The 56,119-nt window shown below is 74.4% G+C and carries 53 protein-coding genes (2 of these 53 only partly in view); 29 read left to right on the top strand and 24 right to left on the bottom strand.

Annotation, left to right across the window (positions count from 1 at the left end; all coding sequences use genetic code 11):
• Both qcrA and qcrB read left to right on the top strand, forming a co-directional pair.
• Positions 1 to 932 carry the 3' portion of a cytochrome bc1 complex Rieske iron-sulfur subunit gene (gene qcrA / locus ACQPX6_RS18450; RefSeq protein ID WP_433781801.1) on the top strand. The gene continues 238 nt to the left of window position 1, outside the view, so 932 of the gene's 1,170 nt are visible here — the last part of the coding sequence; its start codon lies beyond the left edge, outside the window; it ends in the stop codon at positions 930 to 932.
• Positions 929 to 2,608, top strand: coding sequence for a cytochrome bc1 complex cytochrome b subunit (qcrB, locus tag ACQPX6_RS18455; protein WP_433781803.1), 1,680 nt, complete (start codon positions 929 to 931; stop codon positions 2,606 to 2,608). The genes qcrA and qcrB overlap by 4 nt, the downstream gene beginning before the upstream one ends.
• A gap of 851 nt (positions 2,609 to 3,459) precedes the next feature.
• Here qcrB and ACQPX6_RS18460 read toward each other — a convergent pair.
• Together ACQPX6_RS18460 and ctaC are read right to left on the bottom strand one after the other, a co-directional pair.
• A complete protein-coding gene (locus ACQPX6_RS18460; RefSeq protein ID WP_433781805.1) occupies positions 3,460 to 3,858 on the bottom strand; it encodes a cytochrome c oxidase subunit 4 in 399 nt (132 codons plus the stop codon).
• Positions 3,859 to 3,898: 40 nt separating this feature from the next.
• Positions 3,899 to 4,843, bottom strand: a complete 945-nt coding sequence (gene ctaC, locus ACQPX6_RS18465) for an aa3-type cytochrome oxidase subunit II (RefSeq protein WP_433781807.1) — start codon at positions 4,841 to 4,843, stop codon at positions 3,899 to 3,901.
• 227 nt (positions 4,844 to 5,070) lie between these two features.
• Here ctaC and asnB point away from each other — a divergent pair, with 227 nt between their 5' ends.
• Entirely contained in the window at positions 5,071 to 6,978 is a 1,908-nt protein-coding gene (asnB, locus tag ACQPX6_RS18470) for an asparagine synthase (glutamine-hydrolyzing) (protein ID WP_433781808.1), read from the top strand.
• A gap of 93 nt (positions 6,979 to 7,071) precedes the next feature.
• Positions 7,072 to 8,058, top strand: coding sequence for an adenosine kinase (locus ACQPX6_RS18475; RefSeq protein WP_433781810.1), 987 nt, complete (start codon positions 7,072 to 7,074; stop codon positions 8,056 to 8,058).
• A 63-nt stretch (positions 8,059 to 8,121) separates the two neighbouring features.
• On the opposite strand, the gene ACQPX6_RS18480 is transcribed toward ACQPX6_RS18475, so the two are convergent.
• Both ACQPX6_RS18480 and ACQPX6_RS18485 read right to left on the bottom strand, forming a co-directional pair.
• Positions 8,122 to 8,493 (bottom strand): HesB/IscA family protein, encoded by a 372-nt coding sequence (locus tag ACQPX6_RS18480; protein ID WP_433781812.1) that lies wholly within the window; start codon positions 8,491 to 8,493, stop codon positions 8,122 to 8,124.
• A 168-nt stretch (positions 8,494 to 8,661) separates the two neighbouring features.
• Complete coding sequence (locus tag ACQPX6_RS18485; RefSeq protein WP_433781814.1) at positions 8,662 to 9,798, bottom strand: glycerate kinase family protein; 1,137 nt, start codon at positions 9,796 to 9,798, stop codon at positions 8,662 to 8,664.
• Between the two features lie 80 nt (positions 9,799 to 9,878).
• Between ACQPX6_RS18485 and ACQPX6_RS18490 the strand changes: the two genes are divergently transcribed.
• The 4 genes from ACQPX6_RS18490 (at position 9,879) to ACQPX6_RS18505 (ending at position 12,938) form a co-directional block, all read left to right on the top strand.
• A complete protein-coding gene (locus tag ACQPX6_RS18490) occupies positions 9,879 to 10,538 on the top strand; it encodes a DUF3043 domain-containing protein (RefSeq protein WP_433781817.1) in 660 nt (219 codons plus the stop codon).
• A gap of 8 nt (positions 10,539 to 10,546) precedes the next feature.
• The gene (cobU, locus tag ACQPX6_RS18495) at positions 10,547 to 11,074 is read left to right on the top strand and encodes a bifunctional adenosylcobinamide kinase/adenosylcobinamide-phosphate guanylyltransferase (protein ID WP_433788301.1); all 528 of its coding nucleotides are present in this window, start codon (positions 10,547 to 10,549) and stop codon (positions 11,072 to 11,074) included.
• A gap of 110 nt (positions 11,075 to 11,184) precedes the next feature.
• The gene (locus tag ACQPX6_RS18500) at positions 11,185 to 12,183 is read left to right on the top strand and encodes a nicotinate-nucleotide--dimethylbenzimidazole phosphoribosyltransferase (RefSeq protein ID WP_433781819.1); all 999 of its coding nucleotides are present in this window, start codon (positions 11,185 to 11,187) and stop codon (positions 12,181 to 12,183) included.
• Positions 12,180 to 12,938 (top strand): adenosylcobinamide-GDP ribazoletransferase, encoded by a 759-nt coding sequence (locus ACQPX6_RS18505; RefSeq protein WP_433781821.1) that lies wholly within the window; start codon positions 12,180 to 12,182, stop codon positions 12,936 to 12,938. The genes ACQPX6_RS18500 and ACQPX6_RS18505 overlap by 4 nt, the downstream gene beginning before the upstream one ends.
• 41 nt (positions 12,939 to 12,979) lie before the next feature.
• Here the strand turns inward: ACQPX6_RS18505 and ACQPX6_RS18510 are convergent, their stop codons facing one another.
• Both ACQPX6_RS18510 and ACQPX6_RS18515 read right to left on the bottom strand, forming a co-directional pair.
• Entirely contained in the window at positions 12,980 to 14,080 is a 1,101-nt protein-coding gene (locus tag ACQPX6_RS18510; RefSeq protein ID WP_433781824.1) for a branched-chain amino acid aminotransferase, read from the bottom strand.
• Between the two features lie 9 nt (positions 14,081 to 14,089).
• Positions 14,090 to 15,460 (bottom strand): pyridoxal-phosphate dependent enzyme, encoded by a 1,371-nt coding sequence (locus ACQPX6_RS18515; RefSeq protein ID WP_433781826.1) that lies wholly within the window; start codon positions 15,458 to 15,460, stop codon positions 14,090 to 14,092.
• A 100-nt stretch (positions 15,461 to 15,560) separates the two neighbouring features.
• On the opposite strand from ACQPX6_RS18515, the gene ACQPX6_RS18520 reads away from it, so the two are divergent.
• Entirely contained in the window at positions 15,561 to 16,217 is a 657-nt protein-coding gene (locus tag ACQPX6_RS18520; protein WP_433781828.1) for a DUF2461 domain-containing protein, read from the top strand.
• Positions 16,218 to 16,260: 43 nt separating this feature from the next.
• On the opposite strand, the gene ACQPX6_RS18525 is transcribed toward ACQPX6_RS18520, so the two are convergent.
• Together ACQPX6_RS18525 and gcvT are read right to left on the bottom strand one after the other, a co-directional pair.
• Complete coding sequence (locus tag ACQPX6_RS18525) at positions 16,261 to 16,749, bottom strand: cupin domain-containing protein (protein ID WP_433781830.1); 489 nt, start codon at positions 16,747 to 16,749, stop codon at positions 16,261 to 16,263.
• 4 nt (positions 16,750 to 16,753) lie between these two features.
• Entirely contained in the window at positions 16,754 to 17,863 is a 1,110-nt protein-coding gene (gene gcvT / locus ACQPX6_RS18530; RefSeq protein ID WP_433781832.1) for a glycine cleavage system aminomethyltransferase GcvT, read from the bottom strand.
• A 113-nt stretch (positions 17,864 to 17,976) separates the two neighbouring features.
• On the opposite strand from gcvT, the gene ACQPX6_RS18535 reads away from it, so the two are divergent.
• The 6 genes from ACQPX6_RS18535 to lipB all read left to right on the top strand — a co-directional run bounded on the left by ACQPX6_RS18535 (position 17,977) and on the right by lipB (position 26,021).
• Positions 17,977 to 19,497, top strand: coding sequence for a leucyl aminopeptidase (locus tag ACQPX6_RS18535; RefSeq protein ID WP_433781834.1), 1,521 nt, complete (start codon positions 17,977 to 17,979; stop codon positions 19,495 to 19,497).
• Positions 19,498 to 19,572: 75 nt separating this feature from the next.
• Positions 19,573 to 20,949, top strand: a complete 1,377-nt coding sequence (gene lpdA / locus ACQPX6_RS18540; protein ID WP_433781836.1) for a dihydrolipoyl dehydrogenase — start codon at positions 19,573 to 19,575, stop codon at positions 20,947 to 20,949.
• Positions 20,950 to 20,985: 36 nt separating this feature from the next.
• Positions 20,986 to 22,986 carry a 2-oxoglutarate dehydrogenase, E2 component, dihydrolipoamide succinyltransferase gene (sucB, locus tag ACQPX6_RS18545; protein WP_433781839.1) on the top strand — a complete coding sequence of 667 codons (2,001 nt, stop codon included), beginning with the start codon at positions 20,986 to 20,988 and terminating at the stop codon, positions 22,984 to 22,986.
• A 122-nt stretch (positions 22,987 to 23,108) separates the two neighbouring features.
• Positions 23,109 to 23,999 (top strand): TIGR01777 family oxidoreductase, encoded by an 891-nt coding sequence (locus ACQPX6_RS18550; protein ID WP_433781841.1) that lies wholly within the window; start codon positions 23,109 to 23,111, stop codon positions 23,997 to 23,999.
• Entirely contained in the window at positions 23,996 to 25,255 is a 1,260-nt protein-coding gene (locus tag ACQPX6_RS18555) for an NAD(P)/FAD-dependent oxidoreductase (RefSeq protein WP_433781843.1), read from the top strand. The genes ACQPX6_RS18550 and ACQPX6_RS18555 overlap by 4 nt, the downstream gene beginning before the upstream one ends.
• A 10-nt stretch (positions 25,256 to 25,265) precedes the next feature.
• Positions 25,266 to 26,021 (top strand): lipoyl(octanoyl) transferase LipB, encoded by a 756-nt coding sequence (gene lipB / locus ACQPX6_RS18560; protein ID WP_433781845.1) that lies wholly within the window; start codon positions 25,266 to 25,268, stop codon positions 26,019 to 26,021.
• 3 nt (positions 26,022 to 26,024) lie between these two features.
• Here lipB and ACQPX6_RS18565 read toward each other — a convergent pair whose 3' ends face one another.
• The gene (locus tag ACQPX6_RS18565) at positions 26,025 to 26,660 is read right to left on the bottom strand and encodes a TetR/AcrR family transcriptional regulator (protein WP_433781846.1); all 636 of its coding nucleotides are present in this window, start codon (positions 26,658 to 26,660) and stop codon (positions 26,025 to 26,027) included.
• A gap of 55 nt (positions 26,661 to 26,715) precedes the next feature.
• On the opposite strand from ACQPX6_RS18565, the gene ACQPX6_RS18570 reads away from it, so the two are divergent.
• Complete coding sequence (locus tag ACQPX6_RS18570; RefSeq protein WP_433781848.1) at positions 26,716 to 27,612, top strand: SMP-30/gluconolactonase/LRE family protein; 897 nt, start codon at positions 26,716 to 26,718, stop codon at positions 27,610 to 27,612.
• Between the two features lie 35 nt (positions 27,613 to 27,647).
• The gene (locus ACQPX6_RS18575; RefSeq protein ID WP_433781849.1) at positions 27,648 to 28,637 is read left to right on the top strand and encodes an LLM class flavin-dependent oxidoreductase; all 990 of its coding nucleotides are present in this window, start codon (positions 27,648 to 27,650) and stop codon (positions 28,635 to 28,637) included.
• A gap of 6 nt (positions 28,638 to 28,643) precedes the next feature.
• On the opposite strand, the gene ACQPX6_RS18580 is transcribed toward ACQPX6_RS18575, so the two are convergent.
• Positions 28,644 to 29,585: an LLM class F420-dependent oxidoreductase gene (locus ACQPX6_RS18580; protein ID WP_433781850.1), complete on the bottom strand. Its 942-nt coding sequence runs from the start codon at positions 29,583 to 29,585 to the stop codon at positions 28,644 to 28,646.
• Between the two features lie 103 nt (positions 29,586 to 29,688).
• Between ACQPX6_RS18580 and lipA the strand changes: the two genes are divergently transcribed.
• Positions 29,689 to 30,699 carry a lipoyl synthase gene (gene lipA / locus ACQPX6_RS18585; RefSeq protein ID WP_433781852.1) on the top strand — a complete coding sequence of 337 codons (1,011 nt, stop codon included), beginning with the start codon at positions 29,689 to 29,691 and terminating at the stop codon, positions 30,697 to 30,699.
• Positions 30,700 to 30,734: 35 nt separating this feature from the next.
• Positions 30,735 to 31,481, top strand: coding sequence for a DUF4191 domain-containing protein (locus ACQPX6_RS18590; RefSeq protein WP_433781853.1), 747 nt, complete (start codon positions 30,735 to 30,737; stop codon positions 31,479 to 31,481).
• Between the two features lie 9 nt (positions 31,482 to 31,490).
• On the opposite strand, the gene ACQPX6_RS18595 is transcribed toward ACQPX6_RS18590, so the two are convergent.
• The gene (locus tag ACQPX6_RS18595; protein ID WP_433781855.1) at positions 31,491 to 32,009 is read right to left on the bottom strand and encodes an RDD family protein; all 519 of its coding nucleotides are present in this window, start codon (positions 32,007 to 32,009) and stop codon (positions 31,491 to 31,493) included.
• Between the two features lie 226 nt (positions 32,010 to 32,235).
• Between ACQPX6_RS18595 and glnA (ACQPX6_RS18600) the strand changes: the two genes are divergently transcribed.
• Positions 32,236 to 33,657 (top strand): type I glutamate--ammonia ligase, encoded by a 1,422-nt coding sequence (glnA, locus tag ACQPX6_RS18600; RefSeq protein WP_433781856.1) that lies wholly within the window; start codon positions 32,236 to 32,238, stop codon positions 33,655 to 33,657.
• 70 nt (positions 33,658 to 33,727) lie between these two features.
• Here glnA (ACQPX6_RS18600) and ACQPX6_RS18605 read toward each other — a convergent pair whose 3' ends face one another.
• Positions 33,728 to 33,937 (bottom strand): hypothetical protein, encoded by a 210-nt coding sequence (locus ACQPX6_RS18605; protein ID WP_433781857.1) that lies wholly within the window; start codon positions 33,935 to 33,937, stop codon positions 33,728 to 33,730.
• 19 nt (positions 33,938 to 33,956) lie between these two features.
• Complete coding sequence (locus ACQPX6_RS18610; protein WP_433781858.1) at positions 33,957 to 34,286, bottom strand: hypothetical protein; 330 nt, start codon at positions 34,284 to 34,286, stop codon at positions 33,957 to 33,959.
• A gap of 139 nt (positions 34,287 to 34,425) precedes the next feature.
• Here ACQPX6_RS18610 and ACQPX6_RS18615 point away from each other — a divergent pair, with 139 nt between their 5' ends.
• Positions 34,426 to 34,983, top strand: a complete 558-nt coding sequence (locus ACQPX6_RS18615) for a Uma2 family endonuclease (protein ID WP_433781859.1) — start codon at positions 34,426 to 34,428, stop codon at positions 34,981 to 34,983.
• Here ACQPX6_RS18615 and ACQPX6_RS18620 read toward each other — a convergent pair whose 3' ends face one another.
• The 6 genes from ACQPX6_RS18620 to ACQPX6_RS18645 all read right to left on the bottom strand — a co-directional run bounded on the left by ACQPX6_RS18620 (position 34,984) and on the right by ACQPX6_RS18645 (position 43,938).
• Positions 34,984 to 36,138, bottom strand: a complete 1,155-nt coding sequence (locus ACQPX6_RS18620; protein WP_433781861.1) for an RNA polymerase sigma factor — start codon at positions 36,136 to 36,138, stop codon at positions 34,984 to 34,986.
• Between the two features lie 26 nt (positions 36,139 to 36,164).
• On the bottom strand, positions 36,165 to 36,569 hold the full coding sequence (locus ACQPX6_RS18625) for a YciI family protein (protein WP_433781863.1): 405 nt from the start codon (positions 36,567 to 36,569) through the stop codon (positions 36,165 to 36,167).
• 97 nt (positions 36,570 to 36,666) lie between these two features.
• Complete coding sequence (locus ACQPX6_RS18630; RefSeq protein WP_433781865.1) at positions 36,667 to 39,759, bottom strand: bifunctional [glutamine synthetase] adenylyltransferase/[glutamine synthetase]-adenylyl-L-tyrosine phosphorylase; 3,093 nt, start codon at positions 39,757 to 39,759, stop codon at positions 36,667 to 36,669.
• Positions 39,756 to 40,943: a YbfB/YjiJ family MFS transporter gene (locus tag ACQPX6_RS18635; RefSeq protein ID WP_433781867.1), complete on the bottom strand. Its 1,188-nt coding sequence runs from the start codon at positions 40,941 to 40,943 to the stop codon at positions 39,756 to 39,758. Before ACQPX6_RS18635 ends, ACQPX6_RS18630 begins: the two co-directional genes overlap by 4 nt.
• Complete coding sequence (gene glnA / locus ACQPX6_RS18640) at positions 40,943 to 42,286, bottom strand: type I glutamate--ammonia ligase (RefSeq protein WP_433781869.1); 1,344 nt, start codon at positions 42,284 to 42,286, stop codon at positions 40,943 to 40,945. The genes ACQPX6_RS18635 and glnA (ACQPX6_RS18640) overlap by 1 nt, the downstream gene beginning before the upstream one ends.
• A gap of 47 nt (positions 42,287 to 42,333) precedes the next feature.
• Complete coding sequence (locus ACQPX6_RS18645) at positions 42,334 to 43,938, bottom strand: alpha/beta hydrolase (protein ID WP_433781871.1); 1,605 nt, start codon at positions 43,936 to 43,938, stop codon at positions 42,334 to 42,336.
• Positions 43,939 to 44,113: 175 nt separating this feature from the next.
• On the opposite strand from ACQPX6_RS18645, the gene panB reads away from it, so the two are divergent.
• Positions 44,114 to 44,950, top strand: coding sequence for a 3-methyl-2-oxobutanoate hydroxymethyltransferase (gene panB, locus ACQPX6_RS18650; protein WP_433781873.1), 837 nt, complete (start codon positions 44,114 to 44,116; stop codon positions 44,948 to 44,950).
• 42 nt (positions 44,951 to 44,992) lie between these two features.
• Here the strand turns inward: panB and ACQPX6_RS18655 are convergent, their stop codons facing one another.
• Both ACQPX6_RS18655 and ACQPX6_RS18660 read right to left on the bottom strand, forming a co-directional pair.
• Positions 44,993 to 45,817 (bottom strand): alpha/beta fold hydrolase, encoded by an 825-nt coding sequence (locus ACQPX6_RS18655; RefSeq protein ID WP_433781875.1) that lies wholly within the window; start codon positions 45,815 to 45,817, stop codon positions 44,993 to 44,995.
• Between the two features lie 61 nt (positions 45,818 to 45,878).
• Positions 45,879 to 48,620, bottom strand: coding sequence for an ATP-binding protein (locus ACQPX6_RS18660; RefSeq protein WP_433781877.1), 2,742 nt, complete (start codon positions 48,618 to 48,620; stop codon positions 45,879 to 45,881).
• 50 nt (positions 48,621 to 48,670) lie between these two features.
• On the opposite strand from ACQPX6_RS18660, the gene ACQPX6_RS18665 reads away from it, so the two are divergent.
• A complete protein-coding gene (locus ACQPX6_RS18665; RefSeq protein WP_433781879.1) occupies positions 48,671 to 49,009 on the top strand; it encodes a DUF3140 domain-containing protein in 339 nt (112 codons plus the stop codon).
• Here the strand turns inward: ACQPX6_RS18665 and ACQPX6_RS18670 are convergent.
• Positions 49,002 to 49,928, bottom strand: coding sequence for an alpha/beta hydrolase (locus ACQPX6_RS18670; RefSeq protein WP_433781881.1), 927 nt, complete (start codon positions 49,926 to 49,928; stop codon positions 49,002 to 49,004). The genes ACQPX6_RS18665 and ACQPX6_RS18670 overlap by 8 nt on opposite strands.
• Positions 49,929 to 50,200: 272 nt before the next feature.
• Between ACQPX6_RS18670 and ACQPX6_RS18675 the strand changes: the two genes are divergently transcribed.
• On the top strand, positions 50,201 to 50,533 hold the full coding sequence (locus tag ACQPX6_RS18675; RefSeq protein ID WP_433781884.1) for a hypothetical protein: 333 nt from the start codon (positions 50,201 to 50,203) through the stop codon (positions 50,531 to 50,533).
• A 97-nt stretch (positions 50,534 to 50,630) separates the two neighbouring features.
• On the opposite strand, the gene ACQPX6_RS18680 is transcribed toward ACQPX6_RS18675, so the two are convergent.
• The gene (locus ACQPX6_RS18680) at positions 50,631 to 51,236 is read right to left on the bottom strand and encodes a hypothetical protein (RefSeq protein WP_433781886.1); all 606 of its coding nucleotides are present in this window, start codon (positions 51,234 to 51,236) and stop codon (positions 50,631 to 50,633) included.
• Between the two features lie 332 nt (positions 51,237 to 51,568).
• Here ACQPX6_RS18680 and ACQPX6_RS18685 point away from each other — a divergent pair, with 332 nt between their 5' ends.
• Together ACQPX6_RS18685 and ACQPX6_RS18690 are read left to right on the top strand one after the other, a co-directional pair.
• Complete coding sequence (locus ACQPX6_RS18685; protein ID WP_433781888.1) at positions 51,569 to 52,717, top strand: alpha/beta fold hydrolase; 1,149 nt, start codon at positions 51,569 to 51,571, stop codon at positions 52,715 to 52,717.
• 71 nt (positions 52,718 to 52,788) lie between these two features.
• Entirely contained in the window at positions 52,789 to 54,447 is a 1,659-nt protein-coding gene (locus ACQPX6_RS18690) for a catalase (RefSeq protein ID WP_433781890.1), read from the top strand.
• A gap of 84 nt (positions 54,448 to 54,531) precedes the next feature.
• On the opposite strand, the gene ACQPX6_RS18695 is transcribed toward ACQPX6_RS18690, so the two are convergent.
• Complete coding sequence (locus tag ACQPX6_RS18695) at positions 54,532 to 54,762, bottom strand: DUF2795 domain-containing protein (RefSeq protein WP_433781892.1); 231 nt, start codon at positions 54,760 to 54,762, stop codon at positions 54,532 to 54,534.
• 164 nt (positions 54,763 to 54,926) lie between these two features.
• On the opposite strand from ACQPX6_RS18695, the gene ACQPX6_RS18700 reads away from it, so the two are divergent.
• The 3 genes from ACQPX6_RS18700 to ACQPX6_RS18710 form a co-directional block, all read left to right on the top strand.
• A complete protein-coding gene (locus ACQPX6_RS18700; RefSeq protein WP_433781895.1) occupies positions 54,927 to 55,376 on the top strand; it encodes a DUF6918 family protein in 450 nt (149 codons plus the stop codon).
• Between the two features lie 92 nt (positions 55,377 to 55,468).
• Positions 55,469 to 55,765, top strand: coding sequence for an EthD family reductase (locus ACQPX6_RS18705; RefSeq protein WP_433781897.1), 297 nt, complete (start codon positions 55,469 to 55,471; stop codon positions 55,763 to 55,765).
• A gap of 82 nt (positions 55,766 to 55,847) precedes the next feature.
• Positions 55,848 to 56,119: the beginning of a class I SAM-dependent methyltransferase gene (locus ACQPX6_RS18710; RefSeq protein WP_433781899.1), read on the top strand. 358 nt of this gene lie beyond the right edge of the window; the window shows 272 of its 630 coding nt (coding positions 1-272); its start codon is at positions 55,848 to 55,850; its stop codon lies off the right edge, out of view.

Here is a 56,119-nt window from a genome sequence, read left to right on the forward strand (position 1 = left end):
CCGCCATCGCCGGCGTGCTGTTCCTCGTGGCGTTCATCGCCTGGCCCTGGGAGTACCGCGGCCCCGGCGAGGAGGGCGGGTTCCTCTTCACGCTGTACACCCCGGTCATCGGCTTCACGTTCGGGTTCGCCGTCTTCGCGGTCGGCATGGGTGTCATCGCCTACTCGAAGAAGCTGCTGCCCGAGGACCTCACGATCCAGCAGCGCCACGACGGGCGCTCGCAGGAGGTCGACCGGGCCACCGCCGCGGCGCGCCTGGTGCAGACCGGGCGGCAGAGCGGCATCACCCGGCGCAAGATGATCTACCGGTCGGTCGGTGCCGCCGGCGGCGTGCTGAGCCTCGGTGTCCTCGTCGCCGCCTTCGGCGGGCTCGTCAAGAACCCGTGGAAGGACGGCAAGAACTCGGAGCTGCTGGTCACGGGCTGGCACTCCGAGGACGGTGAGCGGGTCTACATGCGCCGCGACACCGGCGAGCCCGAGGAGGTCGCGCTGGTGCGTCCCGGCGACCTCGAGCCCGGCTCGATCGAGACGGTCTTCCCCTTCAAGGAGTCCATGCGCGGCAACCCGGAGGAGCTGGCCAAGACGCTCCACTCCTCCGACTCCCCCGTGATGCTGATCCGCCTGCGACCCAACGTCGCGGTGATCAAGCGGGCGGGCCAGGAGGACTTCAACTACGGCACGCTGTTCGCCTACACCAAGATCTGCAGTCACATGGGGTGCCCCACGTCGCTGTACGAGGACCAGACGAACCGCATCCTCTGCCCCTGCCACCAGTCGCAGTTCCAGGCCAACGAGTACGCCAAGCCCGTCTTCGGCCCGGCCGCACGTCCACTGGCGCAATTGCCCATCGCGGTGGACGATCAGGGATACCTGTACGCGCGTAGCGACTTCATCGAACCGGTGGGTCCAGCGTTCTGGGAGCGAAGCTCATGAGTGCGATCACCACACCCACCCGCAAGGGCGGTGGCCTGGCCATGAAGCTCGTCGGCACCGCCGCCGACGAGGCGGACAGCCGGTTCCACCCGGCCGGGCCCCTACGCCGGCAGATCAACAAGGTCTTCCCCACGCACTGGTCGTTCATGCTGGGCGAGATCAACATGTACGCGTTCATCGTGCTGCTGCTCTCGGGCACGTGGCTCGCGGTCTTCTACGACCCGTCGATGACCGAGGTCACCTACAACGGCGTCTTCGCGCCGCTCCAGGGCGTCGAGATGACGCGCGCGTACGAATCGACGCTCGACATCTCGTTCGAGGTCCGCGGCGGCCTGTTCGTCCGCCAGGTCCACCACTGGGCGGCGCTGCTCTTCGTCGCCGCGATGATCGCCCACATGATGCGGACGTTCTTCACCGGAGCGTTCCGCCGCCCGCGCGAGACCAACTGGGTGCTGGGCGTCGTCCTGCTGCTCACCGGCATGATCGAGGGCTTCATCGGCTACTCGCTGCCGGACGACCTGCTCTCGGGCACGGGCATCCGCACCGGCGTCTCGGCGATCGTGCTGTCGATCCCCGTGGTCGGCACGTGGCTGCACTGGGCCATCTTCGCCGGCGAGTACCCGGGCGAGATCATCATCCCGCGCCTGTACATCGTCCACGTCTTCCTGCTGCCCGGGATCATCACCGCGGTGATCGCCCTGCACGTGGCGCTGGTGTGGTTCCAGAAGCACACCCAGTTCCCCGGGCCGGGCCGCACCGAGCGCAACGTGGTCGGCGTCCGCATCCTGCCGACGTTCGCCACCAAGGCCGGCGGCTTCACCGTCGTCTCGGTGGGCCTCATGGCGATCATGGGCGGCGTCTTCCAGATCAACCCGATCTGGAACCTCGGTCCGTACAACCCGGCGAAGGTCTCGGCGGGCTCCCAGCCGGACTGGTACATGGGCATCTTCGACGGCGCGGTCCGGCTGTGGCCCGCCTGGGAGATGTACCTCGGGCCGTACACGATCTCGGCCATCTTCTTCCCGGCCGTGATCGGCATGGGTCTGCTCACCACGTTGCTGGCGCTCTACCCGCTGATCGAGCGCAAGCTCACCGGCGACGACGCCCACCACAACCTGCTGCAGCGCCCACGTGACGTCCCGGTGCGCACCGCCACCGGCATGATGGCGATGTTCTTCTACTTCTGGCTGCTCGTGGCCTGCGGCAACGACATCATCGGCTACACGTTCGACATCTCCCTGAACGTGATGACGTGGATCGGTCGCATCGGCCTGCTGGTCGGCCCGCCGATCGTGTACTTCGCGACCTACCGCATCTGCCTGGGTCTCCAGCGCAGCGACCGCGAGGTGCTCGAGCACGGCATCGAGACCGGGCACATCAAGCGCCTGCCGCACGGTGAGTTCGTCGAGGTGCACCAACCACTGGGCGGCGTCGACGACCACGGCCACGCCGTGCCGCTCGCCTACCAGGGCGCCAAGGTGCCGAAGCGGATGAACGACCTGGGTGCCGCCGGCTCGCCGCTCAAGGGCGGCTGGTTCCGGCCCGACCCGGCCGAGGAGCAGGACGCCCTCACCGGTGGCGGCCACGGCGGCGACCCGATGGAGGTCGAGCCCGGCGAGCAGCGCGAGCTCGCGGGCCGGCCCGACGCCGGTCGCCCGCGCGACATCCAGGAGTAGCACTCGCACGACCCACGACGGGCCGGGAGCGTCACCACGACGCTCCCGGCCCGTCGTCGTTCGCCCACCCCCTGTCTGGCTGGGGCGGCGCACCTCCGGTGTGCCAGCGAGGCGTCCACGGTGGTGTTCAACGCCAGGATCGCCACATCCTCGCGAGCGCGACACGCCGTGGGTGGCGTAGGGCGGCGAGGCCGGGCGAGGGTGGTACCGAGTGCGCCCAGGCTCTGGCGGAGCGCTCAGGGGGCGCCTGAGGGGCCACGAGACGTCGCCGTACGCGCTGAGGCGCCGGCGCCTCAGCACCTGCCTGGGCACGCTGCCCAAGTCCGCCAGGGCTGCCCCCTGCTCGAGGTGCCTCGGCGGGACGACTCCGCGCGGGGTGCTGCTTGACGGAGATCAGGGGCACCTCATGCACCTCGACAAGCCGCACCTCGACAAGCCGGCGCGGGTGGACCAGGTGCTCCTGATCAAGCCAGGCTGCCGGCGTTCCGCGACGGCGGGCGCCGCGAGGGGCACGTTCCGCACGCTCGATGGACCTGCCGCCTGCCCGGTGGCCCCTTGCAAGCCCCGGACGCAGGCTCAGACCTCAGGAGCCCCGGCGAGCGGAGCCCCGCTCCCCCGATGACACGAAAGCGCCGTTCGCTCCCCCAGAAGCAGCGAGAGCGCCGTTCGCTCCACCCCCGCGGCCACAAGACCAACGCCAACCCCCCGCCACGAAAGCGCCGTTCGTACGCCTAGAAGCAGCGAGCGGCGCGTTCGCTGCCACCAGAGCCACCACAGCCACGCCCGCACACACCACGGCCCCGCTCCGACGGACGGAGCGGGGCCGAGGGAAGCTCAGCGAACCCGGAGACTCAGTGCGCCTCGGGGCCCACGTGGTACTCGAACACGAGCCCACAGATCGCGATCACGAGCGCCACGGCGCCGGTGATGATGAGCCAGCCCTGCCAGTACGCCACGCCGAGGCCCGTGACGGCGGTGCCGCCGGCGACGGCGATGGGCCAGTAGCTGCCGGGGCTGAAGAAGCCCAGGTCACCGGCACCGTCGGAGACCTCGGCCTCCGGGTTGTCCTCGGGACGCTCCTCGAGCCGGCGCGCGACGAAGCGGAAGTACGTCCCGACGATGAGGGTGAGGCCACCGGTCAGCGTCAGGGCGACGATCCCGACCTCCTCGCCGGAGAGGATGCCGTACACGATCGCGCACACGAAGCAGAAGACCGTGAGGATCTCGAAGATGCGGGATTCGACTCTCACCGGGTCCTCGCTCTCGGGTGGGTGGGACGGACGCTCACGGTCAGCGGAAGGCCTGCTGAGCGGTCGGGTCCGGGTTGTAGACGTAGGTGCTGATCGAGCGCGGGCTGCACAGCTCACCACAGTTCAGCGCACCCAGCGCCTCGTTGGTGGTGTACGGCTGCCCGGTCTGGGGGTTCACCTGCTGGCGCAGGCCCAGGAACTGGTCGAACAGGTTCGGCGGCAGTGCGCGGACCTCGAAGTTCATCATCGAGTGGTACGCGCCGCAGAACTCCGCGCAGCGGCCGACGAAGGCGCCGGTCCGCTCGATGCGGTCGATCACCCAGGTGTTCTTCTGGTCGTTCTCCTCTGGGTACGGGAAGACGTCGCGCTTGAACAGGAACTCCGGCACCCAGAAGGAGTGGATGACGTCCTTCGACTCCTGGGTGAAGCGGATGGGCCGGTCGGTGGGCAGCACGAGGATCGGCACCGAGCTCGTGGTGCCGACGACGGAGGCCGGCAAGCCGTTCGGCGCCGGGGTCTGCGGGTAGGTGAACTCCCAGTTCCACTGGAACCCGGTGATGTTGATCTCGAGCTCGTTGCCCGTGGGCTCGCGGTCGACGACGTTCTGGACGACCACCGTGAAGTAGAAGAGCACCGCGACGATGACCAGCGGGATGACCGTCAGGACCAGCTCGAGCGGCAGGTTGTACTGGAACTGCCGCGGCAGGTCCGACGCGCCGGCCTTCTTGCGGTGGAACGCGACGGCCCAGGCGGTGGCGCCCCAGACCAGGACGCCGACGACGAGCGCGGCGACCGCGGCCCCGGTCCACAGGGTGCGCATCTGGGCGGCCTCGGGCGTGACGCCGACCGGCCACCCGAACCGCAGCACCTCGTCGACCGAGCACCCGGACGTGGTCACGGCGACGGCGACGGCGGCCGCGGTCAGGCCCAGGACCCGGCGCACGCGACCGGTGCGGGCCCGGGGCGGCGTCCCTTCTCGGCGCACTGCTGCTGCCTTCCTCCTCGCGAGGTGCCCGCGCTCCGCCACAGCCGCGAGGGCCGACGACAGTGCGGCGGGCGGCCCGGCGATCCGGGCCCCGACGTCGCTGCGGAGACTATCCGAGCGAGCCACTACGCGCTGTCGGAGGGGCGCGCGGGGCGCCACGGATCGCGAGGTCGGCGTCGTCATACTGGGCACGGCCCGTCCCCGGAACCGGAGGTGTCAGCGGACGCGTGTGCGGCCTGATGGGATTGATCACGCCGGGTGGTGAGGGCGCCGCGCGCGCCGAGGCGGTGCGGCAGAGCCTGCACTGCATGCGCCACCGCGGCCCGGACGAGTCCGGCGAGTGGCACGACGACGACGTGGTGCTGGGCTTCAACCGGCTCTCGATCATCGACGTCGAGGGCTCGCACCAGCCGTTGACCTACGCGAGCGACCGCTACCGCATCGTCTTCAACGGCGAGATCTACAACTACCTCGAGCTGCGCGACGAGCTGTCCCGTGACCACGGCGTCCGCTTCGTCACCGACGGCGACACCGAGGCGATCGTCGCCGCCTACGACGTCTGGGGGCGCGACGCGGTGCGCCGGCTGCGCGGCATGTTCGCGTTCCTCATCTGGGACACCCACGAGCGCGTGCTCTTCGGCGCCCGCGACCCGTTCGGCATCAAGCCGCTCTTCCTCGCCGCCGGCCCGCACGGTGTCGCCCTCGCCAGCGAGAAGAAGAGTCTCCTCGAGCTCGCCAAGGCCCTCGGCGAGCCGACGACCGCGCCCGACCCGACCGCGCTGCAGCACTACCTGCAGCTGCAGTACGTCCCCGAGCCGTTGACCCTGCACCGCTCGATCCGGCGCGTGGAGTCCGGCACCAGCTTCACGGTCTCCCCCGGCGAGCCGGTGCAGAGCGAGCGCTACTTCCACCCGACGTTCGACGCCAAGCCCGTCGACGACGAGCAGCGCGTGCACGCCGAGATCACCGAGGTGCTGCGCGACTCGGTGGCCAAGCACATGCGCGCCGACGTCACGGTGGGCTCGTTCCTCTCCGGCGGCATCGACTCGACGGTGATCGCGGCCCTGGCCCGCGAGCACAACCCGGACCTCATCACCTTCACCACGGGGTTCGAGCGCGAGGGCTACTCCGAGGTCGACGTCGCCCGCGAGTCGGCCGAGGCGATCGGGGTGCGCCACGTGGTCCGCACCGTCGACGCCCAGGAGATGATGGACGCGCTGCCGCTCATCGTCTGGTACCTCGACGACCCGGTGGCCGACCCGGCGCTGATCCCGCTGTGGTTCGTGGCCCGCGAGGCCCGCAAGCACGTCAAGGTCGTGCTCTCCGGTGAGGGCGCCGACGAGCTGTTCGGCGGCTACACCATCTACAAGGAGCCGCTGTCGCTCGCGCCGTTCGAGAAGCTGCCCGGCGCGGTGCGCAAGCTCGCCGGCGCGCTCTCGACCAAGCTCCCCGAGGGGATGCGGGGCCGCGACCTGCTCCGGCGCGGCGCGCTGCCGCTCGAGCAGCGGTACTACGGCAACGCGCGGATCTTCCGTGACGACCAGCTCGGCGCGGTCCTGCGCGGCCACGACCCCGAGCTCTCGCACGTCGACGTCACCGCGCCGATCTACGCCGACTCGGGCTCCTGGGACCCGGTGGCGCGCATGCAGCACGTCGACCTGTTCACCTGGCTGCGCGGGGACATCCTCGTCAAGGCCGACAAGATGACGATGGCCAACTCGCTCGAGCTGCGCGTGCCGTTCCTCGACAAGGAGGTCTTCGAGGTCGCGTCGCACCTGCCGACCGAGCAGAAGGTCGCGCACGGCACGACGAAGTACGCCCTGCGCCGGGCGATCGACGGCATCGTGCCCCCGCACGTGCTGAACCGGCGCAAGCTCGGGTTCCCGGTGCCGATCCGCTACTGGCTCGCCCACGACATGCTCGAGTGGGCCCGCGCGATCGTCCGCGACTCGCAGACCGACGCGATCCTCGACAAGGCCGCGGTGCTGCGCCTCATCGACGAGCACCGCACCGGCCCCGTCGACCACTCGCGCCGCATCTGGACCCTGCTGGTGTTCATGGTCTGGCACGGCATCTTCGTCGAGGGCCGCATCCGCCCGGAGATCCCGGAGCCGAACTACCCGGTCTATGCGTGAACGTGCGCGACGCCACCGCGCGGTCCCGGTGACCGCGCGTTTCACCTAGTGTCGATCGCTGGTCCGAAGGACGTAATCCAGCGAGAGGTATCCATGGACGTACTCGGGATCGGCAACGCCATCGTCGACGTGCTGTTCCGCACGGACGACGACACCATCCGCGCGCAGGAGCTGCCCAAGGGCGGCATGACGCTCATCGACGAGGCGCAGGCGGAGAAGCTCTACGCCGGGGCCGGTGACACCACCGAGCGCTCGGGCGGCAGCGTCGCCAACACCATCGCGATCGCGTCCGCCCTCGGCGCCGACGCGGGGTACGTCGGCAAGGTCTCCGACGACCGCCTCGGCACCTCGTTCACCGAGTCGATCCGCTCGCACGGCGTCGACTTCACGACGCCGGCGCTGTCGGGGAGCCCCGCCACCGCGCGCTGCCTGATCATGGTGACGCCCGACGGCGAGCGGACGATGTCGACGTTCCTCGGCGCGTGCACCGCGCTCGGGCCCGACGACATCGAGCAGGACCAGGTCGCCGGCAGCAAGGTCAGCCTCATCGAGGGCTACCTCGCCGACACCGAGCACGCGCGCCGCACCATTGGCAAGGTCGTCGACGCGGCCGCCAAGAGCGAGGCGCGCGTCGGCCTGACGCTCTCGGACGCCGGGTGCGTCGACCGCCACCGCGAGTACTTCCGCGAGCTGACCCGCGAGAACGTCGAGGTCCTCATCGCCGACGAGGACGAGGTCGCGGCGCTGCTCGGCGACGACGCGGTCACCTCGCTGCTGCGCGGCAACGGCGGCAACTGCGAGGTCGTCGTCGTCACCCACGGCGCGAAGGGCTCGACGGTGTACGACGCCGACGGGACGGTCGAGGAGGTCGGCATCCGCGAGGCCGACGAGCTCGTCGACACCACCGGCGCCGGCGACGCCTACGCGGGCGGCTTCCTCTACGGCTGGACCCGCGGGCTCGACCACGCGACCTCGGGGCGCATCGGCGCCGTGGCCGCGTCGCACGTCGTCGCCCAGCTGGGCGCCCAGCCGCCCGAGGGCCTGCGGGACAAGGTCGCCGCCGAGGTCCCGGGCGTCTGACACCCGCCGGACACACGACGGCCCCCGGACCTCGACGAGGTCCGGGGGCCGTGTGGTGTCAGCTCAGTTGAAGCTGTCGCCGCAGGCGCAGGACCCGCCGGCGTTGGGGTTGTCGATGGTGAAGCCCTGCTTCTCGATGGTGTCGACGAAGTCGATCACCGCACCCTGCAGGTACGGCGCGCTCATGCGATCGACCGACACGGTGAGCCCGTTGAAGTCGACGGTGAGGTCGCCGTCCAGCGAGCGGTCGTCGAAGAACAGCTGGTACTTGAGACCCGCACACCCACCCGGCTGGACGGCGATGCGCAGCGACATGTCGTTGCGGCCCTCCTGGTCGAGCAGGGCCTTCGCCTTGCCGGCGGCGGTGTCGGTCAGCTCGACGCCGTGCGGCTTGGCCTCGACCTCGGCCGGCGCGGTGGGGTTCTCGACGGTCATGGTTCTCCCTTGAGCTCCCGGGACGGACGCTGTGCACACTCCGGTTCGGCACAACCCGGTCGCGGTGCCGTGTGTTCCCTCGGGACCGGACGTGCTGGCCCCGCGGCCGACCTCCATCGTCGCACACGCACGGCGATGGTTCCTGCGAGCGCGCTCACCCCGGGGTGATCACGGCGGCCGCGCACCCCACCGCCCGGCGACACCCGCCGCGAGGTCGGCCAGCCGCGCGGCGGGCTCGGCCAGCGCGGCCTCGACGGAGCCGGCGTCGGCGGACACCGAGTAGGCGCCCTCGAGCCCGGCCTCCAGCGCCTCGCCCACGCTGAGGTCCACCTGGCCGGCCAGCGCGATGCACGGCACGCCCCGCTCGCGGGCGCGCGTGGCCACGACGGAGACGAGCTTCCCGCGCAGCGACTGGTCGTCGAGGCGCCCCTCCCCCGTGACGACGAGGTCGGCGGCGGCCAGCGCATCGTCGAGCCCCGCGACCTCCCGCACCAGCTCACCGCCCCCGACCCGGCGCGCCCCGAGCGCCGCCAGCGCCGCGCCCAGCCCGCCGGCCGCGCCCGCCCCGGGTCGGTCGACGAGGTCGGGCCGGCCGCTGGCCGCGGCGAGCACGGCCCCCCAGACGGCCAGCGCGGCGTCGAGGTCGGCCACCGTGTCGGCGTCGGCCCCCTTCTGCGGCCCGAACACGGCGGCGGCGCCCCGGGGTCCGCACAGCACGTGGTCGACGTCGGCGGCGACGACCAGCTCGACGTCGCCGAGGCGTGCGTGCACCGCGGCGAGGTCGTCGACCGAAGCGACGCCCGCGAGGGGCCCGCCGCCGTCGGGGAGGACGGCACCGTCGGCGTCGCGGGCGGGCGCGCCCAGGGCCGCGAGCAACCCCGCCCCGCCGTCGGTGCAGGCCGAGCCGCCGAGCCCGACGACGATCGAGGACGGTCCGTGCTCCGCGGCGGCGGCGACCAGCTCGCCCACCCCCCGGCTCGTGGCGGCGGTCGCGGTGGCCGGGGTGCGCTCGCCGACGAGGTGCAGCCCGCACGCCGACGCCGACTCGACGTACGCGGTGCCGTCGAGCTCCAGCCACGTCGCCACCGTCGGGGCGCCCAGCGGCCCGGTGACCTCGACGTCGTGGCGGGTGCCGCCGCGCGCGGTGTGCAGGACCTCGACGAAGCCGGTGCCGCCGTCGGCGAGGGGCAGCAGGACCGTCGTGTCGCCCGGCACCGCCCGCGCCCAGCCCTGCGCCATCGCGGCGGCGGCCTCGGCGGCGGTCAGGCTGCCGCCGAAGGAGTCGGGGGCGAGCAGGACGCGCATGCGATCACGGTAGGGGGCCACGCGCGGGAGACGAAGCGCAGCGGAGCTCGACCCTGGACGTTCTGTCTATCCTGGACGGCGTGAACTTCCTGCGCCGGGGCTCCGCGTCCACCAGCGACCAGCCCGCCGACGACGCCACCGACGACGCCGCGGCCGACGGCCGCGAGACGGTGGTCGTCGGCGACCGGACGCGGACCGCGAGCAAGGGCCGTCCGACGCCGTCGCGGCGCGACGCGCAGGGCAAGCGCCGCGGCCCGGTGGCGCCGGCGCCCAAGACCCAGCGCGAGGCCATGAAGCGGGCCAAGGCGCTGCGCGGGACGAAGGACGACCGCCGCACCGCCGCCGCCGAGCGCCGCAAGCGGATGATGGCCGGCGACGACACGGTGCTGCTCCCCCGCGACCGGGGTCCGGCCCGCGCCCACGCGCGCGACCTCATCGACGCGCGGCGCAACCTCATGGGCCTGTTCATGCCGCTCGCGGTGGTCATCTTCGTGACCGTGATCGTCCCGGTGCCCCAGATCCAGGCCGCGGGCAGCCTGATCTGCCTGGTCATGCTCGTGATGATGGCGCTCGAGGGCGTCCTGCTCGGGCGCTACGTGGTCACCGGCGTGCGGGCGAAGTTCCCGGACCAGGAGATCGGCGCGCTGTCCTACGGCTGGTACGCGTTCACCCGCGCCACCCAGCTGCGCCGCCTGCGGATGCCCGCCCCGCGGGTGGCCCGCGGCGCCAAGGTCGCCTGAGTGGGGCACTGATCGCTCGCGTCCTCGTCCTCGGCGGGACGCGCTCGGGCAAGTCGGCGTACGCCGAGGGGATGCTCGACGCCGACGGCCCCGCGCTCTACGTCGCCACCGCCCGGGGCGTCGACCCCGCCGTCGACGCCGAGTGGGCCGACCGCGTCGCCGTGCACCGCGACCGCCGGCCCGCGCACTGGCACACGGTCGAGGACGCCGACCTGCCCGGCGTGCTGGCCGCGGCGCCGGGAGAGCCGGTGCTCGTCGACGACCTCGCGACCTGGGTGACCGGCCTGCTCGACGACGCCGGCTGGGCCCGCGACGCGCCGTCGGTCGCCGAGAGCCGGGACCGGTTCGTCGCCGCGGTGTCGGCGTTCGAGGGCCACCTGGTGCTCGTCTCGGCCGAGGTCGGGCTGGGCGTGGTGCCCTCGACCAGCGCGGGACGGCGCTTCCGCGACGAGCTCGGCGCGCTGAACCAGGCGCTGGCCGCGGTGTGCGACGAGGTGTGGCTGCTGGTGGCGGGGCTGCCCCTGCGCCTGGGGTGAGCCGCACCGGCTACCTTGGCGCTCCGCGCTCGTGCGCGCTCGCCCGTGCCCCGGCACGGGAAAGCACGCACACGTCCTGAGGTGATCGCCCCCGTTCGAGGAGGACACGCGTGCACCCGGCCACCGCCGCGCCGCCCGGCGTGGCGCCCCCGGACGAGACCGCCCGCCGCGAGGCCGCCGGCGCCCTGCCCGGCGGCACCTACGGGCGCCTCGAGGACCTCGCCGCCTGGCTGGCCGGGTGCCAGGGACGCGCGCCGGCCCGGGCGCCGCGCCGGGTGCGGGCCGTGCTGTTCGCCGCCGACCACGGCATCGCCGCCGCCGGGGTGTCCGCGCACGACCCCGCCGAGACCGCCGCGCGCGTGGCCGCCGCCCGGGACGGGTCGGCCCCGGTGTGCCGGTTCGCCGAGGCCGCGGGGGCGGGCCTGCGGGTCGTCGACGTGGGTCTGGACGCGCCGGTCCCCGGGGACGACCGCGACGACCGCGCTGGCATCCGGGGCAGCGGGCGCCTCGACACCGACGACGTGCTCACCGACGACCAGGCGTTGGCCGCGCTGCGCGCCGGGCGCGAGGTGGCCGACGAGGAGGTCGACGAGGGCGCCGACCTCCTGGTCGTCGGCGAGCTCGCCGTCGGCGTCAGCACCCCGACCGCCGTCCTCGCCGCCGCGCTGACCGGCCGCGAGCCGGTGGCCGTGGTGGGTCGCGGCAGCGGGATCGACGACCGCGTGTGGATGGTCAAGGCCGCCGCGGTCCGTGACGGGCTGCGCCGGACCCGTTCGGTGGGCCGCGACCCCCAGGGCCTGCTGCGCGTCGCCGGGGGCGCGGACCTCGCGGCGCTGACCGGCTTCCTCGCCCAGGCCGCCCGGCGCCGCACCCCGGTGGTGCTCGACGGCGCGGCGACGGCCGTGGCTGCGCTCCTCGCCGACACCGAGGCGCCCGGCGCCCGCGCCTGGTGGGTGGCGGGTACGCGGTGCACCGAGCCCGCGCAGGCGCTCGCCCTCGACCTGCTGGGCCTCGAGCCGCTGCTCGACCTGCGGATGCGCGCCGGGCAGGGCACCGGGGCGCTCGCGGCGGTGGGGCTGCTGCGGGCCGCGGTGTCCGTGGTGGCGTGACCGTCGGTCCCCTGCGCGGCGGCCTCGCGCTCGCCGTCGCCATGTTCACCGTGGTGCCGCTGCGTGCGCCGCGCATCGACCGCGCCGCGGGCGGGGTGGCCCTCGTCGTCGTACCGGTCGTGGGCGTCGTGCTGGGCGCCGGGCTGGGCGCGGTCGCGGCGGGCCTGGCCGCAGCCGGCGCGCCGGGGCTGCTCGCGGGCCTCGTGGCGATCGGGCTCGGGGCGGCGGCGACGCGGGGGCTGCACCTCGACGGGCTCGCCGACCTCGCCGACGGGCTCGGCGCCCACGGCGACGCCGCGCGCACCCTCGCCGTGATGCGCGACCCCGGCGTCGGCGCGTTCGCGGTGGTCTGGTTGATCGTGGTGCTGGGGGTGCAGGCGGCGGCGCTCGGCGCGCTCGCGGACCGGGGCCTGCTGGTGGCCGCGGTGGGCGGGGGCCTCGCGCTGGGGCTGGGGCGCGCGACGTTCGCCTGGGTCGCCCGGCGCGGGGTGCCCGCGGCGTCACCGGACGGGCTGGGCGCGCTCGTCGCGGGGACCCAGCCGGTGTGGGTGGCGCCGGCGTGGTTCGTGGTGCTGGCCGGCGCGGCGTTCCCGGTGCTGGGGTGGCGGGCGCCGGTGGCCGGGGTGCTGGCGGCGGTGGTGGTCGTGCTCGTGGCGGCCCACGCCCGCCGGCGCCTGGGCGGGGTGTCGGGCGACGTGTTCGGCGCCTGCGCCGAGCTCGCCGTCACCGTCGTCCTTGGCACCGCGTGCTTGTGAGCGCTTGTCCGCGCCTGGGCACGGACAAGCACTCACGAGCGCTAGCGCAAACGCGTCATCCAGCCGTGCGGGTCCGGGGCCGCGCCGCGCTGGATGGCGGTGAGGCGATCCCGCAGGCGCTGGGTCATCGGGCCCGGCGTGGCGTCGCCGATGTCGTAGGTGCCGCCCTCGTGCTTCACGGTGCCCACCGGGGTGATCACCGCCGCCGTGCCGCACGCGAACACCTCGGTGAGGTGGCCCGCGGCGACCTCCTTCTCCATCTCGTCGGTGGAGATGCGGCGCTCGGTGACCGTCGCCCCCTCCTCCTGCGCGAGCTGGAGCAGGGACCGGCGCGTGACGCCCGGCAGCAGCGAGCCCGAGAGCTCGGGCGTGACGACCTCGACGTGCCCGCTCGAGTCGGTGAACACGAAGAAGAGGTTCATGCCCCCCATCTCCTCGATCCACCGGTGCTCGAGCGCGTCGAGCCAGACGACCTGGTCGCAGCCCTGCGCCGACGCCTGGGCCTGCGCGGCCAGCGAGGCGGCGTAGTTGCCGCCGCACTTCGCCTCGCCGGTGCCGCCCGGCACGGCGCGCACGTAGTCGGTGGACAGCCACACCGTCACCGGGGCCAGGCCGCGCGGAAAGTACGCGCCCGCCGGCGAGGCGATGAGCAGGTAGAGGTACTCCTCGCTGGGCCGCACGCCGAGGCCCGAGGAGGACCCGATCATGAACGGCCGCAGGTAGAGCGAGTCCTCGCCGCCCGCGGCCGGCACCCAGCGCTCGTCGACGGCGAGCAGCTCCCGCAGCGAGCCGACGAACAGCTCCTCGGGCAGCGGCGGCATCGCGAGGCGCTCCGCCGAGCGGACCATGCGGTCGGCGTTGGCCTCCGGGCGGAACGCGTGGATCGAGTCGTCGGCCCAGCGGTACGCCTTGAGGCCCTCGAAGATCGTCTGGCTGTAGTGCAGGACGACCGACGCCGGGTCCATCGACAGCGGCTGGTAGGGCCCGACCTGGGCGTCGTGCCAGCCGCGGGCGGCGTCCCAGGAGATCGTCACCATGTGGTCGGTGAAGTACTTGCCGAACCCGGGCGCGGCCAGTACCTCCGCGACACGCTCCGCGGTCGCCGGGGCGGGGTGCGTGGCGTGGGCGAAGGCCGTACTCATGGGCCCAGACTAGTCGGCCGGGGCAAGGCTCTCCGGCAAACCCAGCGCCGCCCGCGTCACGAGCCCGGCGACCCGCCCGTCGCGCACCACCCAGGCCGCCCCGGCGTCGCCCAGCCGCTCCCGGGCGGTCTCGATCCCCTCCCCCGCGCCGACGCTCGGCGGCTGCGCCGTGGCGTGGTCCCGGACGGGGTCGTCGTCGGCCACGCCCTCCAGCGCACCGGCGGTCACGGCGCCGAGGATCTCCGACGGCGCCGCCGGGCCCTCGCGGTCGCGGGCCACCGGAGCGGGTCCGGGGAGCTCGCCCAGCGCCGCGCGGGCGCGGCCCACCGTCCACGACGCCCGGACCACCGGCACCTCGAGCAGCGGCAGCTCCCCGACCAGGGGGCCCTGCCCGTCGGCCTCGGTGAGGAACCCGAGCCGGCGCAGCCAGCCGTCGTCGAAGTACTTCGACAGGTACGCCCGCCCCGAGTCCGGCGCGATCACGACGACGACGTCGTCGGGGCCCAGGTCGCGTGCCACCCGCAGCGCGCCGGCCACGGCCGTCGCCGACGAGCCGCCCAGCAGCAGGCCCTCCTCGCGGGCCAGGTGGCGGGCGGTGAGCATGGTCGTGCGGTCGTCGACGCGGACGACCTCGTCGGCGACGGCGCGGTCCCAGTTCGCGGGCCAGGGGTCGTCGACGGTGTCGGGGTGGCGGTAGTGGCCGATCGCCTCGACGTAGTACGGGCTGCCGTCGCCCCCGCCGTACGCCGAGGTCTCGGGGTCGACGCCGACCACGCGCACCGGGCCGAGCTCCTTGAGCGCCGCGCCGGTGCCCGAGAGCGTGCCGCCGGTGCCGATGCCCGCGACCAGGCACGTCACCCGCCCGCCGGTCTGCTCCCAGATCTCCGGCGCGGTGGTGTCGCGGTGCGCCTGCGGGTTGGCGGGGTTGCCGTACTGGTCGGCGAGCCACCCGCCCGGCGTCTCGGCGGCGAGGCGGGCCGCGAGGTTGTTGACGTGCCGCGGGTCCTCGCGCGTCAGCCCGCCCGGGGTGGGCACGACCTCGGCGCCGTAGGCCCGCAGCGCGGCGATCTTCTCCGCCGCCGTGGTGTCGGGGACGACGATCACCGTGCGGTAGCCGAGGAAGCCGCCGACCAGCGCGAGCCCGATCCCCGTGTTGCCCGACGTGCCCTCGACGACCACGCCGCCCGGCCGCAGGTCCCCCGACGCCTCGGCGGCCCGGATCATGGCCAGCGCCGCCCGGTCCTTGACGCTGCCCCCGGCGTTCTGCCACTCGGCCTTGAGGTAGATCCGCGGCGCCAGGCCCTCGGTCAGCCGCCGCAGGCGGATCAGGGGCGTGGCCCCGATGGCGTCGAGCACCGACTCGTGCACCGCTCCTGGCACGTCGCCGTGTCTACACGCCGTTGGCGCTGCGCGCGTGTGCGCGCTTGCCCGTGCCCTGGCACGGACACGCACTCACAAGCGCGTAGCGCAAAATGGCCCGATGGCGTTCACGGGCTTCGGCGAGGCGGTCGTCGACTTCTACGAGGGTCTGGAGGCCGACAACTCGAAGGCCTACTGGACCGACAACAAGCCGGTGTACGACGACCACGTGCGGGCGCCGATGGTCGCGCTCCTCGCCGACCTGGAGCCCGAGTTCGGTGCCGGCAAGGTCTTCCGCCCGTACCGCGACGTGCGCTTCTCCGCCGACAAGACGCCGTACAAGGTCCAGTGCGGCGCGACGGCGGGCGGGCGCTACGTGCAGGTCTCGGCCGACGGGGTCATGGCCGCCGTCGGCTACTACCGGATGTCCTCGGCGCAGGTGGCGCGCTACCGGGCGGCGGTCGACGACGCCCGCCACGGCCCGGCGCTCGCCGCGCTGGTCGACGACCTGCGCGCCGAGGGCTACGCGATCTCCGGCGAGCAGCTCAAGACCCGGCCGCGCGGCGTCGACCCCGAGCACCCGCGCCTGGAGCTGATGCGCCACAAGAGTCTCTACGGCCGGTGCGCCTGGCCCCCGTCGGACGAGCTCCACGGCCCGGAGCTGCGCGAGCGCGTCGCGGCCACCTGGCGCCGCCTGGACCCGCTGAGCCGCTGGCTCGACGAGCACGTCGGCGTCGACCTCGACGACGCCGCCGACCGCCCGGGGCGCCGCCGCTGACCCCTCCGTGAGCGATCTCGGGGCCTATAGGCCCAAGGATCGCTCACGAGGGGATCGGGTCGTGCTCCCAGTCGCGGAGGTTGACCTGGTCGCACTCGAGGGCGAAGGCGTCGATCTCCTCGGTGCTCGCGCCCCGGGCGAACAGCTCGGCGAGCCCGCGGAAGTAGTGCTCCCGAGGCGCCCCGGGCACGAAGAGGATGAGGAAGCGGGCGGGCTCGTCGCCCAGCGCGTGGAACCCGTGCACCCCGTTCACCGGCACGTGCGCGAAGTCGCCCTCACCGAGCACGCCCCACTCCCGGCCGCTCATCACCGCGAGGCGCCCGGAGATCACCCAGAACGCCTCGGTGAAGCCCGTGTGGAAGTGCGGGATCGCTCCCCAGCGGCCGGGCTGGGCAGAGGTCTCGAACAGGCCGTAGCCGCCGCCGACGACGTGACCGGGCGCGGTGAAGATCGCCGGACCGGCCTGCTCGGCGTCGGCGCGGACGCGGTACACGCCGGGGTCGGCCTCGGGGATGTCGGTCGGGAAGCTCATGTGGTCAGCGCACCTTCGAGGCCACGAACGGCGGGGTCACGACCTCGCACTCCAGGGCACGGCCGCGCACGTCGACGGCGAGCACGTCGCCCTCGTCGACGCCCGCGGCCGTGTCGAGCAGCGCGAGGGCGATGCCGGTCTTCAGCGTCGGCGAGAACGTCCCGGACGTGGTCTCGCCGATGACGTCGTCACCGCGCCGGACGCCCATGTGCCCGCGCGGCACACCGCGGCCCGTGGCCCGCAGGCCCCAGGAACGCCGCCGCGGGCCCTCGGCGCGCTCGGCGAGCAGCGCCTCGCGGCCCCAGAACTCCTCCTTGCGCCAGCCCACCGCGAAGCCGCACCGGGCCTGCAGCGGCGTGATGTCCGGGCCGAGGTCCTGGCCGTGCAGCGGCAGCCCCGCCTCGGTGCGCAGCGTGTCGCGGGCCCCGAGCCCGGCGGGCAGGCCGCCGCGCTCGGTGACGACCGCGGCGAGCGCGTCCCACAGCTCGCCGGCGCCGTCGGACGGGGCGATCAGCTCGTAGCCCCGCTCGCCGGTGTAGCCCGTGCGGCAGACGCGCACCTCGCGCCCGGCCCACTCGGCGTCGACGAAGGCCATGTAGTCCAGCGGGTCGGGGTCGGTCAGGAGGCCCACCTCGGCCAGCACGGTCGGCGACTCCGGGCCCTGGACAGCGAGCACCACGTGCGCGTCGTGCTCGTCGTCGACGCGGATGCCGGCCGGCGCGACCTCGGCCAGCCGCCGCCCCACGCCCGCCGAGTTCGCGGCGTTGGGGACGGCGAACACCTCGTCGGGGCCGACCAGGTAGAGGATCAGGTCGTCGACGACCCCGCCGTCCTCGGCGCAGCACAGCGTGTACTGGGCCTTGCCCGGCACGATGCGGGTCAGGTCGTTGGTCAGGCAGCGGTCGACGAACGCCGCCGCGCCCTCCCCGCTGATGCGGACCTTGCCCAGGTGGCTCACGTCGAACAGCCCGACCGCCTCGCGGGTGGCGGTGTGCTCGGCCACGGTGCCCGAGTACTGGACGGGCATCTCCCACCCGCCGAACGGCGCGAACGTGGCGCCGAGGGCGACGTGGTGGTCGTGCAGGGGGCTGCGGCGGGCATCGGTGACGGTCATGGCGACACGCAGCGGAGCGGAGCTGGGCTAGTGACGGACACCCGCGGCACCGTAGTGGAGCGGGAGCGGTCATAGCATGTGATCGACACCGCCGGCAGAGGGAGACACGCGACGTGAGCAGCACCCCCGACCTCGAGCTCCTCGGCGCGGACCCGGGGCCCGACACCCTCGGCGGCGCCGACGTCCTCGTCGTCGGCGTCCGGCCCGGCAGCGACGGCGCGGACCCCGTCGTGGCCGGCCCCACGTCCGTCCTCGGCGACCTCGCCGGCGAGCTGCCCGGGCTCGTCACCCTGCTCGGCGGCTCCGGCAAGGCCGAGGAGACGACGCGGGTGCCGACGCGCGGGGCGATCGGGGCGCCGCTGGTGCTCGCGGTCGGGCTGGGCCAGGAGCCCGGCGACGACGCCGCCGCCGGTGAGACGCCCGACCTCGCCGAGCAGGTCCGCCGCGCGGCCGGTGCCGCGGCGCGGGCGCTGCACGGCAAGGCCGCGCACGTCGTCACCACGCTCGCCGCGCTCGACCTGGCGGCCGCGATCGAGGGCACGCTGCTGGGCGACTACGCCTTCACCGAGTACAAGAAGACGCCCGACACCGCGCCCACCGAGCTCACGCGCGTCGGCCTCGTCGGGGACGGCGACGACGCGGCCGTCACCCGCGCGGCGACGGTCGCCCGCTGGGTCGCCGCCGCCCGCGACCTCGTCAACACCCCGCCCAACGACCTCTACCCCGACGCCTTCGCCCGGCGCGCGCAGGGCCTGGCCGAGTCGGTCGGGGTGACGGTCGAGATCCTCGACGAGACCCAGCTGGCCGAGGGCGGGTTCGGCGGCATCCTCGGGGTCGGCGGCGGGTCGTCGCGGCCGCCGCGGCTCGTACGGCTGTCGTACAGCCCGGCGAACCCGCGGACGAAGGTCGCGCTCGTCGGCAAGGGAATCACCTTCGACACCGGCGGCATCTCGATCAAGCCGGCGGCGAACATGGACCACATGACCTCGGACATGTCGGGAGCCGCAGGCGTCGTCGCCGCCACCTGCCTGGCCGCGGACCTCGGGCTCGACGTCGAGGTCGTGGCCACCGTCCCGATGGCCGAGAACATGCCCTCGGGCACGGCCTACCGCCCCGGCGACGTGCTCGCGATGTACGGCGGCAAGACCGTCGAGGTGCTCAACACCGACGCCGAGGGCCGGCTGGTGCTCGGCGACGCCATCGCCCGGGCCTGCGAGGACTCGCCGGACTACCTGCTCGAGACCTCCACGCTCACCGGCGCCCAGCTCGTCGCCCTGGGCTCCCGCACGCCGGGCGTCATGGGCACCGACGCCTTCCGCGACCGGGTGGCCGCCCACGCGGTGGCCGCGGGCGACGGCGGCTGGGCGATGCCGCTGCCCGACGAGCTGCGCGCCGACCTCGACTCCCGCGTCGCCGACCTCGCCAACGTCACCAACCACCGCTTCGGCGGCATGCTGGTCGGTGGGATCTTCCTGCGCGAGTTCGTCGCCGACGGGGTGCCGTGGGTGCACCTGGACATCGCCGGCCCGGCGTTCAACACCGGCGGGCCGCACGGCTACACGCCGAAGGGCGGCACGGGTGTCCCCGTCCGGACGATCGCCGCGGTGCTCGACGACGTCGCTCGTCACGGCTAGTCCCGAGGTGGTGACACGGGTGGAAGGATGGGTTCGGACATCCGCACGCCACACGCCGACGCGGGAGAATCTGCAGTGAGCGACACGTACGACGTCATCATCCTCGGGGCGGGCTCGGGCGGGTACGCCTGCGCGTTCCGCGCCGCCGAGCTCGGCCTGTCGGTCGCGCTGGTGGAGAAGGACAAGGTCGGCGGCACCTGCCTGCACCGCGGCTGCATCCCCACCAAGGCGCTCCTGCACGCCGCCGAGGTCGCGGACTCGGCGCGCGAGGGCGAGCAGTTCGGCGTGAAGAGCTCGCTGTCGGGCATCGACATGAGCGGCGTCAACTCCTACAAGGACACCGTCGTCTCCCGCCTCTACAAGGGCCTGCAGGGCCTGGTGAAGGCGCGCAAGGTCACGCTGATCGAGGGCGCGGGCAAGCTCGTGGCGCAGGACACCGTCGAGGTCGACGGCCAGCGCTACCAGGGCCGCCACGTCGTGCTGGCCTCCGGCTCGTACTCCAAGACGCTGCCGGGGCTCGAGCTCGGCGGCCGCGTGCTCACCTCCACCGAGGCCATCAACCTCGACTACGTGCCGAACCGCGTGGTCGTGCTCGGCGGCGGCGTCATCGGCGTCGAGTTCGCCAGCGTCTGGAAGAGCTTCGGCAGCGAGGTCACGATCGTCGAGGCGCTGCCCCACCTCGTGCCCAACGAGGACGAGTTCCTCTCCAAGCAGCTCGAGCGCCAGTTCCGCAAGCGCGGCATCACGTTCAAGACCGGCACCAAGTTCACCGGTGTCTCGCAGACCGCCGACGCGGTGACGATCTCGCTGGAGAACGGCGAGCAGATCGAGGCCGACCTGCTGCTCGTCGCCGTCGGCCGCGGGCCGAACACCGCCGACCTCGGCTACGAGGAGAACGGCATCACGCTCGACCGCGGCTTCGTGCCGACGAACGAGCGCCTGCACACCGGCGTCGGCAACGTCTACGCCGTCGGCGACATCGTCCCCGGCCTCCAGCTCGCGCACCGCGGCTTCCAGCAGGGCATCTTCGTCGCCGAGGAGATCGCCGGCCTGCACCCGCCGGTGATCGACGAGAAGGGCATCCCGCGCGTCACCTACTGCGAGCCCGAGGTCGCGTCGGTGGGGCTCACCGAGGCCCAGGCCAAGGAGGTCCACGGCGAGGTCGAGACCCTCACCTACGACCTCGCCGGCAACGGCAAGTCCCAGATCCTCAAGACCGCGGGCGCGGTCAAGCTGGTCAAGGGCGGCACCGGCCCCGACGCCCCCGTCGTCGGCGTGCACATGATCGGCACGCGCATGGGCGAGCAGGTCGGCGAGGCGCAGCTGATCTACAACTGGGAGGCGCTGCCCGACGAGGTGGCCAACCTCATCCACGCCCACCCGACGCAGAACGAGGCCCTCGGGGAGGCGCACCTCGCGCTCGCCGGCAAGCCCCTGCACGCCCACGGCTGACCCACCCGAGAAACCGCGCAAGGGAGTCCGAGCACGATGGCCTACTCCGTCCAGATGCCTGCTCTCGGGGAGAGCGTCACCGAGGGCACCATCACCCGGTGGCTCAAGCAGGAGGGCGACCACGTCGACGTCGACGAGCCCCTGCTCGAGGTCTCGACCGACAAGGTCGACACCGAGATCCCGTCGCCCCAGGCGGGCGTGCTGCAGCGGATCGTGGCCCAGGAGGACGACACCGTCGAGGTGGGCGGCGAGCTGGCCGTGATCGGGGACGAGGGCGAGGCCGGCGGTGCGTCCGGCGGTGACGGCGGCGGTGCCGCGCAGCCAGCGGCCGAGGAGCCCCCGCAGCAGTCCGAGCCGGAGCCGCAGCCCGCGCAGCCGTCGCAGCCGGAGCCCCAGCCGCAGCCCGCCGCCGCGTCGAGCGGGTCGTCGGGGGGCTCTTCCGGGGGCACCACCGTCGAGATGCCGGCGCTGGGCGAGTCGGTCACGGAGGGCACGGTCACGCGCTGGCTCAAGCAGGTCGGCGACACCGTCGAGGTCGACGAGCCGCTGCTCGAGGTGTCCACCGACAAGGTCGACACCGAGATCCCGTCGCCGGTCGCCGGCACGGTGCTCGAGCTGCGCGCGGGCGAGGACGACACGGTCGAGGTCGGCGGCGCGCTGGCCGTCATCGGCGACGCGTCGCAGGCCTCCGGCGGCGGGTCCGGGCCGACCGAGGCCCCCACGTCGCAGGCGCCCAGCACGCAGGAGTCGTCGGCGCCCGAGTCGCCCCAGCAGACCTCGGAGGACCCGCGTCCCGAGCCCGAGCGCCCCAACGAGCCGGAGCCCACCGAGGCCCCCGCCGGTGCGCAGGCCGCGTCCGGCGCCGACGACTACGTCTCCCACGAGACCGAGCAGCCCACCGGGCCGTCGGGCCCGGCGAACGCCGGTGGCCTGCAGCCCCGCGAGGACTCCGCCCAGGGCAACGGCGCGTCGGCGCCCACCACCCCGTCCACGTCGGGCGGCTCGCCGTACGTGACGCCGCTGGTGCGCAAGCTCGCCGCCGAGCGCGGCGTCGAGCTGTCGTCGCTGACCGGCACCGGGGTCGGCGGGCGCATCCGCAAGCAGGACGTGGTCAAGGCGGCCGAGGAGCAGGAGAGCGCGGCGTCCGCGGCCTCGTCGGCGGCGGCGACGTCGGAGCCGGCGGGCGACGCCCCGGCCGCAGCGGCGGCGCAGGGCGGCTCGGGCGGCGGTGCGGTGCACGCCGGCGAGGTGCAGAAGCCGTCGGCCTCCGGCGCCCGCGGCTCGTCGGGCGCGCCGGCCGAGGACACCTCCGGCCTGCGCGGCACCACGCAAAAGCTCTCGCGGCGGCGCGCGACCATCGCCAAGCGCATGGTCGAGTCGCTGCAGGTCTCCGCGCAGCTCACGACGGTGGTCGAGGCCGACCTCACCCGCATCGCGCGGCTGCGCGACCGGGCCAAGGCCGACTTCGCCCAGCGCGAGGGCGTGAAGCTCTCGTTCCTGCCGTTCATGGCGCTGGCCACGGTCGAGGCCCTCAAGGCCCACCCGCAGGTCAACGCGATGATCGACACAGAGAAGGGCGAGGTCACCTACCACGGCGCGGAGCACCTCGGCATCGCCGTGGACTCGCCGGCCGGGCTGATCGTGCCCGTCGTGCACGACGCCGGTGACCTCAACCTCGCCGGCCTGGCCCGCAAGATCGCGGACGTGGCCGAGCGCACCCGGGCGAACAAGATCAAGCCGGACGAGCTCTCGGGCGGCACGTTCACGATCACCAACACCGGCTCGCGGGGCGCGCTGATCGACACGCCGATCATCAACCAGCCCCAGGTCGGCATCCTCGGCACCGGCGCCGTGGTGAAGAAGCCGGTGGTGCTCCAGGACGACTCCGGCGGCGACGTCATCGCCGTGCGCTCGATGGCGTACCTGTGCCTGTCGTACGACCACCGGATCGTCGACGGCGCCGACGCGGCCCGCTTCCTGACCACGATGAAGGACCGCCTCGAGGGCGGCGCCTTCGAGGGCGAGCTGGGGCTCTAGCCCGCTCGGAGCACACGCTGGACGAACGAACGGCGCTCTCGCTGCTTCCGAAGCACTGAGGGCGCCGTTCGTTGGTGGGGCCCCGGGTCGCGGCGAGGCGGACACCGCGCGACGATCACCCCATGCGCGTCGTCATCGCCGGGTCCTCGGGGCTCATCGGTACCGCCCTGGTCCCGCGCCTGCGGGAGGCCGGGCACGAGGTCGTCCGCCTGGTGCGGCGGACCCCGCAGGCCCCCGACGAGCGGGGCTGGGACCCCGCCGCCGGGCACCTCGCGCCGGGCGCCCTCGAAGGCGCCGACGCCGTCGTCAACCTGTGCGGCGCCGGCATCGGCGACAAGCGCTGGACGGGTGCGCGCAAGCAGGAGCTGCGCGACAGCCGCATGATCCCCACCGATGTGCTCGCCCGCGCGGTCGCCGACCACGGGGTGTCGACGCTGGTCAACGGCTCGGCGGTCGGCTGGTACGGCGACACCGGCGCCGTCGCCGTCGACGAGTCCGCCCGGCAGGGCTCCGGCTTCCTCGCCGACCTCTGCCGCGACTGGGAGAGCGCGACACGGCCCGCCGACCAGGGCGGCGCGCGGGTCGTCCTCGTGCGCACCGGCCTCGTGCTCGCCCCGGCCGGCGGGCTGATGGGCCGGCTCAAGCCGCTGTTCCAGTTCGGGCTCGGCGGGCGGCTGGGCTCCGGGACGCAGTACATGCCGTGGATCTCGATCGACGACGAGGTCGACGCGATCCTCTTCGCGATCGAGCACGACACCGTCGCGGGGCCGATGAACGCCACCGGTCCGGACCCGGTGACCAACGACGAGTTCACCCGCGTGCTCGCGGCGGAGATGAAGCGCCCGGCGCCGTGGATGGTCCCCGGGTTCGCGATGCGCACCGCGCTCGGGCAGTTCGCCGACGAGGGCGTGCTGGTCAGCCAGCGGGTGCTGCCGGGCGTGCTGGAGCACGAGGGCTTCACGTTCCGGCACAAGACGCTGCGCGAGGCGCTGCACGCGGTGCTCGACGGATGAGCCCGCCCGACCTCCCCGACGCCGTCGACGTCGTCGTGGTCGGCGCCGGGCTCGCGGGGCTGCGCGCGGCCCGCGTCGTCGCCCGCGCCGGGCGGTCGGTGGCCGTGTGCGAGGCCGGCGACGGGGTCGGCGGGCGCGTGCGCACCGACGTCGTCGACGGCTTCCTCGTCGACCGCGGCTTCCAGATCCTCAACACCTCCTACCCCGCGCTGAAGGCGTCGGTCGACCTCGAGGCACTCGACCTGCGGCCCTTCCTGCCCGGGGCCGGGGTCCGCGACGCCGACGGGCGCCTGCACCGCCTCGCCGACCCCCGCCGCGTGCCGTCGTGGGCGCCGCGCACCGCGCTCGACCCGCTGCTCGGGCCCGTCGCCAAGGCGCGCATCGCCGGCCTGGCCCTGCGCTCGCTGCTCGTGCCGCCGGCGCGCCAGGCCCGGGCGCCCGAGCGCTCCACCGCCGACGAGCTCGCCCGCTGGGGCCTCGCCGGCGTCCCCACCGAGGCGTTCCTGCGGCCGTTCCTCAACGGGGTGCTCGGCGACCGCGACCTCGAGACCTCGTCGCGGGTGTTCTCGCTGTTCTGGCGCAGCTTCGTGCTCGGCGACCTGACCCTGCCCTCGCGCGGGATCGGCGCCCTGCCGACGCAGCTCGCGGCCCGGTTGCCCGCCGGGACGGTCTACCTCGACACGCCCGTGCGGCGGGTGGCGCCCGGGGTGGTCGAGACCGACCGCGGCCCGGTGCGCGCCGGCGCGGTGATCGTCGCGACCGAGGGCACCGCGGCGTCGGAGCTGCTCGACGGCCGGGTCCCCCCACCCCGCACCTTCGCCCTGACCACGCACTACCACGTCGTCGAGGAGCCGCCGACCCGTCAGGCGCTGCTGCACCTCGACGGCGCGGGCGGCCCGGTGGTCAACACCCTGGTGCTCACCAACGCCGCGCCGTCCTACTCCCCCGACCACCGCCACCTCGTCCAGAGCACGGTGCTCGGCCCCGAGCCGCTGCCCGACCGCGACCTGCGCCGCGAGCTCGCGCGGATCTACGGCGCCCCGGCCGGCGCCTGGGAGGAGCTCGCGACGGTCCGCGTGCCCCGCGCCCTGCCCGCCGCCGTCCCGCCCACCCCGGCGGGGCTGCAGCACCCCGTCGAGCTCGGCGACGGTCTGTTCGTGGCCGGCGACCACCGCGACACCCCCTCGGTGCAGGGCGCCCTCGTCAGCGGGCGACGGACGGCGCAGGCCGCCCTCGCGGCCCTCTCCCGGGGGTAGCGTCGACCCCGTGAGCCGCTCCAGCCGCGCCGCCGCCGAGCCCGTCGAGGTGCACGAGCTCGGCACCGTCGACTACCAGCAGGCCTGGGACCGCCAGCGCGAGCACGCCGCCGCGCGGGCCGCGGGCACCGGGCCCGACGTGCTGATGCTGCTCGAGCACCCCTCGGTCTACACGGCCGGGCGCCGCACGCTGCCCGAGGAGCGGCCGGCCGACGGCACCCCGGTGATCGACGTCGACCGCGGCGGCAAGATCACGTGGCACGGCCCCGGCCAGCTCGTCGGCTACCCCATCACCGGGCTCGCCGCGCCGTTCGACGTCGTCGACCACGTCCGCCGCCTCGAGCAGGCGCTGATCGCCGTCTGCGACGACCACGGGCTGGCGGTCGGGCGCATCGCCGGGCGCAGCGGGGTCTGGCTGCCCGCCGACGACCGCGGGCCGGCGCGCAAGATCGCCGCGATCGGCGTGCGCGTGGCCCGCGGGGTGACGCTGCACGGGTTCGCGCTCAACGCCGACCCGGACCTCGCGGCGTTCGGGGCGATCGTCCCGTGCGGCATCCGCGACGCCGGCGTCACGAGCCTCACCGCCGAGCTGGGCCGTCGGGTCACCGTCGACGACGTGCGCCCGGCCGTGCGCGCCGCGGTGCTCGACGCCCTCGACGGCCGGCTGCCCGTCACCGACCGCGCGCTGCCGGACCCGGAGCAGGCGGGGCAGGCGCAGGACGTCACCGTCGGCGGCCTCACCGTGCGGGTCGGCGCCGCCCGCTGACGCTCAGCGCGGGCGGACGTCGATCATCCGCATCGCCAGGTCGGCGTAGGCCTCACCGAGGAGCTCCGGGGAGTCCGCGCCGTCGAGGCGGTACCAGCGCACCAGGTCGATGCCCAGCGACAGGATCGCGCGCAGGGTGCGGTCGATGTCCGGGACGTCGAGCACCCCGTCGCGCGTCCCGCGCTCGACCGCCTCCCGCAGGGTGGCGGTGAAGCGTCGCCGGAGGTCGAGGACCACCTCGCGGTGCTCGGGGCCGAGCGCGCCGAGCTCGTGCTGGCAGACCCGGGCCACCGTGTGGTGCCGGGCGTGCCACGTGACCAGAGCGGCCACCAGGCGGCGCACGTCCTCGCGGCGGTCGCCGTCGGCGGGTGCGGCCGCCAAGGCCTCGAGGGCGCGCTGGTGCCCCGTCCGCGCGATCTCGAACAGCACCTGCTCCTTCGAGGCGAAGTGCACGTAGAGCGCGCCGGGGCTGAGGCCGACTGCGGCGGTGATGTCGCGGGTCGTCGTCGCGTGGAACCCCCGGTCAGCGAAGCAGCGCACCGCCGAGTCCAGCAGCGCGCGGGCCGCCGGCGTGGTCCGCGCGTCCCAGAGGCCCTCGGCGACCACGACGTCCTCCTCCTCGACCACTGTGCTTGACATCACGTCCGAGCGAGGTAACTATGCGCTCAGTCACCATCGTGGGCAAGGAGCGGCCATGGCGCAGGAACGGGAGCTCACCGTCATCCTCGACGGCTGGTCGTACCTCGAGTGCCCCCGGTGGCACGACGGCCGCCTGTGGGTGTCGGACTTCTACACCGAGAAGGTCGTCTCCACCGACACCGAGGGCGACGTCGCGGTGGTCGCCGAGGTGCCCGCGCAGCCCTCGGGCCTGGGCTTCCTGCCCGACGGCCGCGCGCTCATCGTGTCGATGCGCGACCACCGCCTGCTGGTGCGCGACGACTCCGGCGAGCTGGCCGAGCACGCCGACCTCTCCGGGGCCGTCACGGGGGTGCTCAACGACATGGTCGTCGACGAGCACGGCCGGGCCTACGTCGGCAACTTCGGCTTCGACCTCATGGGCGGCGAGCCGCTGCGCGACACCACGCTCACCCGGGTCGACCCGGACGGCACGGTGACCACGGTGGCGACCGACCTCGGTTTCCCCAACGGCATGGTGATCCTGCCGGGCGGCGTCCTGGTCGTCGCCGAGACGTTCGCCGGCCGGCTCACCGCCTTCGACATCACCGACGACGGCGGGCTCGACCGCCGGCGCACCTGGGCGGCCTTCGGCGAGCCGCCGCGCACCACCGACGTCGGCGAGGCCGTGGGGCAGCTCGAGGTGGCGCCCGACGGCATCTGCGCCGACGCGGAGGGGGCGATCTGGGTCGCCGACGCCCTGCACCACCGGGTGCTGCGGGTCCGGGAGGGCGGCGAGGTCGCGGAGGAGATCGCCGCCGGCACCGGGGTGTTCGCGTGCATGCTCGGCGGCGCCGACGGCCGCACCCTGTTCCTCTGCGCGGCGCCGTCGTTCCCCGAGCACGAGCGACGGCCGGTCCGCGAGGCCCAGCTGCTCGCGGTGCGGGTCGACGTGCCGCACGCCGGCCTGCCCTGATCCGACCCGACCCCCACCGCGCGGAGGAGCACCCCATGGACGTGTCCGTCGCCTTCCCCACCGCCCTGAGCTCACCGGACGACATCGCGCTGGCCGAGGAGCTCGGCTACGCCCGGGCCTGGGTGTACGACACCCCGCAGCAGAGCCCCGACGTGTGGATGACGCTGGCCCTGGCCGCCGAGCGCACCGAGCGGATCGGGCTCGGCCCGGGCGTCCTCGTACCCAGCCTGCGCCACCCGATGGCGAACGCCGCCGCCACCGCCACGCTGGCCGCCCTGGCACCGGGCCGCGTGGCCGTCGCGTTCGGCACCGGCTTCACCGGGCGGCGGGCGATGGGCTACGGCGCCATCACCTGGGCGTTCATGGACGCCTACATCCGCGCCTACCGTGCCCTGCTGCGCGGCGAGGTCGTCGAGTGGGAGGGCGTGCGGATGCAGATGCTGCACCCCGACGGCCACTCCCCCGCCCGTCCCGTCGACGTCCCCGTGCTCGTGGGCGCCCTCGGGCCGAAGGGCGACGCGGTGGCGCGGGAGCTGGGCGACGGCCTGTTCGTCACCCTGGCCCAGCCGGAGTTCATGACCGCGTACTCCTGGGTGCCCTACCTGGCGTGGGGCACCGTGCTCGACGACGACGAGCCCCAGGACTCCGAGCACGCCAAGACCGCGGCCGGGCCCGGTTGGGCGCTGGCGTACCACGGCGCCTACGAGTTCGGCGGCCCCGACGCCGTGCGCGCCCTCGTCGGCGGCCCGGAGTGGCTGGAGGTCGTCGAGAAGGCGCCCGCGGACCGGCGTCACCTCGCGGTCCACACCGGGCACTGCGTGCACCTCAACGACGCCGACACGGCCGCGTGGGACGCCGGCGGCCACGCGATGCTGCGCGAGGCGACGATCAGCGGCTCCCGCACCGAGGTCCGCGACCGTCTCGCCGAGCTCGCGGAGCGCGGCGTCACCGAGATCGTCATCCAGCCCTGCGGCCCGGACACCCGCGGCGAGCTCGAGCGCTTCCTCGAAGCCGCGCAGTCCTGAGGGCCCTCAGACCGCGGCGACCTGCGGGATCACCTCGGCGGCCACCAGCTCGAGCTGGTCGAGGTCGGCGAGGTCGAGCACCTGCAGGTAGGTGCGCTGGAGCCCCGCCCGCTCGCCGAGGACACCGAGCTTGTCGACGACCTCGGCGACCGTGCCCGCGATGCCGTTGGCGCGCAGCTCCTCGGGCCGGCGGCCGATCGCGTCGGCGCGGCGGGCCACCTCGGCGTCGTCGCGTCCCGCGCAGAGCACCTGCGCGGTCGAGCGCCCCAGCGTCCGCGGGTCGCGCCCCCGCTCGCGACACGCCTCCTCGACGCGGGCCTGCCCGGCCACGAGGGCGTCGAGGTGGGCGAAGGGCATGTTGAACTCGGTGGCGTACTCGGCCGCGAGCGCCGGCGTGCGCGTCCGCCCGTTGCCGCCGACGATGATCGGCGGGTACGGGGTCTGCAGCGGCTTGGGGAGCCCCGGGCTGTCGGAGAAGTCGTAGTGCTCGCCGTGGTGGGTGAACGGCATGCCCACCGGCCGCCGCCACGAGCCGGTGAGGATCTCCAGCTGCTCGGCGAGCATCGAGAAGCGCTTCCCGATCGGCGGGAAGGGGATCCCGTAGGCCAGGTGCTCCTCCTCGTACCACCCGGTGCCGAGGCCGAGCTCGACGCGCCCGCCCGACATCTGGTCGACCTGGGCCACCATCACCCCGAGCGGACCGGGCAGCCGGAACGTCGCGGCGGTCATCAACGTGCCGAGGCGGATGGTCGAGGTCTCGCGGGCGAGGGCGCCCAGGGTCACCCAGGCGTCGGTCGGGCCGGGCAGGCCGTTCGCGTCGCCCATGGCCAGGTAGTGGTCGGAACGGAAGAAGGCGTCGTACCCCGCGTCCTCCGCGGCACGTGCCACGCGGAGCAGATCTTCGTACGCGGCGCCCTGTTGGGGCTCGGTGAAGATCCGGAGGTCCACACGATCAGGGTAGTCCGCTGATCACGGTCCCAACCTCGCCGGTGGGGACGGATGCGCCACGACACCCCGGAGCGACACGCCGCCCGGGCGTAGGGTCGACGGCGTGACGGTGGCTCCTGAAGGACGGAAGATGTTGCGGCTCGAGGTCCGCAACTCCCAGACGCCCATCGAGCGCAAGCCGGAGTGGATCCGCACGCGCGTGGCCACCGGGCCGAACTTCACCGAGCTCAAGGGCCTGGTGAAGGGCTCCGGTCTGGCCACCGTGTGCGAGGAGGCCGGCTGCCCGAACATCTTCGAGTGCTGGGAGGACCGCGAGGCCACCTTCCTCATCGGCGGCGAGCAGTGCACCCGGCGGTGCGACTTCTGCCAGATCGACACCGGCAAGCCCTCGCCCCTGGACCGCACGGAGCCGCGCAAGGTCGCGGAGTCGGTCCGGCAGATGGGCCTGCGGTACTCGACGATCACCGGCGTCGCCCGCGACGACCTCGACGACGGCGGGTCCTGGCTCTACGCCGAGACGGTCCGCCAGGTGCACGAGCTCAACCCCGGCACGGGCGTGGAGCTGCTGATCCCCGACTTCGACGGCCGCGAGGACCAGCTGGGCCCGGTGTTCGACGCCGCGCCCGAGGTGCTCGCGCACAACCTCGAGACCGTGCCGCGCATCTTCCGCCGCATCCGGCCGGGCTTCCGCTACGAGCGCTCGCTCGACGTCATCCGCCAGGCGCGGGCCGCCGGGCTGGTCACCAAGTCCAACCTCATCCTCGGCATGGGCGAGACGCCCGACGAGGTCACCGCGGCGATGCAGGACCTGGTCGACGCGGGGTGCGAGCTGCTGACGCTCACCCAGTACCTGCGCCCGAGCCTGCGCCACCACCCGGTGGAGCGCTGGGTCAAGCCCGAGGAGTTCGTCACCCACCGCGACGCGGCGCTGGCCATGGGCTTCCCGGGCGTCATGGCCGGGCCGCTGGTGCGCTCGTCGTACCGGGCCGGGCGGCTCTACGCCCAGGCCGTGCTCGCCCGCGGCGAGGAGCTGCCCGCCGGCATGGCCGAGCTGGCCGCCGAGGGCCCGGCACGCCAGGAGGTCGGCGAGGTGCTCGCGCGCTCCCGCGCCTGAACCCCGTGAGGTGCCCGTAGGGCAGAATGGGGCCCATGGCGAAGCAGGGCTCCGGCGCGGCGAGCAAGGAAGAGAAGAAGGCCGCCAAGCAGGCGGCGAAGGCCGCCCGCCGTGAGCGGTTCAGCCAGATCTGGCAGGCGTTCCAGATGCAGCGCCGCGAGGACAAGGCGCTGCTGCCGATCATGATCGGCACGGTGGTCGGCACCGCCCTGGTGCTGTTCCTCGTCGGGCTGCTCATCGGCCAGGAGTGGTTCCTCCTGCCCACCGGCATCCTGCTCGGCGTCCTGCTGGCTGTGATCATCTTCGGGCGACGCGTCCAGCGCAACGTCTACGGCAAGGCCAAGGGCCAGCCCGGGGCCGCCGGCTGGGCGCTCGACAACATGCGCGGCCAGTGGCGCGTCACCCAGGCCGTCGCCGGCACCACGCAGCTCGACGCCGTGCACCGCGTCATCGGCCGGCCGGGCGTGGTCCTGGTGGCCGAGGGCGCCCCGCACCGCACCAAGAACCTCGTCGCGCAGGAGAAGAAGCGCGTCGCACGCATCGTCGGGCAGGTGCCGATCTACGACGTCATCGTGGGCGACGACGAGGGCCAGGTGCCGCTCTCCGGGCTCCAGCGCTACATGACCAAGCTGCCGCGCAACATCGACAAGGCCCAGATGGAGACCGTCGAGAAGCGCCTCGCCGCCCTGGCCAACCGCGGCGGGCCCGCTGTGCCCAAGGGCCCGATGCCGCGCGGCGCGCAGCAGATGAAGGGCATGCAGCGCACCGCCCGCCGGCGGTAGGACGCGCTCCTACCGGGTGGTGACGACCACGGTGCGGCTCGCCCGGTCCTGCACACCGCGCGAGTCGCGGTCGAGGATCACCGCGGGCAGCAGGAAGAACACCGAGGCCGTGCGGACGAGCGTCCACAGCAGCCCGACGCCCGGCGAATCCGGCCGGTCCAGGCGCACCACGCGCAGGCCCAGCAGCACCATCGCGGGCGTCGCGCCGATGACGGCCACCGGCACCACCATGATCACCGCCCAGGTGACCAGGCTCCAGTTCTGCGGCGGCGCGGGGAACGTGAACAGCAGGGCGAGCAGGCCCGCGAGCAGCGCGTCGAGCACGAACTGCCCGGCACGGCGCGGGAGCGTCGCCACCGACCCGGGCCCGGACTCGGGCAGGCCCAGCCGGTCGCCGGGGTAGCCCTCGTCGGCCGGGGCGTCGGTGCGGGCCTCCGGTCGGGGGGCCTGCCGGGCGGGTCGCTCGGCGTCCTGCGCGGTGCGGTCCGCGTCTCCCCCGCCCTCCAGCCATTCACGAAACCACGTCACCGTGACAGGCTACGGCGGCCGCAGGTCAAGGTTGGGCACAACGCAGTCGTCCGACCACGCTGCGCGCGTTAACTGCTGAGAAACATGCCGGTGACGGCCGAGCAACAGGGCGCCCATAGCGTCGGGATCACCTGGACCGGTCACGGTCGGAGCCCCCGATCAGTGGGTACCGTGCCGCCCCGACCCCCCGCCGTCCCCGGCAAAGCGCGTGAAGGAGCCACCGAGGGTGTTCAACAATCAGGACGAGGTCTTCAAGTACATCTCCGACGAGGGGGTGAAGTACGTCGACGTCCGCTTCTGCGACCTGCCGGGGCAGATGCAGCACTTCACCGTGCCCGCGTCGGAGTTCGACGAGGACGTGTTCACCGCGGGGCTGGCCTTCGACGGCTCGTCGATCACCGGTTTCCAGAGCATCAACGAGTCGGACATGACGCTGCTGCCCGACGTGGCGACGGCGCGGATCGACCCGTTCCGGGCGCAGAAGACGCTCAACGTCAACTTCTTCGTGCACGACCCGCTGACGCTCGAGGCGTACAGCCGAGACCCGCGCAACGTCGCCCGCAAGGCCGAGAAGTTCCTCTCGACCGTCGACGTCGCCGACACCTGCTTCTTCGGCCCCGAGGCCGAGTTCTACATCTTCGACTCGGTGCGCTACGACTCGAAGCCCAACGGCACGTTCTACGAGGTCGACTCGATCGAGGGCCACTGGAACACCGGCCGTGACGAGGTCGGCGGCAACAAGGGCAACAAGATCGCCATGAAGGGCGGGTACTTCCCCGTCGAGCCGACCGACCAGACCTCGGACCTCCGCGGCGCGATCGGCACCAACCTCATCAACGCCGGCTTCGAGCTCGAGAAGCTGCACCACGAGGTGGGCACCGGCGGCCAGGCCGAGATCAACTACAAGTTCAACACGCTGCTGCACGCGGCCGACGACCTGCAGCTGTTCAAGTACATCGTCAAGAACACCGCCTGGCAGGCCGGCAAGAGCGTCACGTTCATGCCGAAGCCGCTCGCGGGCGACAACGGCTCGGGCATGCACTGCCACCAGTCGCTGTTCAAGGGTGGCGAGCCCCTGTTCTACGACGCCAACGGCTACGCGGGCCTGTCGGACCTGGGCCGCCACTACATCGGCGGCATCCTGCACCACGCCCCGAGCCTGGTGGCCTTCACCAACGCCACGGCGAACTCGTACCACCGCCTGGTGCCCGGCTTCGAGGCCCCGATCAACCTGGTCTACTCGAACCGCAACCGCTCGGCGTGCGTCCGCATCCCGATCACCGGCGACAACCCGAAGGCCAAGCGCCTCGAGTTCCGCTGCCCCGACTCGTCGGGCAACCCGTACCTGTCCTTCGCCGCCATGATGATGGCCGGCCTGGACGGCATCCGGAACAAGATCGAGCCGCCGACGCCGATCGACAAGGACCTCTACGAGCTCCCGCCCGAGGAGGCCGCCGACATCGCGCAGGTCCCGGCCAGCCTCGACGCGGCGATCAACAACCTCGAGGCCGACCACGACTTCCTGCTCGAGGGCGGGGTGTTCACCTCGGACCTCATCGAGAAGTGGGTCGAGCTCAAGCGCGACGACGTGACCGGCCTGCGCCTGCGGCCGCACCCGTACGAGTTCGAGATGTACTACAACTGCTGATCCCGCTCCGCGGCTGACGCCTCGACGGCCCGGTGCCCCTCGCGGGTGCCGGGCCGTCGCGCGTCCGGGCTCACTCCGCGCGGTGGTGCACGTCCGACCGCACGCGCAGCATCGCCAGGGTCACGATCACCGAGCCGACGGCGCCGAGGACGAAGAGCACGATGCCGACCTCGGGGCTGACCGTCAGCACCAGGGCCAGCCCGATCAGCAGGACCGCGGCGCTGACCGCCCAGCCGATCGCGCAGCCGCGGACGGTGGTCAGCCCGAGCACGGAGAACATGCCTTCATGCTGGCACGGCTCACGAGCGGTCGCGGCGGTCGGGCACGTCCTCGCGCGGGGAGAGCGCGGCGGCGAGCACGTACTGGTAGACGTAGCGGATCTCCTCGCCGCGCCGCACGGGCAGGCAGACCCAGCCCACCCACTCCCCCGTGGTCGTCCGGCGCCAGGCCAGCAGCTCGCCGGGGACGCGGCTCTGGAGGTCGACGCCCTCGGGCATCGGGCGCACGGGCCGCTCCGGCGCGCGCGGGTAGGCGAGCGCGAGGTCGACCCACACGCGCTTGACCTCGTCGCGCTGCAGCGCGCCGGACCGGTCGTTGCGGCGCTGTGCCGGACCCCGCTCATCGAACACGTGTTCGATCGTCGGGGATGGAGGCCGAGAACGCCACCCACACGGCCGAGTGGGTCCCGGGTTCGCGGCGCAGCTCACCGCTGTCGGGGGTGGTGCCACGGTGCGACCATGGTCGCCGCGCGTACCGGGAGGAGGAGCCGTGGCCGCACCGGAACAGGAGCAGGTCCATCCCTACGACGCTCCCGGACCGTGGTCCGAGGAGGACTGGCTCGCGCTCCCGGAGAGCACGCGCGTCGAGCTCGTCGACGGAGCGCTGGTCGTGAACTCGGCTCCGCGCAACCGGCACCAACGGTTGGCCCTCCGGATCGGCGCCACGCTCGACGGCGCCGCGACCGGCGGCTGGGACGTCCTGAACGACGCCAACATCCGACTCGGTCCGGACCGCGCCGTCATCCCGGACGTCGTCGTCCTCCGCGAGGCGGACATGGACGCCCTGATCAACGACGCCGTCGACGTCGGGCTGGTCGTCGAGATCGTGAGCCCGAGCAACGCCGCGTACGACCGGATCCTCAAGCCGCGGCTGTACGCCGAGGCCGGCATCGTGCGGTACCTGCGCGTCGAACACGGGCCGGGCGGTCCCGTCGGGCACCTCCACGAGCTCGTCGACGGCGTCTACCGCGAGGTCGCGAGCGGGCCGACGATCACGCTCACCGAGCCGATCCGGGTGACGCTCGACCTCGCGGCCCTCGCGCGCTGATCACGCCCGCAGGCGCTGCCGCACGCGGGCGGCCTCGCGGGTGAGGTGGTCGCGCTCGGGCACGCTGGGGGCGGCGCGGGACGCCTCGGCGTAGAGGCCGGCCGCCCGCTCGAGGTCGCCGGCGCGCTCGTGCAGGTGGGCCGCCACCGCGGTGTACCGGGGCACGTCGGGGTCCACGGCGGCGAGCGCCGCGAGGCCCGCGGCCGGCCCGTCGGCCTCGCCGACCGCGACGGCCCGGTTGAGCCGCACCACCGGGCTGTCGGTGAGGCGCAGCAGCTCGTCGTACCACTCCACGATCTGCACCCAGTCGGTCTCGGCGGTGCTCGGGGCGTCCGCGTGCAGCGCGGCGATCGCGGCCTGGGCCTGGTACTCGCCCAGGCGGTCGCGGGCCAACGCGGCCTGCAGGATCGTCACGCCCTCGCCGATGAGCCGGGTGTCCCAGCGCGCGCGGTCCTGCGCGGCGAGCGGCACCAGGCGCCCGCCGGGGCCCGTGCGGGAGGCGCGGCGCGCGTGGTGCAGCAGCATGAGCGCGAGCAGCCCGGCGACCTCGGGATCGTCGGTGAGGGCGGCGAGCTGGCGCGTGAGCCGGATGGCTTCGCCCGCCAGGTCGGTCTGGTCCGGGTCCCCGCCGTAGCCCTCGTTGAACACCAGGTACAGCACGCGCAGGACCGTCCCGAGGTGGCCGGGACGATCGAAGGGCTCCCCCGCGATCCGCTTCTTGGCCCGGCTGATGCGCTGCGCCATCGTCGCCTCGGGGACGAGGTGCGCCGCGGCGATCTGCCGCGTGGTCAGGCCCCCGACCGCGCGCAGCGTCAGCGCGACGGCCGCGGCCGGCGGCAGGACGGGGTGGGCGCACAGGAAGTAGAGCCGCAGCGAGTCATCGGCCGCCGGGCCCGGGTCGGGCGGGGGCTCGGCGTCCACGACCAGCTCGCGGCCGCGCCGCGACGACTCGGACCGCACGGCGTCGAGGAACCGGCGCCACGCGGCCGCGACCAGCCAGCCCTTCGGGTCGTGCGGCGGGTCGTCCGGCCACGTGTCGAGCGCCCGGATCAGGGCCTCCTGCACGGCGTCCTCGGCCGACGCGAAGTCCGCGCCGCGCCGGACGAGGACGCCGATCACCGCGGGCACGAGCTCCCGCAGGAGCCCCTCGTCCACCCCGCCCACCCCGTGCGTCACCCCGGTCAGTCCGTCCCCCCGGGCACGTCGGTGAGGAACGGCCGGACCTCGAGCCACTCGTGCAGCGGCCGACCGCCGGCACCCGGCGCGGCGGACAGCTCCCCGGCCAGCTCGACCGCGCGGTCCCAGGACTCCACGTCGACGATCATCCAGCCGGCGATGAGGTCCTTGGTCTCGGCGAACGGGCCGTCGGTCACCGGCGGGCGGCCCTCGCCGTCGTGGCGCACGAACGCGCCCTCGGACGACAGCGCCTGGCTGTCGACGAACTCGCCGGTGCCCACCAGGCGCTTCGCGAAGTCGCTCATGTACTGCATGTGCGCGTCGACCTCGTCCGGCGTCCACCGGTCCATGGGCGTCCCGTCGACCGGCGCCGGGCCACCGCGGTAGTGCTTGAGGAACAGGTACTTCATGGTCACTCCTCGCTCGTCGTCATCACGGCCTCTCGCCCCCGGGGACGGAGCCGGCGACACGTTCTCGACAGCGCGCCTGGAGAAATCGGAGAAATCCTCAGTCGACGAGGTAGAAGACCCGGTCGACCACGGCGCGGGCCCGGCGGGTGACGCGGCGGTACTCGTCGAGGAACTCGCCCGGGTCCTCGTCGGGGTCGTGGCCCAGCGCGGCGGCCACGGCGGCCAGCTCCCGCCCGGAGTGGGGCACCTCGTCGGTCGGTCGCCCCCGCACCAGGGTGGCCGCGCCGCGGGCCCGGGTGGCCATCGTCCAGCCGGCGGCGAGCTCCTCGGCTGCGGAGGGCTCCAGCAGCCCCGCCTTCGCCGCCGCGTCCAGGGCCTCGAGCGTCGACGGCGTGCGCAGCGACTCGACGGACCCGGCGTGCTGGAGCTGCAGCAGCTGCACGGTCCACTCGACGTCGGAGAGCCCGCCGGTGCCGAGCTTGGTGTGCAGCGCCTTGTCCGCGCGGCGCGGCAGGCGCTCGTTGTCGACGCGGGCCTTGATGCGTCGGATCTCGATCGCCGCCGCGTCCGGCAGCCCGTCGGCGGGGTAGCGGACGGGGTCGATCGCGGTGATGAACGCGGCCCCGAGGTCGTCGTCGCCGGCGACCGGCCGGGCGCGCAGCAACGCCTGGTGCTCCCAGGTGTCGGCGATCGTCGTGTAGTACTGCCGGTACGACGCGAGGGTCCGCACGAGCGGGCCGCCGCGGCCCTCGGGGCGCAGCTTGGTGTCGACCTCCAGCGGCGGGTCCGGACTCGGCGCGCCGAGGGCGGCGATCGTCGCCTCGGCCACCGCCTTCGCGTACCGCACGGCCTCGGCGTCGTCGACGCCCTCGGTTGGCTCGCACACGAACAGCACATCGGCGTCCGACGAGTAGCCCAGCTCGGCCCCGCCGAGGCGCCCCATGCCGATGACCGCGATGCGGGCCGGGCGGGTGCCGTCCCCGACGTGCCCGCGCTCGGCGGCGTCGAGGGCGGCCTGGAGCACCGCGACCCAGATGCTCGAGAGCGCGGCACACACGGCGGGGGTGTCGAGCAGCCCGAGCAGATCGGCGCACGCGACGCGGACGAGCTCGATCCGGCGCATCGAGCGGCCGACCTGCCCCGCGGACTCGGGGTCGGTGTGGCGGGCGACGGCCCGGCGCAGGGACGCGGCGACGTCCTCGGGTCGGCGCGCCACCAGGTCGGCGTCGGGACCGTCGCCGGCGAGCAGCCGCAGCACCTCCGGGGTGCGCGGCATCATCTCGGCCACCCACCGCGAGGTGCCCAGCACGCGCATGAGCCGCTCGGCGGCGACGCCCTCGTCGCGCAGGTAGCCGAGGAACCAGGGCGTCCCGGCGAGGGCCTCGGACACCTTGCGGTAGGCCAGCAGCCCGTGGTCGGGGTCGGCGGTGCGGCCGAGCTCGTCGAGCAGCACCGGCAGCAGGGCCCGCTGGATGCGGGTGCCGCGGCTGACGCCGCTGGTCAGGGCCTCGAGGTGCCCCAGCGCGCCCTGCGGCGACGTCCACCCCAGCGCCTTGAGCCGGCGCATCGCCGAGTCCGAGGTGAGCACGAGCGCCTCGCCCGGCACGCGGGCCACCGACTCGAGCAGCGGCTGGTAGAAGAGCTTCTCGTGGAGCCGCCGGACGCGCACCGTGTGCCGGGCGCGCTCGTGCTGCAGCGCGCCCACCGCGTCGCGCGAGCCGTCGGCGCGCAGCTTGGCCGCGCGCGCCAGCCAGCGCAGGCCGGCGACGTCGTCGTCGGGCGGGAAGAGGTGGGTGCGGCGCATCTTCTGCAGCTGCACCCGGTGCTCGAGCAGCCGCAGGAAGCGGTAGGACGCGGCGAGGTTGGCGGCGTCGTCGCGCCCGACGTAGCCGCCGTCGGCCAGCGCGGACAGCGCCTCGAGGGTGTTGGGGCTGCGGATCGCCTCGTCGCCGCGGCCGTGGACCATCTGCAGCATCTGGACGGCGAACTCGACGTCGCGCAGCCCGCCGCGGCCGAGCTTGAGCTCGCGGTCGGCGTGGTCGGCGCGGATGTGGTCCTCGACGCGGCGGCGCATGGCGCGCACGTCGGTGACGAAGTCCTCGCGATCGGCCGCGCTCCACACCATCGGGTCGAGCGCCTCGGTGTACTCGCGCGCCAGGTCCTCGTCACCGGCCACCGGGCGGGCCTTGAGCAGCGCCTGGAACTCCCAGGTCTTCGCCCAGCGCCGGTAGTACGAGACGTGTCCGTCGAGGGTGCGCACGAGCGCGCCCTGCCGGCCCTCGGGGCGCAGGTTGGCGTCGACCTCGAGGAAGGCCTCGGTGGCGATGCGCATCATGGTCGAGGCGAGCCGGGTGGCGACGTCGGTCTGGCCCTCGGCCACGAAGATCACGTCGATGTCGCTGACGTAGTTGAGCTCGCGGCCGCCGCACTTGCCCATCCCGATCACTGCGAGCCGGCAGGGCAGCGGATCCCCGGGCTCCCGGTCGTCCTTGCTCCCCATCGCGTCGGCGACCGTCGCGTCGGCCACGGCCAGGGCCGCACGCAGCCCGGCGGCGGCGAGGTCGGCGAGCTGCGCGGCGACCACCTCGACGGGCACGATCGGCAGCTCGGGCTCGCACACGGCCTGCAGGTCGGCGGCGGCCAGGGCGAGCACCGCGTCGCGGTAGGCCAGGCGCAGGACCCCGACGCCGGCGGCCTCGAGCACGGTGGCGCGCGGGGGGTCGTCGCCGCCGGTCGCGGCGCCCACCGCGGAGAGCAGCGTCGCGGTGCGCTCGTCGAGGTCGGGCAGCTGGGAGGGGTCGTAGGTGCGGCCCGGGGTGCCCTCGCTGCGCAGGGTGCGCCAGCGCTCGGGGTGCGCGACGAGGTGGTCGCCCAGCGCCGTCGACCCGCCGAGCACGCCGAACAGGCGCCCGCGCAGACCCTGGTCGGTGCGCAGCGCCTCCCCCATCGCCTCCCACTCCCCCTCGCCGAGCGCCTCGCGCAGCCGCTCGACGGCCAGCAGCGCGAGGTCGGGGTCGGGGCTGCGCGCGAGCGCCCACACGACGATCTCGGTGCCCGCGACCGGGGCCTCCCCGTCCCACCAGCCCAGCGCCGCCAGGCGCGGACCGGCATCGGGGTCGGTGAGACCGAGGCGCGCGGGAGCACGGCCCGTGCGGTCCGGGCGCCGGCTCGTCGGGGAGGACTCGGTCATGGTGCCGAGTTTCCCACCCGCTCGGTCCGCGGGGTGCGCTGCAGCAGCCCGACGAGCGCGGCGACGCCGAGGACGCCCGCCGACACCGACAGGCCCGTCTCCAGGCCACCACCGGCGTCGGAGACCAGCCCCGAGAGCACCGGGCCGAGGCACTGCCCGAGCGCGAAGCCCGTGGTCAGCACGGCGAGCGAGGCGGTCCAGTGGCGCGGGTCGAGGACCCGCCGTGCGGCGTCGGCCAGCGCGGTGATGGCGGTGAGGAACGAGGCGCCGAAGACGATCCCGGAGATCCACGCCGCACCGACGCCGCCGACCAGCACGGGGAGCGCCCCGGCGACCGCCGTCGCCGCGAGGAGGCCGGCCACCCCGGCCGCGGGCGGGAGGTGGCGCAGCAGGGGTGCCCCGAGCGGCGTGACGACGACGCTCGCCAGCCCCAGGGCGATCCAGAACGCGGCGATGCCGGCGTCGCCCAGGCCCTGCCCGCGCAGGAGGTCGGGCACGAAGGTCATGTAGCCGATGTAGCCGACCCCGAAGAGGGTGTAGGACGCGACGAGCGGGCTGATGCGCCGCAGCGCCGACCGGTCGCGGGCGGACGCCGCCGGCGGCAGGTCGGACTCCCGGAACGCCCACCACATCACGGGCAGCAGCAGGACCGCGGGCACCGCGAGGGCGGGCCAGGCGTAGCGCCAGGCCTCCGCCGGCGAGCTCGCCGCCGCGGCGGCGAGCGGGACGAACACCCCGCTGAGGACGATGCCCGCCCCGGCGCCGGCGAAGTAGACGGCGAGGAACGGACCCGAGCGCCCGTCGGCGGTGCGCAGCCGGCTCGCAACGGCGGCGGCCAGCACGAACGCCACCGCCGAGGTCGCCCCGGCGAGGAAGCGCAGCACGAGCTGCACGGCGAGGTCGCCGGTGAGCGCCCCCGCCGCGACCGTGAGCACCACGGCGAGGACCGTGACCCGGAACGCGAGCACCGCGCCCAGGCGCCGGGCCACCGCGAGGGCCCCGACCGACCCGACGAGGTAGCCCACGGCGTTCGCCGTGCTCAGCGAGCCCGCGGTGGCGTAGGACCACCCGAGGTCCTCGCGCATGACCGGCAGCACCAGCCCGTAGCCGAAGCGGGCGAGGCCCTGCGCCACCGTCGACGTCGCGGCCAGCGCCACCGCGACGACCAACGGCCGGCGGGGCACTAGAGGGTCGGCAGGTACGTCGCCAGCTCGTAGGGCGTGACGTTGCGGCGGTAGGCGTCCCACTCGGCGCGCTTGTTGCGCAGGAAGAAGTCGAACACGTGCTCGCCGAGGATCTCGGCCATGAGCTCCGAGCGCTCCATCGCCGCGAGCGCGCCGTCGAGGTTCTGGGGCAGCGTCTCGTAGCCCATCGCGCGGCGCTCGCCCTCGGAGAGCATCCACACGTTGTCCTCGGCCGCCGGCGGCAGCTCGTAGCCCTCGGCGATGCCCTGCAGGCCGGCACCGAGGATCACCGCGTAGGCCAGGTACGGGTTGGCGGCGGTGTCGATGGTGCGCACCTCGACGCGCCGCGACGAGGCCTTGCCCGGCGAGTACATCGGCACGCGGACCAGCGTCGAGCGGTTGGCGTGGCCCCAGCACACGGTGGTCGGGGCCTCCCCGCCGACGATGAGGCGCTTGTAGGAGTTGACGAACTGGTTGGTGACCGCCGAGAGCTCGCGCGCGTGGCGCAGGACGCCGGCGACGAACGCCTTGCCGGTCTTGGAGAGCTCGTAGGGCTCCGACGCGTCGTGGAACGCGTTGTGGTCGCCCTCGAAGAGGCTGACGTGGGTGTGCATCGCCGAGCCGGCGTGCTCGGTGAACGGCTTGGGCATGAAGGACGCGTGCACGCCCTGCGTGATCGCGACCTCCTTGACGATGTAGCGGAAGGTCATGATGTTGTCCGCCATCGTCAGGGCGTCGGCGTAGCGCAGGTCGATCTCCTGCTGGCCGGGGCCGCCCTCGTGGTGGCTGAACTCCACGGAGATGCCCATCGCCTCGAGCGACTCGATCGCCCGGCGGCGGAAGTGCGGCGCGGTGTTGTGGCTCGCCTGGTCGAAGTAGCCGCCGGTGTCGGCGGGCTTGGGGGGCGTGCCGTCGTCGGGCAGGTCGCGCAGCAGGTAGAACTCGATCTCGGGGTGCACGTAGCAGGTGAAGCCGGCCTCGGCGGCCTTCGACAGACCGCGGCGCAGGACGTGGCGCGGGTCGGCCCAGGACGGCGAGCCGTCGGGCATCGTGATGTCGCAGAACATGCGCGCCGAGTAGTGCCCGCCGCCCGCGGTCTCCCAGGGCAGCACCTGGAACGTCGAGGGGTCGGGCTTCGCGACCATGTCGGACTCGTAGACCCGGGCGAAGCCCTCGATCGCCGATCCGTCGAAGCCGATGCCCTCGGCGAACGCTCCCTCGAGCTCCGCGGGCGCGACGGCCACCGACTTGAGGTAACCGAGCACGTCGGTGAACCACAGCCGCACGAAGCGGATGTCGCGCTCCTCGAGCGTGCGCAGGACGAACTCCTGCTGGCGATCCATGGGGCGACCCTAAGCGCGGACCATGATCCCGGGAAGCCGGGCCTGGCTCACGTCGCCGGGCACGTCGCGTCCGGCGGCGGGAGCGTGCCGTCGACGAGGTAGCGGGTGGCGATGTCGTCGACGCACGGCGAGTTCTGGAACACCGCGGTGTGCTCGTCGCCCACCTTCGTCAGCAGCGCCCCGTTCAGCGCCCGGGCCAGCTCGACACCGGCCTGGTAGGGCGTCGCCGGGTCACCGGTGGTCGACACGACCAGCGGCCGCGCCGACAGGTCCGCCACCTGCGGGACGTGCGGCTGGCTGGTCGGCGGCACCGGCCAGAACGCGCAGCTGTCGCGGGCCGAGGAGACCCCGCGGCCGCTGTCGAGGAACGGCGCCGCCTCGTTGTAGGCCTGCGCGCGGGCGAACGACTGACCCGGGTCGGTGACCCGCGGGTCGTCGACACAACGGATGGCCTCGAACGCGTCCTGGGACGGCGCGTAGGTGCCGTCGGGGTTCCGCTCGTAGTACTCGTCCGCGAGCCGCATGAGCGACGCGCCCTGCCCGGCGCGCAGGTCGCTCAGCGCCCGCTGCAGCCGGGGCCAGTAGGCCTCGACGTACAGGGCGTTGATCGTGCCCTGCTGGGCGTCGCCGTAGGAGAGGACGCGGCCGTCGGGCAGCGGCAGCGGCGTGGAGATCAGGGGCCGGGTCAGGTCCTGGTAGGCGCGGGTGGTCTGCGCCGGGTCCTGACCCAGCGGGCAGTTCGGCCGCGACGCGCAGTCCCGGGCGAAGGCGTCGAACGCGCCCTGGAAGCCGCGGCCCTGCTCGATGAGCTCCGCGGTCGGGTCCTGGTCGGGGTCGAGGGCGCCGTCGAGCACCATCGCCCGCACGTTGCGGGGGAACAGCTCGGCGTAGGTCGAGCCGATGCGTGTGCCGTAGGAGTAGCCGAGGTAGGTCAGCCGCGGGTCGCCCAGCGCCGCGCGCAGGACGTCCATGTCGGCGGCGACGTCGCGGGTGCCGACGTTGGCCAGGACGTCGGCGCCGGTGCGCTGGGCGCACAGGCCGACGGTCTGCTGCTCCTCGGCCTCGGTCTGCGTGACCCCGGCGGGCGAGGCGTCGGTGTCGTCGTCGCGACGGTCGGCGTCGCGCTCGGGACCCTCGAGGCAGCGGATCGCGGGCTCGCTCGCCCCGACCCCTCGCGGGTCGAACCCGACGATGTCGAAGCGGCGCCCGACGTCGGTCCGGGTGAGCGAGGTGGCGAGGTAGGCGGCGGTCTGGATGCCCGACGCTCCCGGCCCGCCGGGGTTGATCACCAGCGACCCGATGCGGTCCGGCGAGGGCGGCGCCGCGTGGCGCAGCACGGCGATCGAGGCCGTGCGCCCCGCGGGCTGCCGATAGTCGAGCGGCACCTGCATCCGCGCGCACTGCAGCGCCGGGTCGGCGTAGATCTGCCGGTCCTCCTCGGTGGCCGCGAACGGCGCGCACGGCCCCCACGCCAGGTCCTGGCCGTAGAAGGTCTCGAGCCCGGGCGGGGCGCTCACGGCTGCGTCCGGCACCGCGGTGCCGGGGACGACCTGCGAGCACGCCGCCAGCAGGAGGACCGCGAGCCCGACGAGGGCCGCGCGCACGGCGCCGCCCACGGGGACGCGGGGACGTCGACCGGCGGTGGCTCGCACGGCCGTCACCCTGCCATCCCGCTCGTGACCGGACGGTGACGGGGAGGACCGGCTGTGAGGTCGGTCCCAGCTGGCGGCCGGGCATCGTCCGCGGTGACACCGTTGCAGCAGCTCCCACCCCGACGACCCGGGGACCCACCGCAGCCGGTGGGCCTCGAGGCAAGGACGGACGACGATGACGTCACCCGCTGAGTCCACGGCGCGCCCGCGACGCACCCGCGTGCACCACCTCCAGGAGATGAAGGCGCGCGGCGAGCGCTGGCCGATGCTCACGGCCTACGACGTGAACACCGCCCGGATCTTCGACGAAGCGGGCGTGCCCGTGCTGCTCGTCGGCGACTCGGCCGGCAACACCGTCCTCGGCTACGACACCACGGTGCCGGTGACCACCGAGGAGCTGCTGATCCTCACGCGCGCCGTGGTGCGCGGGGCCCCGCACGCCCTCGTCGTCGCCGACCTGCCCTTCGGCAGCTACCAGGTCTCGGTCGAGCAGGCCGTCTCCACGGCCGTCGAGTTCATGAAGAGCGGCGGGGCGCACGCGGTCAAGCTCGAGGGCGGCGCGCACTACGCCGACCGCATCCGGGCCATCGTCGACGCCGGCATCCCGGTGATGGCGCACCTCGGCTTCACCCCGCAGAGCGAGCACGCCCTCGGCGGCTACCGCGTGCAGGGCCGCGGGGAGGACGCCGCCGAGAAGCTGCTCGCCGACGCCCGCGCCGTCACCGAGGCCGGCGCGTTCGCCGTCGTGCTCGAGATGGTGCCGGCGCACGTCGCCAAGCGGGTCACCGCGGAGATCCCGGTCCCGACCGTGGGCATCGGCGCGGGGCCGGAGTGCGACGCCCAGGTGCTCGTGTGGACCGACATGGCCGGCCTCTCCGACCCGTCGCGCCGCACCCCGCGCTTCGTCAAGCGCTACGCCGAGATGGGCGCGGTGCTCGCGGACGCCGCGGGGACCTACGCCCGCGAGGTCCGCGAGGGCACCTTCCCCGGCCCGGAGCACAGCTTTGACTAGCGTCTCGTGAGTGCTTGTCCGTGCCCTGGCACGGACGAGCACTCACGAGCGCGCAGCGCAAAGGGCGGCCAGCGCGGCCGGGTCCTCGAGCGGCATGGCGTGCCCGACGCCGGGCAGGGCGACCAGCTCGGCACCGGGGATCCACGCGGCCAATCGGCGCGTCGTCTCCTCGTGCGCCTTCGTCACGCCCGCGGCGCCGTAGACCAGCGTCGTCGGTGCCGTCACGCGCGCCGCGGTCGGCTCGTCGATCGCCCACTCCCTCGCCGCGACGATCTCGTCGGTGAAGAAGAACCGCGCGTCGCGCACCACGCGCTCGATCGCGTCGTGGCCGAGGCGCGCCCGCACGACGTCGGCCCACCCCGGGCCGCTGACGCCGGTCATGAACGCGTCCGTGGCGCCCCGTAAGTCCCCGGCCTGGGCGGCGCCCACCGCCGGCCCGACCGCCGTCCGCACGAGCTCCTCGGCCGAGGGCCCCGCCGGGCTGGGCGCCGGCTCCAACAGCACCAGCCGCTCGACGGCCTCGGGGGTGTCGAGGGCGGCCTGCAGGGCCATGCTCGCGCTCGACGAGTGCCCGACCCAGGTGGCGCGCAGGATCCCCAGCCCGCGCAGCAGCGCCACGCACTGGCGGGCGTGGTCGGCGAAGGTCAGGTGGGCGTCCGGGGTGGAGCTGTCGCCGTAGCCGGCGCGGCGCACCTCGATCAGGCGCACCCCGTCGAGGGCGGGCTCGGCGAAGACCGGGGCGAACCAGTCGCCGAAGACGCCGGCGTGCACGAGCAGCACGGGCGGCCCGTCGCCCCGCTCGCGGTAGTGCAGGCGGGCGTCGCCCACGTCGACGACGCCGGTGGTGATCTCGTGTGTGGTGTCCATGCCTCGAGCCTCGTGACACGCCGGCGCGCGCGGATCCGTGCGGCACACGGATCCAGCGGGCTCAGCGCGGGAGGCGGCTCCGCAGCTCGCCCCGGCCCGCGGCCCCGGTCTTGGCCAGCAGGTTCCCGACGTGGGTCTCGACCGTGCGCCGCGACAGCGACAGGCGCGCCGCGATCTCCGGGTTGGCCAGCCCGTCGCCGACGAGCCGCAGGACCTCCATCTCGCGCCCCGTCACGCCGAGCGCGCGCAGGTCCGGCGGCACGTCCGTGCTGTCGCGCTGCGGGCGGGGCACCGGCGCCCCGAGCGCGCGCAGCCGCTCCCGGCACCAGCGTCCGAGCCGGACCTCCTCGGTGCCGGCGACCCACGCCAGCGTCTCGTGGAGGACGGGCACGGGGTCGCCGAGGACCGTGTGCTCCAGCAGGTAGCCGCGCAGCAGGTGGCGGAAGAAGGGCCGGTGGGCCATGAGGTCCTCGGCGGCGGCGAGCTGCGGGCCGGGGTCGTCGCCCCGCTCGGCGGCGGCCACCGCGTCGCAGAGGTGCAGCGCCGCGCGGTTGAGCGCCTGGACCAGCACGTCGGAGCCGCGCAGCTCCTCCCGCGGCCCGGGGTCGGCGGGCGCGAGCGCGGTGCGCAGCACCGCCCGTTCCCCCCACGACGGGGTCGCGTTCGCCCCCTCCGCGCGGCGCAGGAGGTCGACCGCGGCGTCGTACGCGGGGACGGCCGCCGCGGTGTCTCCGGCGAGCCAGCGGTCGTGGGCCCGGGCGAGGGCGCGGGCGCTCTCCGCGTGCACGGGGTGGGCCGACAGCTCCGTGGCCTCGGCGAACAGCGCCTCGGTCTCGGCGGTGCGGTCGGCGAACACCCGCCCCCGGGCCACGAACTGCAACGCGTGCCCCCGCAGACCGCGCAGGCCCAGGCGGCCCGCCCGCTCCCCGCAGCGCTCGGCCTGCGCGGCCCCGGCCACCGGGCCGATCCGGCCGTTGACCACGGCGGCCAGCTGCAGGTCGAGCATCGTGGCCGTGCCGAGCATCCCCGCATCCGCGGCCAGCTCCCGGGCCCGGCGCAGCGCCTCGCCGTCGCCGCAGCCGAAGATGTCGGCGACGCCCAGCTCGGAGAGCGCCCGGATCCGCCACGCGACGAGCCCGTGCTCCTCGGCGATCTCCGCCGCCCGGCCGAACGCCGCCGCCGACCGCTCCGGGTCGCCGCGCCGGTGCGCCCGGCCGACCACCTCGAGGGCCTCGCACGCGGCCTCGGGGTGGCCCTCGGCCCCGGCCACCGCGCGGTCCGCGAGCCCGAGTGCCTCCCCCACCTCGCCCGCGCCCAGCGCGACGTGCGCCCGGACGGCGAGGACGCGCGGGTCCGCGGCGTCGCCCCCGCGCGCCAGCAGCCGCCGGGCCTCGGCGAACCGCTCGGCGGCGACGCAGGCGCGGGCGAGCGCGACGGCGAGCCCGGTGCGCGCCTCCCCCGCGACGTCGGCCAGGAGGTGCTCGCCGACCGCGAGCGCCTCGTCGACGCGGGCGGCGAGCGCGAGCACCTCCACCCGCTCGAGCGCGACCGGCACCCGGTGCTCCTCCCCCGCCAGTGCCGTCGCCTGCTCGAGCACGGCGAGCGCGGCGGCCGGCGCCCCGGCGGCCCGGTGCTCGCGGGCGTGGCGCAGCAGCAGCGCGGCGGCGCGGTCGTGGTCGCCGCCGCGGGCGTGCAGCTCGGCCACGCGGGCCAGGACGGGCCCGGCGAGGTCGGGGCGGTCGAGCGCGCGGGCGGCCCCGGCGGCGAGCACCGCGCGCTCGGGCGGGGTGAGCGCGCCCAGCACGGCGTCCTGGGTCAGGGCGTGGCGCCAGCGCAGGCCGCCGTCGGGCGCGACGACGAGCAGCCGCGCGTCCACCGCGCGCCGCAGGGCCCCGGCGGCCGTGGCCTTCTCCACGTCCGCCGCGGGGGCCACGAGGTCCCAGGGCAGGTCGCGCCCGAGCAGGGCGGCGACGCGCACGACGTGACGGTCGCCGGCGTCGAGCCCGTCGACCCGGCGCGCGACGGCGTCGGCGAACGCCTCGGGCAGGCCGCCGCCGGCGCCCGCGCTGAGCTCCTCCAGCAGCAGGGGCAGGCCCTCGGCGTGGGCGAGGACCTGCGCGGCGTCCTCCGCGGCCTCCTCCGCGTCCCCGAGCAGGCTGCGCACCAGCCGCGCGGCGTCGTCGGCGCCGAGCCGGCCGAGGTCCCGGACCGGCACCTCGCGGTGGCGCAGCAGGGGCGCCAGCCCGGACGGGGGCCGCTCGTCGCTGCGCAGCGCCCCGAGCACCCCGACGCCGACCCCGGGCAGCCGCCCCGCGAGGTACTCGAGGACGGCGAGGGTGTCGGCGTCGGCCCAGTGCAGGTCGTCGAGGAGCAGGACGGTGCGGCGCCCACCGGCCAGCACGCCGAGCAGCTCGACGAGCGCCTCGCCGAGCACGAGCACGGGGTCGACGAGGTGGGGAGCCGCCACCGGGGGGACGGCCGCCCAGGCCGGCAGCAGCCGGGCGAGCACCGGGGCGAAGGGGCCGAGCCGGCCGACGGCGGCCAGCGACGGGTCGGCCGCGGGGGCGAGCGCCTCGACCAGCGGTCGGAACGCGCCGCCGCCGGGCACCGCGTGGCCGCGCAGCACCCGCGCGCCGGCCGCATCGACCCGGGCCGCGACCTCGTCGAGGAGCCGGGTCTTGCCGCTCCCGGCCTCGCCCGTGACGAGGCCGAGGCCACCCGGTCCCGACAGGGCGGCGCCCACGAGCGCGGACACCTCGTCGTCCCGGCCGACGAGGGGTGCGCTCCCCGGCCGGCCCTCCACCGGCCCAGTATCCGGCGGTGTCGAGGAGCCGGTCGGGGGTACACGCGGCCATGGCCGGAAAGGACACCCAGCAGATCCGTGACGAGTTCGACGAGGTCGTCAACATGGACACCGGTGAGCTCGAGAAGTGGCTGAAGACCGACGAGTCGCAGTCGGTGGGCCAGTCGTCGGGCGACTCCGACGAGTCGACCGGGCACCACATGGGCCGGCGCATCGTCGAGATCCAGAAGAAGAAGGCCGACGACCTCGACGACGACGACCTCGCGGCGATGAAGAAGGTGCACGGCTACGTGGCGCGGCACCTGAAGCAGAAGCCGACGAAGGAGGACATCGAGACGTCCAAGTGGCGGTACTCGCTGATGAACTGGGGTCACGACCCGCTCAAGTAGGCGCCAGCAGCTCCGCGAGCTCGGCGTGCAGCGCCGCCACGGCCGCGTCCGCCGCGGGGACCGCGGCGGTGAACCCGTAGAAGCCGTGCACCAGCGACGGGTGCTCGCGGCGCCGCGCGTCCACCCCGGCGGCGGCCAGCGCGTCGGCGTAGGCGTGCCCGGCGTCGCGGAGCGGGTCGTACCCCGCCGTCGCGACGATCGTGGGCCCGAGCCCGGCGAGCGACGCCGCGCGCAACGGCGAGAGCCGCGCGTCGCCGCGGGGGTCGTGGCCCGCGAGGTAGAGCTTCGAGCAGGCCCGCACGTCGCCGGCCGTGAGCCAGTAGCCCTCGGCGTTCTCGGCCAGCGACGGGTAGCGCGCCTCGAAGTCCGGCGGCGGGTAGACCAGCAGGCTCGCCGTCGGCCCGCGCCCCTCGTCGCGCAGGGTTAGGGCGGTGACGGCGGCGAGGTTGGCCCCGGCGCTGTCGCCGACCAGGGCCCACCGGGCGGGGCCGCGGTCGTCGAGCAGGGCCCGGACGGCGGCGAGGGTGTCCTCGAGCGGCACCGGGAACGGGTGCTCGGGCGCGAGCCGGGGGTCGACGGCGGCCACGACGGCACCGAGGTCGTCGGCGAGCCGGGCCGCGACCGCGTCGTAGACGTCGCCCCCGCCGAGGACCCAGCCGCCGCCGTGCACGAACACCGCCAGGGCGTCGGAGCTCTCGGTGGCCGGACGGTGCACCCGCACGGCCGCCCCGCCGGCGTCGGTGATCTCCGGCACCCGGGCCGCGCCGGCGGCCTCGGCCAGCTGCGCCGCGTAGCGCTCGCGGGCCTCCGCGACCGTCCCCGCGAACATCGCCGGCTGGTCGGACCAGCGCTCGAGCAGGGCCCGCACGCCCGGGTCGAGGGCGTCGCGGAGGGGCTCCTCACCGGGCGGGGCGCGCACCCCGGCGAGCGTAGGCGGATACGCCCGGCGAACCACTCTCTCGGGTCATCCCGGCCGAACGGGTGACGGAGAACAATGCCCTGACGTCCCGTCTCCGCCGTTGCCGAATCGATACCGAACCCGTGGGAACCTCCCGGCCCCCGCAGGCGTCATCCCGGTGTCGATCCCCGCGACGCCCCGGCACCCCCGGCCCCAGCCCCCGGCCGTCGGGCGCCGGCGCGGCCCCCGACGCGCCCCGCTGACATCACGACCCGAAGGACCGACGCACCCCGATGGCTCTGCCCTGGCCGCACAGCACGCCGACCCTGCCCCGTCCCGCCTCCGCCGTCCCGCGCACGGCCCCGGCCCGCCCGGCCGACGCGGCCGGCTCGCCCGGCCTGGCCGCGCGCATCACCACCGCCGCGCGCCACCAGCCCGCGCTCGTCCGCCTCGGCGCGATCGCGACCAACCCGCTCACCGCCCTGGTCGTCATGCTGATCGGCCTGGCGCTGCTGTTCGTGCTGCCGCTGGTCGGCCTGCCGTTCGTCGCGGTGGTCGTGCTGCCCGCGGTGATCTTCCACCTGCGCCCCGAGCGCCGCACCGCCCTGCGTCGCCCGCGCGGCTGACGCCGCACCACCGGCGCCCCGGGATCGCACCGACGGCCCCGCTCCCCCCTCGGGAGCGGGGCCGTCGGCGTCCGTGGGCCCGGGCGCGCCGGCGGGGTCAGCCGGCCGGGCTCGTCGAGGGCTCGGCGGAGCCGCCGGTCGAGGGCTCGGGTGACGGGTCCGTGGACGGCTCGGTCGACGAGGTCGAGGGCTCCGTCGAGGGCTCGGTCGAGGGCCCCGTCGACGGCTCCGTGGTGTCCTGCGGGGTGGGGGCCGTGGCGGGTTCGGTGGGCGAGGACGTGCCCGGCGAGGTCGTGGGCCGCGTGGACCCCGACGTCCCCGGCGTCGACGACACCGGCCGGCGTCCGCCGGTCGTGCTCGCGCGCTCGGGCCGCGGCTCCGGCGGGGCGACGACGACCCCGCCCGGCGCGGGCGAGGACGCGGCGACGGGGCCGGCGGCCGCCGTGGCCGGGGTCGTCAGGGGCTGGCGGTCGGCGCGCAGGTCGAGGTCGGCGACGGTCGGGGTGATCGTCGGGTCCACCGCGGCGGGCGCCACCGGCGCGATGACCGGGACGCCCCAGGGCAGCGGCGTGTCGACCTCGGCGATCGCGCCCGGCATGCCCACGGTCGTCGACGACTGGGTGATCGACTGGTACACCGCCGTACTCAGCGACGCGGCCCCGACCAGCCCGACGCCGATCCCCGCCGCGATCCGCGACCGCACACCGCTCCGCTCGGACGGGGTGTCACAGGGCGTCTCGGACACGGGCTCGATCAACGGTGGTGCTCCCTCTCGTCGGTGCGCCACGCCGCCCCGAGGACGGGCCCGGGGCGGCGCCACCTGGTCCAACGGCGCAGAGGTGTGACGGTGGCTCGGACGATCGGGCGGAGCCGCCTGCGCCCGAACAGCCCAGTCGTTGGCGCGCAAACGTCGCGCGGACCAGGGCGGACGCCCGCACGTGCCACCCCACCCCGTGACCCGCAGTGAGCGGATTTCACGGCGCGTGAGTGACGTGGGGCTGTCCGTGGCCCCGAGCGGGCCTACGATCCGGTCGTGTGACCGCCGAGCAGCAGCCCGAGGAGCGCCCCGACGACGCGGCGCCCGCCCCGTCCGGCGGCACGCTCGCCCGCCGGTCGCCGACCCCGGCGGCCTCCGCGCCGCGGCGCGCGTGGGACAACCTGTGGGACTACGTCGCCCACGGCGGCCACCTCGCCGACACCCGGCGGCTGCCGCGCCTGCCGATCCTGCACGGCGAGGGCTACACCGTCTGGCGCTACGACCCGCTCGTCACGCCGGACCCGCAGCGCGCCCCGCTGCTGCTCGTGCCCCCGTTGGGCGCGCCCGACTTCGCCTTCGACCTGCGCCGGGGCGCGAGCCTCGTCGAGGACCTGCTCGCCGGGGGCCGCGAGGTCTATGTCGTCACCTACGCCTCGACCGGCCCGTCCGCCGGCCGCCGCGGGCTGGAGCTCTGGGTCGACGAGATCCTCCCGGCGTCGCTGTTCGCGGTCGCGGCGCGGCACGACGAGGCCGCCGTGCACCTCGTCGGGTGGAGCCTGGGCGGGCTGTTCGCGCTGCTCACGGCGGCGAGCGACGTCTCGGGCGCCCCGATCCGCTCGGTCACCGCGTTCGCCTCGCCCGTCGACGTCTCCGCGGTCCCCCTGGTGGCCCCGTTCCGGTCGGTCGCCGAGTACACCGGCGGCCGGATCTTCTCGGCGGCCTACCGCACGCTCGGGTCGTTCCCGGCCACCGCGGTCAAGTGGGCGTTCCAGCTGACCAGCGTCGAGCGCTACCTGACCAAGCCCGTGACGCTGCTGACCCACCTCGACGACCGGGAGCTGCTCGAGCAGATCGAGGCCGTCGACCTGCTCATGGCCAGCATGAGCGCCTACCCCGGCCGGGCGTTCGGGCAGATCTACCACCACGTCATCCGGGAGAACGACCTCGCGGACGACGACCTGCGCCTCGCCGGCCGCCCGGTCCGGCTGGCCGCGGTACGGGTACCGGTGCTGCTCGTCGCCGGGGCCGACGACGTCATCGCCCCCGTCGCCGCGGTCGAGCGGGCCACCGAGCTGCTCACCGGCAGCCCCGACCTGCGCTTCGTCGTCCGGCCGGGCGGCCACCTGGGCGTGCTGGCGGGCCGCCGCGCCCGGGAGAACTCGTGGCGCGACCTGGAGACGTTCCTCGCGGCACACGACGGCACGTGACCGGTTAGGGGCTCACGCGGACCCGGGTAGACCCGACGGGTTCGCGACGTCCCACCACGAGGAGTTCCCTCATGACCGACGTGTCCAGCAAGGGTCCGGCACCCGGCGACGACCGCGCGGTGCTGACCAACCGGCAGGGCCACCCGGTCTACGACAACCAGAACCAGCGCACCATCGGGGCCCGCGGGCCCGCGACGCTGGAGAACTACCAGTTCCTCGAGAAGATCAGCCACTTCGACCGCGAGCGCATCCCCGAGCGCGTGGTCCACGCCCGCGGCGCCCTGGCCTACGGCTACTTCGAGGCCTACGGGACCTGGGGCGACGAGCCCATCAACCGCTACACCCGCGCCAAGCTGTTCGCTGAGCAGGGCAAGCGCACCGACGTCGCCGTCCGCTTCTCCAGCGTCATCGGCGGTCGCGACTCCACCGAGTGCGCCCGCGACCCGCGCGGTTTCGCGGTGAAGTTCTACACCGAGGACGGCAACTGGGACCTGGTCGGCAACAACCTCGCGGTCTTCTTCATCCGCGACGCCATCAAGTTCCCGGACGTCATCCACGCGCTCAAGCCCGACCCCGTGACGTTCCACCAGGAGCCGAACCGGATCTTCGACTTCATGTCGCAGACGCCGGAGAGCATGCACATGCTCATGAACCTGTTCAGCCCGCGCGGCATCCCTTCGGACTACCGCCACATGCAGGGCTTCGGCGTGAACACGTACAAGTGGTTGAACGAGCAGGGCGAGTCGGTGCTGGTCAAGTACCACTGGATCCCGAAGCAGGGCGTCCGCTCGATGACCGACGAGGACGCGGCCAACATCCAGGCCTACGAGCTCGGGCACGCCACGAAGGACCTCTACGAGTCCATCGAGAACGGCGATTTCCCCGAGTGGGAGCTGCGCGTCCAGATGATGGCCGACGGCGAGCACCCGGAGCTGGACTTCGACCCGCTCGACGACACCAAGACGTGGCCGGAGAACGAGTTCCCGGCGAAGCCGGTGGGCCGCATGGTGCTCGACCGCAACGTCGTCAACCAGTTCGCGGAGAACGAACAGATCGCGTTCGGCACCGGCGTGCTGGTCGACGGTCTCGACTTCTCCGACGACAAGATGCTGATCGGCCGGACGTTCTCGTACTCCGACACCCAGCGCTACCGCGTCGGACCCAACTACCTGCAGCTGCCGGTGAACCAGCCCAAGACGCGGGTGGCCACCAACCAGCGTGACGGGCAGATGGAGTACTCGGTCGACCACGTGCCGGGCACCAACCCGCACGTGAACTACGAGCCGTCGATCCACGGGGGCCTGCGAGAGGCGCAGTACCCGCAGCACGACGAACAGGGCCCGGTGATCGAGGGCCGAGTCACGCGCAAGCGCATCCCGCTCACCCAGGACTACCTGCAGGCCGGCCAGCGGTACCTGCTCATGGAGGACTGGGAGCGCGACGACCTGGTGAACAACTTCGTCACGCTGCTGGGTCAGTGCGAGCGCGACGTGCAGGAGCGCATGGTCTGGCACTTCTTCCTCGTCGAGGACGAGCTGGGCGAGCGCGTCGGTGAGGGCCTGGGCATCAAGGCCTCCGACGTCGCCCACCTGGAGCCGCTGGAGAGCCAGACGCTGTCCGAGGAGGACCAGCAGCGCCTGGCCGACCTCGGCAACAACGGGCGCCGCGACGTCGGGGGGCTCGTCATGACCCACTGCGTCCCGAACGAGCGGTTCGAGACGAGCCGCTGACGCGCGACCCCGTACTGACCGAAGGGCCCCTCCGCTCGGGAGAACCGAGCGGAGGGGCCCTTCGGTCGTCTCCGGGCCGAGGTGTCAGCGCGCCTCGGGCGGGACCTCGTCGGGGTGGTCGTCCTCGGTGAGCGACACCGACGCGACGACGTCGGACGCGCTGCCGTACTCCACCGGCGGCACGGCGCGCAGGGCGCGGACGGTCTGCTCGTCACCCGTGCGCTCGGCGGCCGCGACGATCGTGTCGCGGTCGGCGGGGAACGACAGGCCGTCGAGCGCGGCGTCGAGGCGGTCTCGGGTGGTGGACGCGGACACGGGCGACTCCTGGGAGGTCGGGGGCGCGGACGGGTTGTGGTGCCCGCGCGCACACACCTCGCTGAACCACACCCGTGTGGTTCACCCGGCCCCCTGCCGCCCGGTCCGCTCCGGCGCTGTCGTACGGTCGGCGGCGCTCCCTGCTCCCCGAGGAAGGACACCGAATGGCCGAGACCCTCAAGGCTCGCCTTCTCGACTCCGACCGCCGTGGCGCGGTCGTCGCCGACCTGCAGACGCTGGTCGACACCGAGGTCGCGAACAAGAGCGGCCTGTCCGGCGGGATCGTCAAGACCGGCTACGCCGCCGTGAAGAAGGTCAAGCCGGGCATCATCCCCGAGGCGATCGACAAGATGCTCGACGAGTTCGTCGACCAGCTCGAGCCCTTCTGGGCCGCATACTCCACCGAGCCCCTCGGCGACTTCGGCACGTTCCTCGCCGCCCGCCCGCACGAGGCCTCCGAGGCGCTGCTGGCGGTCACCGACCGGCGCGCCGAGCGCAGCAACCGTGCGGCCATCACGTCGGTCTACGGCAAGCTGCGCCCGAAGGCCCAGGAGAACGTCGTCGAGGCCCTGCCGGGCCTGGGCACCGTGGTGGAGAAGCACGCCCGCCCCTGACCTCTCCGCTCCCCTCGGCGACGGCCCCGGCGCCGCGGACCTCCCCGAACGGTCCGTGGTCCCGGGGCCGTCGCGCGTGGTGGGGTGATCGCGTGCACATCGTCACCGTCCTCTACGGCCACCCCACCGACCCCGACGCCTTCGACGCGTACTACCGCGACACCCACGCTCCCCTCGTCGACGCCATCGGCGGGCTGAAGGGCTGGACCGCCCGCAAGGCCGCGTCCCTCGACGAGAACCCGCCGCCCTACTACCTCATCGCCGAGCTGTCGTTCGACTCGGCGGAGGACCTCCAGGCCGGCATGGGCTCGGCGGAGGGCCAGGCCGCGGCCGCGGACGTCCCGAACTTCGCCTCCGGCGGGGTGACGATGTTCCTCGCGCACGACTGAGGTGCGCGGAGGCGGTCTTGACCTCGAGAACGATCGAGGTCGGAGGCTCGGTGGTCACGACACCGCACCCGGAGGTCTCCCGATGTCCACTCCTGCCCCCTCCCGCTTCCAGGACGCCTACGTCGCCGGCGAGCCGCCCTGGGTGATCGGCGAGCCGCAGCCGGCCGTGGTCGCCGCCGAGGCCGAGGGCCTGCTGCGCGGCCGGGTGCTCGACCTCGGCTGCGGCACCGGCGAGCACACCGTCCTGCTCGCCGCCCGCGGCCACGACGTCGTCGGCGCCGACTCCGCGCCGGCCGCCCTCGACCGTGGGCGCGCGATCGCGGCCGCGCGGGGGGTCGGGGCGTCGTTCGTCGA

The organism is Actinomycetospora sp. CA-101289, from assembly GCF_050955895.1.
Classification (GTDB): domain Bacteria; phylum Actinomycetota; class Actinomycetes; order Mycobacteriales; family Pseudonocardiaceae; genus Actinomycetospora.

Excerpts from the sequence above, each read along its gene's own strand:
- qcrB (WP_433781803.1), top strand. The coding sequence starts at position 929 with ATGAGTGCGATCACCACACCCACCCGCAAGGGCGGTGGCCTGGCCATG.
- ACQPX6_RS18475 (WP_433781810.1), top strand. The coding sequence starts at position 7,072 with ATGGACGTACTCGGGATCGGCAACGCCATCGTCGACGTGCTGTTCCGC.
- ACQPX6_RS18480 (WP_433781812.1), bottom strand. The coding sequence starts at position 8,493 with ATGACCGTCGAGAACCCCACCGCGCCGGCCGAGGTCGAGGCCAAGCCG.
- ACQPX6_RS18485 (WP_433781814.1), bottom strand. The coding sequence starts at position 9,798 with ATGCGCGTCCTGCTCGCCCCCGACTCCTTCGGCGGCAGCCTGACCGCC.
- ACQPX6_RS18510 (WP_433781824.1), bottom strand. The coding sequence starts at position 14,080 with ATGAGTACGGCCTTCGCCCACGCCACGCACCCCGCCCCGGCGACCGCG.
- ACQPX6_RS18520 (WP_433781828.1), top strand. The coding sequence starts at position 15,561 with ATGGCGTTCACGGGCTTCGGCGAGGCGGTCGTCGACTTCTACGAGGGT.
- ACQPX6_RS18525 (WP_433781830.1), bottom strand. The coding sequence starts at position 16,749 with ATGAGCTTCCCGACCGACATCCCCGAGGCCGACCCCGGCGTGTACCGC.
- gcvT (WP_433781832.1), bottom strand. The coding sequence starts at position 17,863 with ATGACCGTCACCGATGCCCGCCGCAGCCCCCTGCACGACCACCACGTC.
- sucB (WP_433781839.1), top strand. The coding sequence starts at position 20,986 with ATGGCCTACTCCGTCCAGATGCCTGCTCTCGGGGAGAGCGTCACCGAG.
- ACQPX6_RS18550 (WP_433781841.1), top strand. The coding sequence starts at position 23,109 with ATGCGCGTCGTCATCGCCGGGTCCTCGGGGCTCATCGGTACCGCCCTG.
- ACQPX6_RS18555 (WP_433781843.1), top strand. The coding sequence starts at position 23,996 with ATGAGCCCGCCCGACCTCCCCGACGCCGTCGACGTCGTCGTGGTCGGC.
- ACQPX6_RS18565 (WP_433781846.1), bottom strand. The coding sequence starts at position 26,660 with ATGTCAAGCACAGTGGTCGAGGAGGAGGACGTCGTGGTCGCCGAGGGC.
- ACQPX6_RS18570 (WP_433781848.1), top strand. The coding sequence starts at position 26,716 with ATGGCGCAGGAACGGGAGCTCACCGTCATCCTCGACGGCTGGTCGTAC.
- ACQPX6_RS18575 (WP_433781849.1), top strand. The coding sequence starts at position 27,648 with ATGGACGTGTCCGTCGCCTTCCCCACCGCCCTGAGCTCACCGGACGAC.
- ACQPX6_RS18590 (WP_433781853.1), top strand. The coding sequence starts at position 30,735 with ATGGCGAAGCAGGGCTCCGGCGCGGCGAGCAAGGAAGAGAAGAAGGCC.
- ACQPX6_RS18605 (WP_433781857.1), bottom strand. The coding sequence starts at position 33,937 with ATGTTCTCCGTGCTCGGGCTGACCACCGTCCGCGGCTGCGCGATCGGC.
- ACQPX6_RS18625 (WP_433781863.1), bottom strand. The coding sequence starts at position 36,569 with ATGAAGTACCTGTTCCTCAAGCACTACCGCGGTGGCCCGGCGCCGGTC.
- ACQPX6_RS18630 (WP_433781865.1), bottom strand. The coding sequence starts at position 39,759 with ATGACCGAGTCCTCCCCGACGAGCCGGCGCCCGGACCGCACGGGCCGT.
- glnA (WP_433781869.1), bottom strand. The coding sequence starts at position 42,286 with ATGGATCGCCAGCAGGAGTTCGTCCTGCGCACGCTCGAGGAGCGCGAC.
- panB (WP_433781873.1), top strand. The coding sequence starts at position 44,114 with ATGACGTCACCCGCTGAGTCCACGGCGCGCCCGCGACGCACCCGCGTG.
- ACQPX6_RS18655 (WP_433781875.1), bottom strand. The coding sequence starts at position 45,817 with ATGGACACCACACACGAGATCACCACCGGCGTCGTCGACGTGGGCGAC.
- ACQPX6_RS18665 (WP_433781879.1), top strand. The coding sequence starts at position 48,671 with ATGGCCGGAAAGGACACCCAGCAGATCCGTGACGAGTTCGACGAGGTC.
- ACQPX6_RS18675 (WP_433781884.1), top strand. The coding sequence starts at position 50,201 with ATGGCTCTGCCCTGGCCGCACAGCACGCCGACCCTGCCCCGTCCCGCC.
- ACQPX6_RS18690 (WP_433781890.1), top strand. The coding sequence starts at position 52,789 with ATGACCGACGTGTCCAGCAAGGGTCCGGCACCCGGCGACGACCGCGCG.
- ACQPX6_RS18700 (WP_433781895.1), top strand. The coding sequence starts at position 54,927 with ATGGCCGAGACCCTCAAGGCTCGCCTTCTCGACTCCGACCGCCGTGGC.